Annotated in this window: 53 protein-coding genes (2 of these 53 running past the window's edge); 24 read left to right on the top strand and 29 right to left on the bottom strand. The window is 72.3% G+C overall.

Translation table 11 applies throughout. The features are described from left to right. Both ASG32_RS31610 and ASG32_RS31605 read left to right on the top strand, forming a co-directional pair. On the top strand, positions 1–16 hold the final stretch of the coding sequence (locus ASG32_RS31610; RefSeq protein ID WP_056534011.1) for a TadE/TadG family type IV pilus assembly protein. Its footprint begins 431 nt before the window's first position; 16 of the gene's 447 nt are visible here — the last part of the coding sequence; its start codon lies off the left edge, out of view; the stop codon is at positions 14–16. Next, positions 13–1650 (top strand): TadG family pilus assembly protein, encoded by a 1638-nt coding sequence (locus ASG32_RS31605; protein WP_056534008.1) that lies wholly within the window; start codon positions 13–15, stop codon positions 1648–1650. Before ASG32_RS31610 ends, ASG32_RS31605 begins: the two co-directional genes overlap by 4 nt. Before the next feature lie 49 nt (positions 1651–1699). Here ASG32_RS31605 and ASG32_RS31600 read toward each other — a convergent pair whose 3' ends face one another. The 6 genes from ASG32_RS31600 to ASG32_RS31575 form a co-directional block, all read right to left on the bottom strand. Continuing rightward, positions 1700–2290: a PAS domain-containing protein gene (locus ASG32_RS31600; RefSeq protein ID WP_056534005.1), complete on the bottom strand. Its 591-nt coding sequence runs from the start codon at positions 2288–2290 to the stop codon at positions 1700–1702. A 470-nt stretch (positions 2291–2760) separates the two neighbouring features. Next, positions 2761–3921, bottom strand: coding sequence for a M20 aminoacylase family protein (locus ASG32_RS31595; protein ID WP_056534002.1), 1161 nt, complete (start codon positions 3919–3921; stop codon positions 2761–2763). Next, positions 3918–5195 (bottom strand): GNAT family N-acetyltransferase, encoded by a 1278-nt coding sequence (locus ASG32_RS31590; protein ID WP_056534000.1) that lies wholly within the window; start codon positions 5193–5195, stop codon positions 3918–3920. Before ASG32_RS31590 ends, ASG32_RS31595 begins: the two co-directional genes overlap by 4 nt. Positions 5196–5372: 177 nt before the next feature. Then, positions 5373–5807 (bottom strand): lysozyme inhibitor LprI family protein, encoded by a 435-nt coding sequence (locus tag ASG32_RS31585; protein ID WP_056533998.1) that lies wholly within the window; start codon positions 5805–5807, stop codon positions 5373–5375. Positions 5808–5849: 42 nt separating this feature from the next. After that, complete coding sequence (locus tag ASG32_RS31580) at positions 5850–6599, bottom strand: glycerophosphodiester phosphodiesterase family protein (RefSeq protein ID WP_020094161.1); 750 nt, start codon at positions 6597–6599, stop codon at positions 5850–5852. 2 nt (positions 6600–6601) lie between these two features. Then, positions 6602–7075, bottom strand: a complete 474-nt coding sequence (locus tag ASG32_RS31575) for a RidA family protein (RefSeq protein ID WP_020094162.1) — start codon at positions 7073–7075, stop codon at positions 6602–6604. Between the two features lie 327 nt (positions 7076–7402). On the opposite strand from ASG32_RS31575, the gene ASG32_RS31570 reads away from it, so the two are divergent. The 4 genes from ASG32_RS31570 to ASG32_RS31555 all read left to right on the top strand — a co-directional run bounded on the left by ASG32_RS31570 (position 7403) and on the right by ASG32_RS31555 (position 12486). Continuing rightward, positions 7403–8593, top strand: coding sequence for an aspartate aminotransferase family protein (locus tag ASG32_RS31570; protein ID WP_026605084.1), 1191 nt, complete (start codon positions 7403–7405; stop codon positions 8591–8593). 168 nt (positions 8594–8761) lie between these two features. Then, positions 8762–9742, top strand: a complete 981-nt coding sequence (gene argF, locus ASG32_RS31565) for an ornithine carbamoyltransferase (protein ID WP_056533996.1) — start codon at positions 8762–8764, stop codon at positions 9740–9742. 277 nt (positions 9743–10019) lie between these two features. Then, complete coding sequence (locus ASG32_RS31560) at positions 10020–11057, top strand: Hsp33 family molecular chaperone (protein WP_082558136.1); 1038 nt, start codon at positions 10020–10022, stop codon at positions 11055–11057. Positions 11058–11226: 169 nt separating this feature from the next. Further along, positions 11227–12486: a hypothetical protein gene (locus tag ASG32_RS31555; protein WP_056533995.1), complete on the top strand. Its 1260-nt coding sequence runs from the start codon at positions 11227–11229 to the stop codon at positions 12484–12486. 91 nt (positions 12487–12577) lie between these two features. Here the strand turns inward: ASG32_RS31555 and speG are convergent, their stop codons facing one another. The 3 genes from speG to apaG are packed head-to-tail and all read right to left on the bottom strand — an operon-like array spanning position 12578 to position 14739. After that, positions 12578–13129 (bottom strand): spermidine N1-acetyltransferase, encoded by a 552-nt coding sequence (speG, locus tag ASG32_RS31550; protein WP_026605087.1) that lies wholly within the window; start codon positions 13127–13129, stop codon positions 12578–12580. A gap of 14 nt (positions 13130–13143) precedes the next feature. Then, complete coding sequence (gene argE, locus ASG32_RS31545; protein WP_056533989.1) at positions 13144–14313, bottom strand: acetylornithine deacetylase; 1170 nt, start codon at positions 14311–14313, stop codon at positions 13144–13146. A 33-nt stretch (positions 14314–14346) separates the two neighbouring features. Further along, entirely contained in the window at positions 14347–14739 is a 393-nt protein-coding gene (gene apaG, locus ASG32_RS31540) for a Co2+/Mg2+ efflux protein ApaG (RefSeq protein WP_012319280.1), read from the bottom strand. Positions 14740–14995: 256 nt separating this feature from the next. Here apaG and ASG32_RS31535 point away from each other — a divergent pair, with 256 nt between their 5' ends. After that, a complete protein-coding gene (locus ASG32_RS31535; protein ID WP_056533983.1) occupies positions 14996–16120 on the top strand; it encodes a 2'-deoxycytidine 5'-triphosphate deaminase in 1125 nt (374 codons plus the stop codon). Between the two features lie 35 nt (positions 16121–16155). Beyond that, positions 16156–16617, top strand: coding sequence for an Lrp/AsnC family transcriptional regulator (locus tag ASG32_RS31530; protein WP_012319278.1), 462 nt, complete (start codon positions 16156–16158; stop codon positions 16615–16617). A gap of 22 nt (positions 16618–16639) precedes the next feature. Here ASG32_RS31530 and ASG32_RS31525 read toward each other — a convergent pair whose 3' ends face one another. From ASG32_RS31525 to ASG32_RS31495, 7 genes are all read right to left on the bottom strand, one after another. Further along, on the bottom strand, positions 16640–17161 hold the full coding sequence (locus ASG32_RS31525; RefSeq protein ID WP_056533981.1) for a cysteine dioxygenase family protein: 522 nt from the start codon (positions 17159–17161) through the stop codon (positions 16640–16642). Between the two features lie 188 nt (positions 17162–17349). Next, complete coding sequence (gene pgl / locus ASG32_RS31520) at positions 17350–18075, bottom strand: 6-phosphogluconolactonase (RefSeq protein ID WP_056533979.1); 726 nt, start codon at positions 18073–18075, stop codon at positions 17350–17352. 55 nt (positions 18076–18130) lie between these two features. Continuing rightward, on the bottom strand, positions 18131–19108 hold the full coding sequence (gene gnd / locus ASG32_RS31515; RefSeq protein WP_056533977.1) for a phosphogluconate dehydrogenase (NAD(+)-dependent, decarboxylating): 978 nt from the start codon (positions 19106–19108) through the stop codon (positions 18131–18133). Positions 19109–19242: 134 nt separating this feature from the next. Further along, positions 19243–22092, bottom strand: coding sequence for a bifunctional transaldolase/phosoglucose isomerase (locus ASG32_RS31510; protein WP_056533975.1), 2850 nt, complete (start codon positions 22090–22092; stop codon positions 19243–19245). 83 nt (positions 22093–22175) lie between these two features. Next, a complete protein-coding gene (gene tkt, locus ASG32_RS31505; RefSeq protein ID WP_056533972.1) occupies positions 22176–24251 on the bottom strand; it encodes a transketolase in 2076 nt (691 codons plus the stop codon). Further along, positions 24248–26137: a glycoside hydrolase family 15 protein gene (locus ASG32_RS31500; RefSeq protein ID WP_056533969.1), complete on the bottom strand. Its 1890-nt coding sequence runs from the start codon at positions 26135–26137 to the stop codon at positions 24248–24250. The genes tkt and ASG32_RS31500 overlap by 4 nt, the downstream gene beginning before the upstream one ends. 108 nt (positions 26138–26245) lie before the next feature. Further along, positions 26246–26845 carry a hypothetical protein gene (locus tag ASG32_RS31495; protein WP_056533967.1) on the bottom strand — a complete coding sequence of 200 codons (600 nt, stop codon included), beginning with the start codon at positions 26843–26845 and terminating at the stop codon, positions 26246–26248. Positions 26846–27066: 221 nt separating this feature from the next. Between ASG32_RS31495 and ASG32_RS31490 the strand changes: the two genes are divergently transcribed. The 8 genes from ASG32_RS31490 (at position 27067) to cysG (ending at position 38760) form a co-directional block, all read left to right on the top strand. Further along, the gene (locus ASG32_RS31490; RefSeq protein WP_026605088.1) at positions 27067–27654 is read left to right on the top strand and encodes an ANTAR domain-containing protein; all 588 of its coding nucleotides are present in this window, start codon (positions 27067–27069) and stop codon (positions 27652–27654) included. Continuing rightward, entirely contained in the window at positions 27651–28649 is a 999-nt protein-coding gene (locus tag ASG32_RS31485; RefSeq protein WP_056533963.1) for a CmpA/NrtA family ABC transporter substrate-binding protein, read from the top strand. Before ASG32_RS31490 ends, ASG32_RS31485 begins: the two co-directional genes overlap by 4 nt. 127 nt (positions 28650–28776) lie before the next feature. Beyond that, on the top strand, positions 28777–28956 hold the full coding sequence (locus tag ASG32_RS31480; RefSeq protein WP_020094181.1) for a hypothetical protein: 180 nt from the start codon (positions 28777–28779) through the stop codon (positions 28954–28956). 575 nt (positions 28957–29531) lie between these two features. Then, on the top strand, positions 29532–30785 hold the full coding sequence (locus ASG32_RS31475; RefSeq protein WP_056533962.1) for an FAD-dependent oxidoreductase: 1254 nt from the start codon (positions 29532–29534) through the stop codon (positions 30783–30785). A gap of 10 nt (positions 30786–30795) precedes the next feature. After that, positions 30796–32613 (top strand): NirA family protein, encoded by a 1818-nt coding sequence (locus ASG32_RS31470; protein ID WP_056533960.1) that lies wholly within the window; start codon positions 30796–30798, stop codon positions 32611–32613. After that, a complete protein-coding gene (locus tag ASG32_RS31465; protein ID WP_056533955.1) occupies positions 32610–34214 on the top strand; it encodes a sulfite reductase subunit alpha in 1605 nt (534 codons plus the stop codon). Before ASG32_RS31470 ends, ASG32_RS31465 begins: the two co-directional genes overlap by 4 nt. A 175-nt stretch (positions 34215–34389) precedes the next feature. Beyond that, complete coding sequence (locus ASG32_RS31460; protein ID WP_056533946.1) at positions 34390–37086, top strand: nitrate reductase; 2697 nt, start codon at positions 34390–34392, stop codon at positions 37084–37086. Positions 37087–37287: 201 nt separating this feature from the next. Then, positions 37288–38760 (top strand): siroheme synthase CysG, encoded by a 1473-nt coding sequence (cysG, locus tag ASG32_RS31455; RefSeq protein WP_082558135.1) that lies wholly within the window; start codon positions 37288–37290, stop codon positions 38758–38760. A 67-nt stretch (positions 38761–38827) separates the two neighbouring features. Here cysG and nudC read toward each other — a convergent pair whose 3' ends face one another. The 5 genes from nudC to ASG32_RS31430 all read right to left on the bottom strand — a co-directional run bounded on the left by nudC (position 38828) and on the right by ASG32_RS31430 (position 43013). Then, entirely contained in the window at positions 38828–39730 is a 903-nt protein-coding gene (gene nudC, locus ASG32_RS31450) for an NAD(+) diphosphatase (RefSeq protein WP_056533944.1), read from the bottom strand. A 7-nt stretch (positions 39731–39737) separates the two neighbouring features. Continuing rightward, complete coding sequence (locus ASG32_RS31445) at positions 39738–40157, bottom strand: HIT family protein (RefSeq protein ID WP_020094188.1); 420 nt, start codon at positions 40155–40157, stop codon at positions 39738–39740. A gap of 77 nt (positions 40158–40234) precedes the next feature. Next, the gene (locus ASG32_RS31440; RefSeq protein ID WP_244492333.1) at positions 40235–40828 is read right to left on the bottom strand and encodes a hypothetical protein; all 594 of its coding nucleotides are present in this window, start codon (positions 40826–40828) and stop codon (positions 40235–40237) included. A 145-nt stretch (positions 40829–40973) separates the two neighbouring features. Further along, entirely contained in the window at positions 40974–41837 is an 864-nt protein-coding gene (locus tag ASG32_RS31435; RefSeq protein ID WP_020094190.1) for a universal stress protein, read from the bottom strand. Between the two features lie 27 nt (positions 41838–41864). Next, the gene (locus tag ASG32_RS31430; RefSeq protein ID WP_082558138.1) at positions 41865–43013 is read right to left on the bottom strand and encodes an acyltransferase; all 1149 of its coding nucleotides are present in this window, start codon (positions 43011–43013) and stop codon (positions 41865–41867) included. A gap of 322 nt (positions 43014–43335) precedes the next feature. On the opposite strand from ASG32_RS31430, the gene ASG32_RS31425 reads away from it, so the two are divergent. Beyond that, entirely contained in the window at positions 43336–44037 is a 702-nt protein-coding gene (locus ASG32_RS31425; RefSeq protein ID WP_020094192.1) for a DUF4142 domain-containing protein, read from the top strand. A gap of 219 nt (positions 44038–44256) precedes the next feature. Here ASG32_RS31425 and ASG32_RS31420 read toward each other — a convergent pair whose 3' ends face one another. From ASG32_RS31420 to ASG32_RS31410, 3 genes are all read right to left on the bottom strand, one after another. Then, positions 44257–44922: a carbonic anhydrase gene (locus ASG32_RS31420; protein ID WP_020094193.1), complete on the bottom strand. Its 666-nt coding sequence runs from the start codon at positions 44920–44922 to the stop codon at positions 44257–44259. Between the two features lie 44 nt (positions 44923–44966). Next, positions 44967–45482 (bottom strand): NUDIX domain-containing protein, encoded by a 516-nt coding sequence (locus ASG32_RS31415; protein ID WP_020094194.1) that lies wholly within the window; start codon positions 45480–45482, stop codon positions 44967–44969. 112 nt (positions 45483–45594) lie between these two features. Further along, the gene (locus ASG32_RS31410; protein ID WP_056533941.1) at positions 45595–46338 is read right to left on the bottom strand and encodes a DUF429 domain-containing protein; all 744 of its coding nucleotides are present in this window, start codon (positions 46336–46338) and stop codon (positions 45595–45597) included. Positions 46339–46451: 113 nt separating this feature from the next. On the opposite strand from ASG32_RS31410, the gene ASG32_RS31405 reads away from it, so the two are divergent. Together ASG32_RS31405 and dut are read left to right on the top strand one after the other, a co-directional pair. Next, positions 46452–47333: a CoA ester lyase gene (locus ASG32_RS31405; protein ID WP_056533940.1), complete on the top strand. Its 882-nt coding sequence runs from the start codon at positions 46452–46454 to the stop codon at positions 47331–47333. Continuing rightward, the gene (gene dut, locus ASG32_RS31400) at positions 47330–47800 is read left to right on the top strand and encodes a dUTP diphosphatase (RefSeq protein WP_056533939.1); all 471 of its coding nucleotides are present in this window, start codon (positions 47330–47332) and stop codon (positions 47798–47800) included. The genes ASG32_RS31405 and dut overlap by 4 nt, the downstream gene beginning before the upstream one ends. Positions 47801–47957: 157 nt before the next feature. Here dut and ASG32_RS31395 read toward each other — a convergent pair whose 3' ends face one another. Continuing rightward, positions 47958–48833, bottom strand: coding sequence for an ATP-binding protein (locus ASG32_RS31395; protein ID WP_020094198.1), 876 nt, complete (start codon positions 48831–48833; stop codon positions 47958–47960). 167 nt (positions 48834–49000) lie between these two features. On the opposite strand from ASG32_RS31395, the gene ASG32_RS31390 reads away from it, so the two are divergent. From ASG32_RS31390 to ASG32_RS31370, 5 genes are all read left to right on the top strand, one after another. Further along, the gene (locus ASG32_RS31390; protein WP_056533937.1) at positions 49001–49444 is read left to right on the top strand and encodes an OsmC family protein; all 444 of its coding nucleotides are present in this window, start codon (positions 49001–49003) and stop codon (positions 49442–49444) included. A gap of 124 nt (positions 49445–49568) precedes the next feature. Then, entirely contained in the window at positions 49569–49934 is a 366-nt protein-coding gene (locus ASG32_RS31385; protein ID WP_056533936.1) for a nuclear transport factor 2 family protein, read from the top strand. A gap of 100 nt (positions 49935–50034) precedes the next feature. Beyond that, the gene (gene serS / locus ASG32_RS31380; RefSeq protein ID WP_056534133.1) at positions 50035–51438 is read left to right on the top strand and encodes a serine--tRNA ligase; all 1404 of its coding nucleotides are present in this window, start codon (positions 50035–50037) and stop codon (positions 51436–51438) included. Continuing rightward, positions 51438–52202 (top strand): 5'/3'-nucleotidase SurE, encoded by a 765-nt coding sequence (surE, locus tag ASG32_RS31375; protein ID WP_056533934.1) that lies wholly within the window; start codon positions 51438–51440, stop codon positions 52200–52202. The genes serS and surE overlap by 1 nt, the downstream gene beginning before the upstream one ends. Beyond that, complete coding sequence (locus ASG32_RS31370) at positions 52199–52846, top strand: methyltransferase domain-containing protein (RefSeq protein WP_082558134.1); 648 nt, start codon at positions 52199–52201, stop codon at positions 52844–52846. Before surE ends, ASG32_RS31370 begins: the two co-directional genes overlap by 4 nt. 104 nt (positions 52847–52950) lie before the next feature. Here the strand turns inward: ASG32_RS31370 and ASG32_RS31365 are convergent, their stop codons facing one another. The 4 genes from ASG32_RS31365 to secD all read right to left on the bottom strand — a co-directional run. Beyond that, on the bottom strand, positions 52951–53829 hold the full coding sequence (locus tag ASG32_RS31365) for a phytoene/squalene synthase family protein (RefSeq protein ID WP_056533931.1): 879 nt from the start codon (positions 53827–53829) through the stop codon (positions 52951–52953). Continuing rightward, entirely contained in the window at positions 53829–54227 is a 399-nt protein-coding gene (locus ASG32_RS31360) for an MTH938/NDUFAF3 family protein (protein ID WP_056533929.1), read from the bottom strand. The genes ASG32_RS31365 and ASG32_RS31360 overlap by 1 nt, the downstream gene beginning before the upstream one ends. A 13-nt stretch (positions 54228–54240) precedes the next feature. Next, complete coding sequence (gene secF / locus ASG32_RS31355) at positions 54241–55182, bottom strand: protein translocase subunit SecF (RefSeq protein ID WP_012319245.1); 942 nt, start codon at positions 55180–55182, stop codon at positions 54241–54243. A gap of 122 nt (positions 55183–55304) precedes the next feature. Beyond that, a protein-coding gene (gene secD, locus ASG32_RS31350) for a protein translocase subunit SecD (RefSeq protein WP_020094207.1) crosses the window boundary here: on the bottom strand, positions 55305–56186 show its 3' portion. 723 nt of this gene lie beyond the right edge of the window; the window shows 882 of its 1605 coding nt (coding positions 724–1605); its start codon lies off the right edge, out of view — the gene reads right to left on this strand; the stop codon is at positions 55305–55307.

Raw genomic sequence — 56186 nt, 5'->3', positions numbered from 1 at the left:
GAAGGGCGGCCTGTGATCGGCCGGGGCGGGCGCCTGCGCCGCTTCGGGGCCGCGCGCGGCGGCAACGTCGCGATCCTGGTGGCGCTCGGCAGCGCGATGCTGATGGGGGCGGGCGCGGTCGGGATCGATCTCGGCCTGGTCTTCCAGGCGCGGCGCAAGGCGCAGGGGGCGGTGGACATCGCCGCCATGCTGGCGGCCGTCGATCCGAGCCAGGCCGACACGGTCGCCCGCCGCTCCCTCGGCGACAACGGCTACGGCGCGGCGACCGCCACGGTCGCGCCCGGCAGCTACGACGCGAGCACCAAGGGCGTCGCCCCGGGCGGCCGGTTCAGCGCCGGCGGCAGCCCGGCGAACGCGGTGCGGGTCGGCCTCGCGACCTCGGTCCCGGTGACCTTCGGCCGGGCGATCGGCCTGCCCGCCGCGGTGCCGCTGCGGGTGACCGGCACCGCCGCGAGCGCGCAATTCGCCGCCTTCACGATCGGGTCCGGCACGCTGAAGCTCGACGGCGGCATCGCCAACGCCCTGCTCGGCGCGCTGCTCGGCGCCAAGCTGTCGCTCAGCGTCAGCGACTACGATGCCCTGGCCAGCGCCCGCGTCGACGGGCTGCGCGTCCTCGACGCCCTCGGGGCGAGCCTCAACATGCAGGCCGCGAACTACACCGACATCGTTCAGGCGAATGCCAGCGTCGGTCAGATGCTGATGGCGCTCCGGGTCGCCGCGGCGGACAACGGCAGCGCGGTGGCGGCCCTGTCGGGGATCCTCAACGCCCTGCCGAATGCCGGAAACCTCGTCGCGATCGGCCAGGTGGACGGGCTCGGCGACGCCGCCGCGCTGGCGCCGCCGCGGGGCTTCGCCGGCCCCTCGCTCAACGTGCTGAACCTGCTGGGCGCGGCCGCCTCTCTGGCGAACGGCCAGAATCAGGTGGCGATCGATCTCGGAGCCACGGTGCCCGGCCTGCTCTCGACCCGCCTGACCCTGGCGATCGGAGAGCGCAAGCGCAGCTCGGGCTGGGTCCGGCCCGGCAGCCGGAACGCCACCGTGCAGACGGCGCAGACCCGGCTGCTGATCGAGACCACCGTCACGGCGCTCGGGCTCGGAACCATCACCCTGCCGGTCTACGCGGAGGTGGCACCGGCGCAGGCGACCCTGCGGTCGCTCAGCTGCGCCGGGTCCGGCGGACGCAAGGTCACCCTCGACGCGCAGACGGGACTGGCGACGCTGGCGATCGCGCAGGTGCCGCGCACCGCGATCAACGGGGGCAGCGCGAGCCCCGACCTGTCGCAGCCCGCGCCCCTGGTCACGGTGCTCGGGATCACCGTCTCCGGGCGCGCCCTGACGACGCTCGGCACCGGGTCGCAGACCCTCGTGTTCTCGGACGCGGACATCGCCAACCACACGGTGCGCACGGTCGCCTCGGGCAACCTGACCCAGTCGCTCACCGGCAGCCTGCTGCGCAATCTCGTGCTGAGCGTCGGCGACGCCGGCGTGCCGCCGCTGATCCAGTCCACCCTGACGACCGCCCTGGGCACCGTGACGCCGGGTGTCGACCTCGTGCTCGACACCGTCCTGCGCAGCCTCGGCCTGCGTCTGGGCTACGCCGACCTCGAGGTCGACGGCACCCTCTGCAACCAGGCCGTGTTGGTGCAGTGAGTCGGGCCGGACGGCCCGGCAGAGCCCCGACAGGACGCGGCAGCCCCGCTCAGTGGCCGCCGCGGTGCGCGCCGGTCGTGGTGGCCTTGGCGATGCGCCGTCCGAGGTTCAGCAGCAGCATGTCGATCAGGAGTTGAAGCTCGGAATCCGCCACCCCCTCCAGGGCGTCGCGGCATTCGAGCGCGCGGTCGACCGCCTGGGTGAGCGCGTCCGCGGGCTCGGCCATCGCGCGCGTCGCCGGCGGCTCGTCGGTCACGTCGATGATGACACCGTGCCCGAGGCGCCGGCTCGACGCGCCCGGCGGGATCCGGCCGCGATCGAGGATCCGGTGGACCTGCCCCGAGGGCGACAGCGTCCGGTACTCGGCCACGAACAGGCCGCCGCGCTCGCGCAGAGCCTTGAACTGCCGCACCACGGCCGGCCGATCCTCGGGATGGACGCAGGCCTTGGCGACCGAGAGCGGGAGGGAGCGCCCGGCGAGCCCGGCATCCCCGGCCAGCACCTCGGCGGCGCCGGCATCGAGGACGCACCGCTCGGCGCGCGGCGACCACGACCACGCGCCGATGATCCCGGAGGCGTCGAGGGCGGCCGAGAGGTCGACCGGCCGAGGGCGGGGACCCTGGATTGCGTCGGCCATCATGGGCGAACTCCGGTTCCAGCGCGCACCGTGCCCGCCTTCGTCGGAGACATACAACCGCTGATGGAATTAATGAGCAGTTAACTCAACTCGATAGCCCGTGAAGCATCAACGGCATTCCCCTGCGCGGACGGCGGAATCCCGATCGTCGGGCCGCCGGGCCGCGCCGATCGGGGCCGGGATCGACCCGCTCAGGTTGCAATCGCGGTCGCGCCTCAGCCGAGCTGCGTGAGCAGCGTGAAGGCGCCGAAAATCAGGACCGCCCCCACCGAGGCGGCGAGCAGGATGAGCGCCGCGCGCGATTCCGGCATCTCCGGTGACATGGCGCCCTCCCTTCGCGGCCCGCGTTGGCTCGCGGGCGAGTTCCGTCAGGATTCGCACCGGCCGGCTGCGCTGTCGACGGCCGGACGGGCTCGCGCGGCGACATCGCCCGCCATCCGGAAAGTCCCGGAGGGCGGTGACGGCGCCCGGCGTCAGGCCGCGGTGCGGCGCTCGACCATCCGCGCCAGGAAGGCGCTGCCGATCGGGATGATCGAGTCGTCGAAGTTGTAGCCGGCATTGTGCAGGCCGGGCCCCGGATTGGCGCCGAGCCAGACATAGGCGCCGGGGACCGCCATGGTCATGTCGGCGAAGTCCTCGCTGCCCATCTTGGGCACGACGTTCGACTCGACCTTGTCGGCGCCCAGGAGCTCGGTGGCGACCTCCGTGGCGGCGGCCGCCTGCGCGGGGGCGTTCTCCAGGACGGAGAACACGTCCTGCAGGTCGACCGTGACCTCGGCGCCGTAGGCGGCGCCGAAGCCGGCCGCCAGCTCGCGCATGCGGGTTCCGGCGAGCGCCCGGATCTCCTTGTCGAAGGTGCGGATCGTGCCGGCGAGATGGGCCGTCTCGGGGATCACGTTGTAGGCGGAGCCCGCCTCGATCCGGGTGATCGACAGGACGATGGACTTCAGCGGGTCGGCGTTGCGCGACACGATCGACTGGAGCGCCTGGGCGAGGCCGGTGGCGATGATGATCGGGTCGACGCCCCGGTGCGGCTGGGCGGCGTGGATGCCCTTGCCGCGGATGTGGATGTCGAAGAAGTCCGCCGCCGCCATGATCGGCCCCGGCCGCAGCTTGATCATGCCGTGTCCGCCGCCGGGCTGGTTGTGCAGGCCGTAGATCTCGTCGCAGGGGAAGCGCTCGAACAGGCCGTCCTTCAGCATGGCCCGGGCGCCGCCGCGGCCCTCCTCGGCCGGCTGGAACACGAACACCGCGGTGCCGTCGAAATCGCGGGTCTCGGCGAGGTAGCGCGCCGCGCCGACCAGCATGGTCGTGTGCCCGTCATGGCCGCAGGCGTGCATCTTGCCCGCGTAGGTCGAGCGATAGGGGAGGTTGGTCTCCTCCTCGATGGGCAGGGCGTCCATGTCGGCGCGCAGGCCGATGCGCTTGCCGTTGTCGGTGCGGCCCTTGAGCAGGCCCACCACCCCGGTGCCGCCGACGCCGCGATGCACCTCGCAGCCGAACGTCTCGAGGAGGTCGGCCACGATGCCGGCCGTCCGGACCTCCTCGAAGCCGAGCTCCGGATGGGCGTGCAGGTCGCGGCGCAGGGCCGTCAGCTCGTCGGCGTAGGTCTTGATGCGGTCGATCGGGCTCATGACTCGGAACTCTCGGGGGGGGAGGTGTTGGGGGACGAGGCGTCGGGGGGCGTCGCGCAGGCGTCGCCCGCGTCCGCGCGCCGGAACGGCGTCAGCGTGTCGAGGACGTCGACCGCCTCGGCGACGTGGGCGCGCTCCCGCTGCAAGTAATCGGCCACCGCGCGGCGCAGCGCCGGGTCGGCGATGTCGTGGGCCGAGTGCATCAGGACCGGCCGGTAGCCGCGGGCGAGCTTGTGCTCGCCCTGGGCGCCCGCCTCGACCCGCTTCAGGCCCCGGGCGATCGCGAAGTCGATCGCCTGATAGTAGCAGATCTCGAAATGCAGGAAGGGGTGGTCCTCGATGCAGCCCCAGTTGCGCCCGTAGAGCGCGGTATCGCCGATGAGGTTGATCGCCCCCGCGATGTAGGCGTCCCCGCGCTTCGCCATCACGAGGAGCACCCGGTCGGCCATGCGCTCGGACAGGAGCGAGAAGAACCGGCGATTGAGGTAGGGCCGCCCCCACTTCCGGGAGCCCGTGTCCATGTAGAAGGCGTAGAACGCGTCCCAGTGGGCCTCGGTGATGTCCGCGCCGGTCAGGTGCTCCACGGTGATGCCGGGCGCCAGGGCGTCGCGGCGCTCCTTGCGGATGGTCTTGCGCTTGCGCGAGGCGAGGGCGGACAGGAAGTCGTCGAAGGTCGCGTAGCCGTCGTTCTGCCAGTGGAACTGCTGGTCGGTGCGCTGCAGGAAGCCGGCCGCGCCGGCCCGCTCCCACTCCGCCTCGCGCATGAAGGTGACGTGGATCGAGGAGGCCTTGGTCTCGCCCCGCAGCGCCCGCAGGCCCGCGACGAGGCCGGCCGTGGCCTCGTCGGGATCGGCCCCCGGGGCGATCAGGAAGCGCGGCCCGGTCACCGGCGTGAACGGCACGCTGACCTGGAGCTTGGGGTAATAGGCGCCGCCGGCCCGCTCGTAGGCGTCGGCCCAGCCGTGGTCGAAGACGTACTCGCCCTGGCTGTGCGATTTCAGGTAGCAGGGCGCGACGCCGAGGCGGACGCCGTCGCGCTCGACCGAGACGTGGAGCGGCAGCCAGCCGGTCCTGCGCGAGACGCAGCCCGAATCCTCCAGCGCCGACAGGAAAGCGTGCGACAGGAAGGGGTTGTGGGTCTCGTCGCCCGCCGCCAGGGTCTCGGGCGAGAAGGCGCAGGCATCCCATTCCGCCGCGCCGATCTCCTTCAATCCGGGAAGCGCCCGCACGGTCAGTGCGGCGGTCTCCGGCGTCGGCCCGGGTGCTTGCTTCATGGGCCGGACTCTAGCCCCTGACCGGCCGGGGGCAAGCGGGCGGATGCGCGCGGCGACCATGGCAGCGTTGTCAGACGGCCGCCGACGTCACCCGCCCCGCGCTTTCGCGCGGCCTCCAGGACGGCGCGCGGCGACGCGCGCGCGCTCCGAACCGGACGGCGCCGTCGCGGCCCGCGCTCACTCGCCGAGGCGGCCGACGCACGACACGTCGTCCGCCTTGCAGTCGAGGTATCCCTTCAGGACCTTGATCCGCGCGTCGGTCAGCCCCTTCAGGCAGCCGTTGTATTCCATCGCGTAGGCCGAGCCCCCGTCGAGACCCATGGTCTCGAGGAAGCAGGTCGCGTCCCGGTACGACAGCCAGGCCTTCTGGGCGCCCCGCAGGGCGTCCTTCGTCTTCGGGCCGATCGTCTTCATCAGCTGCCCGTAGACGGCGTTCAGCGCCGTGTCGGCGGCCCGGTAATCGGCAGCCGCGCAGGCGTTGAGATCCGCCTGGGTCGTGCCCGCGCACGGGTCGGCCGCCGGAGCGGGCGCCGGGGAGAGCAGCGTCGCGGCGAGGGCGAGGCCCCCGCAGAGCCGCGCGAAGCGGGCGCGGGCGTCACTCGAAGCGGTCATGGCGCTCTTGGTCGGACAGAATCGGACAGGGCGTAGGAAAATTTACGGGACGAAGCCCTCGAACACCATCTGGTCCGCGTGCGCGGCCGCGCGGGCGCGCTGCTCCGCATTCCGGACCGTCCAGGTCATGACGGGGATCTGACCGAGCAGCCGGCAGAGGTAGGTCGGCGCGCAGGGGAGGTCGTCCACCCGCCAGGACAGGAAGTCGGGCCGCGTCTCGGCGAGGTGCAGCAGGTCGGAGAGGGACCGGCGGAGCGAGGGGGTCAGGGCCGCGTAGACCGGGTCGTCCTGCGTCGTCTCCGCCACGATGCCCCGCGGGATCGCGGCGGGGCAGAGGTCGCGCAGAGCCGCGACCACCTGCGGGTCGAAGGATTTCAGCGCCACAGGCCCGTCATAGGCGGCGGCCACTTCGGCGGTGCGGGTCGCGAGCCGCAGGTCGCCGTCGTAGCGGGACTTCACCTCGATCACCACCGGCACCGCCCCGGCCACCGCCGCCAGGAAGGCCGGCAGCGTCGGGATCGTCTCCGCGGACCCGGCGACGGCGAGCGTCCCGAGTTCGGCGGCCGACCGGTCGGCCAGAGCCGCGCTCGCCCCGGTCAGGCGCCCGAGCGCGGCGTCGTGGAAGACCATCGCCTCGCCGTCGGCGCTGAGCTGGACGTCGCACTCGATGGCGAAGCCGCCCGCGACGGCCGCCCGGGCCGCCGCCAGCGTGTTCTCCGGCCGGCCCGCCGCGCGGTCGTGCAGGCCGCGATGGGCGATCGGCCGCGCGGTGAGCCAGTCGGGGGCGGCCACCGTCAGCGGACCTCGAACATCGCCTCGACCTCGACGGCGGCGTCGAGGGGCAGCTCGGCCACGCCGACGGTGGAGCGCGCGTGGCGCCCGCGGTCGGCGAGGAGCTCGACCATCAGGTCGGAGGCGCCGTTCATCACCCCGGCCACGGCCGAGAAGCCCGGCGCCGCGTTGATGAAGCCGCCGAGCCGCACGCACTGGACCACCGCGCGGTCGAGGTCGCCCACCGCGGCCTCGAGCTGGGCGAGCACGTTGAGGGCGCAGAGGCGCGCGGCCGCCTTGCCGGCCTCGGCCGAGACGTTGCCGCCGACCTTGCCCTTGTGCTCGGCCGCGATGGCGCCGTCCGCGCCGAAGCAGACCTGGCCGGAGATCACCACGAGGTTGCCGGCGCGCACGAACGGCACGTAGTTGGCGACCGGCGCCGCCGCCTTCGGCAGCGTCAGGCCCAGCGCCGCCAGGCGTTCCTTGATCGAGCTCATCGGGTTCTCCCAGGTTCCTGCGAATCCGCGGGAGCAGGAGCACGGCCGCCCCCCGCGGCGCAAGGGCCGCCGCCGCGAAGGCCGGGATCGCGGCCCCGCGATTCTCCGGTGATCCGGGACGGGACCGCCGCAGATTCGCCGTCAGGATCGGCTCTATCGGTGCCGCGCGCAGGGCTGCCCGTCGGGCCTGCCGGGCACTGAAACGTTGACAGGCGCCGGCTCTTTCATAGTAATCGCGCGCGTGCCGCCCAGGACTGAGGCGGCACTTTCATTTGGAGCCGGCTCAACGCTCGCTCCGGGATCCTGCGTGAAACGGAGATGGGACCCGTGACGTCAGCCCTTCTGCCGACCTACGTCCGCGCGCCGCTCGCTTTCGAGCGCGGCGAGGGCGCCTGGCTCGTGACGGAGGGTGGGGAGCGATATCTCGACTTCGGCGCCGGCATCGCGGTGAACGGCCTCGGCCACGCGCACCCGCACCTCGTCGGCGCGCTGACCGAGCAGGCGGGCAAGATCTGGCACACCTCGAACCTGTTCCAGATCCCGGGCGGCGAGCGCCTCGGGCAGCGCCTCGTCGACGCGACCTTCGCGGACGTGGTGTTCTTCTGCAACTCAGGCGCGGAGGCGAACGAGGCGGCGATCAAGATCGCCCGCAAGTACCACGCGGCCGGCGGGCAGCCGGAGCGCTACCGGATCGTCACCTTCGCGGGCGCCTTCCACGGGCGGACGCTGGCGACGCTCGCGGCCGGCGGCCAGCAGAAGTACATCGAGGGCTTCGGTCCGAAGGTCGAGGGCTTCGACCAGGTCCCAGCCGGCGACTGGGCGGCGCTGGAGGCGGTGATCGGGCCGGAGACGGCGGCGCTGATGATCGAGCCGATCCAGGGCGAGGGCGGCGTGCGGGAGATCCCCCACGCGGACCTGCGCCGGCTGCGTGAGATCTGCGACGCCAACGGCCTCCTGCTGATCATGGACGAGGTCCAGACCGGCGTCGGCCGCACCGGGCGGCTGTTCGCGCACGAATGGTCCGGCATCACCCCGGACATCATGAGCGTCGCCAAGGGCATCGGCGGCGGCTTCCCGCTGGGCGCCTGCCTCGCGACCCGGGAGGCCGCGCGCGGCATGACCGCCGGCACGCACGGCACCACCTTCGGCGGCAACCCGCTCGCCATGGCGGTGGGCAACGCCGTGCTGGACGTCGTGCTGGAGGAGGGCTTCCTCGCGCGCGTCGCCCGCTCCGGCCTGCTGCTCAAGCAGAAGCTCGCGGCCCTGCGCGACCGCCACCCGCACGTCATCCAGGAGATCCGCGGCGAGGGGCTGATGCTCGGCCTCAAGCTCGGCGTGCCGAACACCGACTTCGCCGCCGCCGCGCGGGACGCGCACCTGCTGGTGATCCCGGCGGGCGACAACATCGTCCGCCTGCTGCCGCCGCTGACCATCGGCGAGGCCGAGATCGACGAGGCGGTCCGCCGCCTGGACGCGGCGGCGTCCGGCTTCGAGGCCGTGCGCGGCGCGGCCGAGTAGGATCGATCCGCGCGATTGAGAACACCGCCCCCCGGACCCCGGAGGGCGGCCCGAAGCATTTCCGGGCGCGGTCGATCCCGCCGCGCGTGACGGAGATGCCCCTGCCAGGAGGTAGAGTGCGGTTCATGATCAGGTGATCGGTGAGCAGACTCTAGTGATTGTGACGCGATGAAAGCCCAGATTGACGGCCGGGCACAGGCCCCGGCCAGGCACCTGAACGGTGCCGGCCCTCGTCATTTCCTCGACCTCAAGGATTTCTCCGGCGCGGAGCTGCGCCGGGTCCTCGATGCCAGCGCCGCCATCAAGGCGCGCCGCCGCAAGGGCGAGCTGGCGGCCGAGCGCCCGCTCACCGGCAAGACCCTGGCCATGGTGTTCGACCGGCCCTCGACCCGCACCCGCGTCTCCTTCGACGTGGCGATGCGCGAGCTCGGCGGCGAGACCCTGATGCTCACCGGCTCCGAGATGCAGCTCGGCCGCGGCGAGACCATCGGCGACACCGCGCAGGTGCTCTCGCGCTTCGTCGACGCGATCATGATCCGCATCCTCGACCACGGTCAGATGCTGGAGCTGGCCGAGTACGCCACCGTCCCGGTGATCAACGCCCTGACCAAGGTCTCGCACCCGTGCCAGATCATGGCCGACGTGCTGACCTTCGAGGAGCATCGCGGGCCGATCCGCGGCCGCAAGGTCGCGTGGTCGGGCGACGCGAACAACGTGCTGGCGAGCTGGGTCCACGCCGCCGCCCGGTTCGACTTCACGCTCAACGTCGCGAGCCCGCCGGAGCTCGCGCCGCCGCCGGCGCTCCTCGCCTGGGCGCAGCAGGAGGGTGCCGACGTCCACGTCACCACCGACGCCTTCGCGGCGGTGGACGGCGTCGATGCCGTCGTCACCGATTGCTGGGTGTCGATGGGCGACGACGACGAGGCGCACCGCCACAACCTGCTCAGCCCCTATCAGGTCAACGACAAGCTGATGGCGGCGGCGAATCCGGGCGCGATCTTCATGCACTGCCTCCCGGCCCACCGCGGCGAGGAGGTGACGGCCGAGGTGATGGACGGCCCGCGCTCCGTGGTGTTCGACGAGGCCGAGAACCGCCTGCACGCGCAGAAGGGCATCCTGGCCTGGTGCCTCGGCGCCAGCGGGCTCTGATCCCGCACTCATACTGTCCGGCCTCGCGCTCGCGGGGTCGGCGCACCATATAGGCGTGAGCGGGCGGCCCGTGCTGCCCGTCTCCCCATCACGGCCGCCGGAAGGCGGCATCCCGGCGACGAACGGAGCGCGCTGCGCCGCCGCTCCCGCTCCGGGCTGGACGGGGTGAGGGATCCGATCGCTCCGCCAAGGTCATCGCCTCACGCCGCCCGGCCCCCGGGAGGACGGATCCCCGCTTTGCCGGCACGCGCCGCCGGACGCATCGATCGGAGAGGGCATGACCTCAGGAACGCAGTCGCACCCCCAGTCGCCATCCCAGCCCCAGAATGCCGGCAACGGCCATGCCGGCACGGACGACGCCGTCCTGCCCTTCGCCGTCGAGGCGCTGGACGTCCGCGGCCGCGTCGTCCGGCTCGGCCCGGCCGTCGACACGATCCTGCGCCGCCACGGCTACCCGGACCCGGTGGCGCGCCTCCTCGGCGAGGCCGCGGCGCTGACGGTGCTGCTCGGCTCCTCCCTCAAGTTCGAGGGCCGGTTCCAGCTCCAGACCAAGACCGACGGTCCGGTCGCGATGATCGTGGTCGATTTCGAGGCCCCGGACCGGCTGCGCGCCACCGCGCGGTTCGAGCCGGAGCGGGTCGCGGCCCTCGGGACCGGCCCGCTCAAGGATGCCGAGCTGATCGGCACCGGGCATCTCGCCATGACCATCGACCAGGGCACAGCCGCGAGCCGCTACCAGGGCGTCGTCGCCCTCGAGGGCCAGAGCCTGGAGGAGGCCGCGCACCAGTATTTCCGCCAGTCGGAGCAGATCCCCACGCAGGTGCGACTCGCCGTGGCCGAGGCCGTGGAGGAGGGGGCCGGGCGCTGGCGGGCCGGAGGGCTGCTCGTGCAGTTCCTGCCCCAGTCGGTGGATCGGGCGCGCCTCGCCGACCTGCCCCCGGGCGATATCCCGGAGGGCCACGCGCACCTCTCGGGGGACGCGCCGGAGGACGATGCCTGGGTCGAGGCCCGCTCGCTGGTGGCGACCATCGAGGATCACGAGCTGGTCGATCCGAACGTCTCCAGCGAGCGATTGCTCTACCGGCTGTTCCACGAGCGCGGGGTGCGGGTGTTCGACCGCCAGCCCGTCCAGGAGACCTGCCGCTGCTCGCGGGAGCGGGTGATGGGCATGATCCGCTCGTTCACGCCGCAGGAGCGGCACGAGATGGTGGCGGATGACGGGCGCATCGTCATCACCTGCGAGTTCTGCTCCCGGCGCTACGACCTCGACCCTCAGGAGGTCGAGGCCGAGATCGCCGGACAGCCGGGCCAGTAGAGCGCAGGACAGCGGGCCTGCGGACCAGCATGTCCGCGTCTACGGCCAAGCTTTTCCGCGCGAAACGCACGAAGATCGGTATTCGTTGCGTAAATTTTTGAGCTCTCCAGGCTGAACCGTTTCGCGACCTTTGACGTTGCGTCGCAGATTCAACATTGGAGGGTACGCCATGCGGAAATTATCGATCGGATTGGCCGCGCTGCTGATCAGCACCTCGGCCTACGCCCAGCAGGGTGGCGCCGATCGCGGCGCCGGGATGGGCGGTCGCGGCGGTCAGGGTGGCGCCGAGTCCGGCATGAAGGCCGGCGGCGGCGAGCGCGGTGGCATGCAGGGCGGCGCCCAGGGTGGCATGCAGGGTGACATGAAGGGCGGCCGCCAGGCGGGGTCCGAGCGCTCCGGTGCCGAGGCAGGCCGGTCCGCGCAGGGCCGCGAGGCCGGCGGCGAGGGCCGCACGGGTCAGGATCGCATGGCTCAGGACAAGGACCGGGCCGGCACCGAGCGGGGCGACCGCCGCGGTGATCGCGCCGACCGCGACGAGCGCGGGGATCGCGACGGCGCGCGTGCCGATCGCGGTGACCGCCGCGGTGACCGCCGCGCCGACCGGACCGATTTCCGCGGCCGGACCGACGTGAGCCGGACGGATGTCCGGTCCGAGCGGGTCGAGGGCGGCTTCCGCCGCGAGGGCCGCTACGTGTTCATCGGCGGCCGCCGGGTCGTGTACGGCTCGCCGGAGTATCGCCGCCTGATCGTCACCGAGAACCGCGGCCCGCGCGCGCGCTACGTCGTGATCCGCGGCCAGCGCGTGCTCTACGGTTCGCCCGAGTACCGCCGCCTGGTCAGCGTCCGCGAGACCGGCCCGCGCGAGCGCTACGTGGTCATTCGCGGCCAGCGCGTGGTGTACGGCTCCCCCGAGTACCGCCGCCTCGTCTCCGTCCAAGAGGACCGCTTCGTGACGATCCGCGGCCAGCGGGTGCGCTACGGCTCCGCTGAGTACCGGCGCCTGAGCGGCGGCGGTGCGGTCAGCGCGAGCTTCCGCTCCGAGCAGCGCGCAGGCGCGCGCTTCGACAACCGTGGCGAGCGCGACGGCATCCGCAACGCGTCGCGGAACGAGGGCCGCAACGAAGGCCGGATGGACCGGAACGACCGCGGCCAGGATCGCGGGATGGACAAGGCCTCCCGTCAGCAGGAAGGCAAGAACGACGGCATGCGCAACAGCGACATGCGCGGCGGCCAGCAGGACGGCATCCGGAACGCGTCGGATCGCGGCGGCCAGCAGGGCGGCATGAAGTCCGGCGCCGAGGGCGGCCGGACGGGCGGCGCGGAGCGCGGCGGCATGAGCGGCGGCAGCGCGGGCGGCAACGGCGCCATGGGCGGCGCCCAGGGTGCCGGCCGGGCCGGCGGCCAGACGGGCGGTGCCGGCCGCAACTGAGCGGCGTGAGCGCGGGGGCGGGGCCGACGGGCTCCGCCCCCGCGTCGTTTCGAACTCGTCCGTCGCCCGTCGGCGGCGGACGAGACCCGGTTCAGACCTTCAGGACGGGCTCGGCGATGTCGCCGCCTCCGCCGCGGGCCCTCAGGTAGTCCGGCTGGAACAGGCACATCCGCACGGCGTCGCGGTAGCGCCCGTTCACGAAGAACTCGTCCTTCAGCACGCCCTCGGGGTGGAAGCCGCAGCGCTCGTAGATCCGCACGGCCCGGGCGTTGTCCCGGTCGACGTGCAGGTAGAGCTTGTGGATGTTGAGCACGCTGAACGCGTAATCCATGGCGATCCGCGTCGCCTGCCACGCGTAGCCGCGGCCCTGGAAGCTCGGGTGGATCGCGATCTGGAACTCGCAGCGCCGGTGCAGGTGGTTGATCTCGACGAGCTCGATCAGCCCGGCCGGCTCCCCGCTCGGATCGGCCACGATGAAGCGCCGCTCGGTCTGGTTGTGGATGTTGCGCTCGTAGAGCTGCTGCAGTTCGGCGAAGGACTCGTAGGCCTCTTCGAACCAGTAGCGCATGATGCTGTCGTTGTTGTTGAGCTGGTGGACGAAGCGCAGGTCCTCCCGCTCCAGCGGACGCAGCTTGATGGTGATACCGGTCACCGCATTCATGACGCACTGGCCTCGATCAGCTCGCGCAGGAAGTGCTCACCCTGGCCCAGGGCATCCAGGGTGATGAACTCGTCGGGCTGGTGCGCCTGGGCGATGTCGCCGGGGCCGCAGACCACCGTCGGGAGACCGGCCGCCTGGAAGCGCCCGGCCTCGGTGGCGTAGGGGACCGCGACGGTGTGGTTGCGTCCGGCGAGGCGCAGGCAGAGGCGCTCGGCCGCCGAGCCCGGCTCCGGGGCGAGGCCGGGGATGTCGACCTCCTCCAGCGTCTCGATCCGCCCGAACGCGCCGTAGCGGTTGAGGCGCTCGCGGGTGACCCGCTCGACCTCGGCCGCGAAGAGCCGCGGGATCTCGGCCGGGTCGAGATCCGGCAGGCCGCGATACTCCCAGAGGAAGCGGCACTCCTTGGCGAGGATGTTGCGGGCGGTGCCGCCCTGGATCGTCCCGACATGGACCGTGGTCGAGGCCGGGTCGAACCGCCCGGACGGGTCGCCGCGCTCGATCATCAGGTCGGCGATCCGGTTGAGGCCGGCGACGAGGTCGCAGGCGGCCGCCACGGCGTTCGCGCCGAGGGCGGGGCGGGCGGAATGGGCCTCGTGGCCGTGGACCGTGGTGAGGCAGGTGACGATGCTCTTGTGGGCGTCCGCCACCTCCATCCCGGTGGGCTCGCCGACGATCACCGCCGCCGGCCGCGGCAGGCCGTCGCCGAACCGCGCGATCCCGTCCATCGAGCCGAGGCAGGTCGTCTCCTCGTCGTAGGAGAGCAGGATGTGGATCGGCCGCTTCAGGCCGGCGGCGAGCATGTCGGGCACGAGCGCCAGGGCCAGCGCGTCGAAGCCCTTCATGTCGACCGCGCCCCGTCCGTAGGCCCGGCCGTCGGCGACGCGCAGGGTGAACGGGTCGCCGGTCCAGGCCTGGCCCGCCACCGGCACCACGTCGGTGTGTCCGGACAGGACGGTGCCGCCGTCGACCATCGGGCCGACCGTGGCGAGGATGGCGGCCTTGTCGCCCGCCGCGTTCGGGAGGCGCAGGTACGGGACGTCCCAGCCGTCGAGATAGGCGCAGACGGCGTCGATCAGAGCGAGGTTGGACTTGTCGCTCTCCGTGTCGAAGGACACGAGGCGGGCGAGCATGTCGAGCGGGCTCAGCCGCTCGCCGGTCGCGGACATGGATTCCTCCGGGGCGAGGCCCCGGCCGGGACCTCAGTGCAGGCTGCGGCGGACGTGCGGGCTGTCGAGGGAGAAGGCGGGGATCTCGGCCTCGAAGCTCTCGCCGGCCACCGTCGCCATGGTGTAGCTGCCGGCCATCAACCCGTCGGGCGTGTTGAGCGGACAGCCGCTGGTGTAGCAGAAGGACTCGCCCGGCTCCAGCACCGGCTGCTTGCCGACCACACCGGTGCCGCGCACTTCCTGGCAGGCCCCGTGCCCGTCGATGATCCGCCAGTGGCGCGAGCGCAGCTGGACCTGCTCGCTGCCGTTGTTCACGATCTCGACCGTGTAGGCGAAGAAGTACCGGCTCTCGGTCGGCGAGGACTCCTCCTCGACGAAACGAGACTGGACCGTCACACTTATTCCCCGCGTCTCGGCCTTGTACATCGCCCTATTTGGCCCTTCTTCGGACGGTACGACTCGCTGAAGCCGAATGGAACGCGCTTCCCGGCCGGTGGTAGTGGGCGGCGGAATCGCCGTCAATTGCGGCGGACTACCTCGCGCGGCGCGGCGGGCCGCCGGTCGCGGCGCCGGCCTCACGAGGCCTCCGGACGCGGTTAAGCCCGCGTTAGCGGGTCCCGGCGGACAACGCTGCTCGGCGTGACGCGGACCGGCCGGGGCGCGCGAGGGAGTCAGGGGCGCGATGAACGCGGGCGCAGCCACGGGAGCCGCCGAGTCGAGCGCGGACGGCCGATCCGGCATCCTGCCGGCCCAGGCGATCGCCGCCCTCGCGCAGGCGGGCGGCATCCGGAATGCGAGCCCCTTCGCGGCCGATCAGATCCAGCCCGCGAGCCTCGACCTGCGCCTGGGCGCCAGGGCCTACCGGGTGCGGACGAGCTTCCTGCCCGGCTCGGGACGGACGGTCCAGGCCTGCGTCGACCGGCTGTCGCTGCACGCCGTCGACCTGCGCCCGGGCGCCGTCCTGGAGACGGGCTGCGTCTACATCGCGGAGCTCCAGGAGAGCCTCACCCTGCCGGCCGATCTCGCGGCGGCCGCGAACCCGAAGAGCTCGACCGGGCGCATCGACGTCTTCACCCGCGTCATCACCGACCGGGGCGAGGCCTTCGACCAGGTCGAGCCCGGCTACGACGGGCCGCTCTACGCGGAGATCTCGCCGCGCACCTTCCCGGTCCTCGTGCGCAGCGGCTCGCGGCTGTCGCAGATCCGCTTCCGCCGCGGGGCGCCGCGGCTGACCGAGGCCGAGCTCGGCCTGCTGCACGCCCGCTCGGCCCTGGTCGACGCCGGCAGCCCGTCCTTCCAGGGGGGCGTGGCGGTCTCGGTCGACCTCGCCGGCTTCGACGGCCTCGTCGGCTACCGGGCCAAGCGCCACACCGGCCTCGTCGACGTCGACGCCCCCGGCCGCCACCGGGCGGCGGATTTCTGGGAGCCCCTCGCCGCCGACGGATCGGGCAGCCTGATCCTCGATCCCGGCCAGTTCTACATCCTGGCCTCCAAGGAGGCCGTGCAGGTCCCGCCGGACCACGCCGCCGAGATGGTGCCGTTCGATCCCCTCGTGGGCGAGTTCCGCGTCCACTACGCGGGCTTCTTCGACCCGGGCTTCGGCTATGCCGGGGCCGGCGGGGCGGGCGCGCGGGCCGTGCTGGAGGTCCGCTCCCGCGACGTGCCCTTCCTTCTGGAGGACGGGCAGATCGTCGGCCGCCTCGTCTACGAGCGGATGCTCGACCTGCCGGAGACGCTCTACGGGGCGGGGGCCGGCTCGAACTACCAGGCCCAGGGGCTCAAGCTCTCGAAGCACTTCGCCCTGTAGTCCGGCCCGGACGCGCCGACGGGAGCATCGATCGCATGGACGCCGTGGACCGGAAGATCCTCGATCTCCTCCAGCAGGACGCGACGCTCCCGGTGGCCGAACTCGCCGAACAGGTCGGCATCAGCGCGGCGCCGTGCTGGCGGCGGGTGAAGAAGCTGGAGGCGTCCGGGGTGATCCGCCGCCGGGTCGCCCTGGTCGACCGCCGCAAGGTCAACGTCCCCACCACGGTGTTCGTGGCCGTGAAGGCGCCGCGCCACGCCGCAGACTGGTCGGACGCGTTCCGGCGGGTGGTCGCCGGCTTCCCGGAGATCGTCGAGGCGTGGCGCCTGACCGGCGAGATCGACTACCTGCTGCGGATCGTGGTGCCCGATATCGAGGCCTACGACGCGGTCTACCAGCGCCTCATCGCCAAGCTCGACTTCTCGAACCTGTCCTCCTCCATCGCCATGGAGGAGATGAAGTACACGACCGCCGTCCCGACGATCTACGTGGCGTGACCCGACCGCGCCGCGGCGGGGCTCAGCCCGCCGCCACCGCGTAGGTGCGGTGGATCGACGAGTCCTGCGCCCGGTGATCGTAGCCGTAGACGTGGATCGAGACGGCCGCCTCCGGCCCGTCATTGGCGATCCGGTGCAGGTTCGGCCCCGTGGGCATCATGCAGGCGACGAAGCCGGGCTCGCGGACGGCGTCCATGGTCGCCACCGCGTGGGTCTCGCTGATCGGGCGATACCACGTCTCCCGGAGGCTGCCGCGCAGCAGGCCGAAGCAGCACGAGCAGTGGTGGTCGTGGACCGGCGTGACCGTGCCGGGCGCCCAGACCATCGCCCAGACGCTGATCGCCTCGGTGCCGAACAGGAGGTTCCGGCTCAGGCCGGGCCCCCGGCCGACCAGCCGCGACGGGTCGAGCAGATCCGGCTGGGCCAGCAGGCGCACCAGGGTCGCCCGGGCCGAGGCCAGATAGGCCTCCGGCGAGCGGCTCGCGGAGCGCGCGAGGTTCGCCAGCATCGCCTCGACGTCGGTCGGGATGGTGGTCTGCGGCATCGGCAGGTCTCCTTCGGTGCCCTTTCACGAGGCTGCACGAAGGATACCCAGAGGCTGGCGATGACGGGTTGCGTTCTCGAACGTCATCACGTGCGACGTGGCAATGCCATTGCTCGGAGACGCCCGAGTAGGAAATGGTGTTGCGCGCGCCCGATCATTCCCGCGCGGCTGACGCCGGCGCGGCGGGCTCAGCCGGCCGCGGCCTCGTCGAGCAGCCACGCCACGGCGCCCGCGCTGGTTACGCGGCCGGCCGGCAGGGTCTCGCCGGCGGCCAGCCGGGCCAGCGGGGCCCGCTTGCCGGCCCCGGTGACGAGGAACAGCACGTGCCGGGAGGACGCGAGCGCCGGCAGCGTCAGGCTGATCCGCGGAACGAACGGCTCCAGGCCGGCCTCGGGCACGGCGACGACGAGCCGCCGGGTCTCGTCGACGGCAGGCTTGCCGGGAAACAGCGAGGCGGTGTGCCCGTCCTCGCCGAGGCCGAGCAGCACGAGGTCGAACAGCGGGCGGGCCGGATCGAGGCGCTCGGCCCCGTAGAAGTCGCGGAGCGTCCGCTCGTAGGCGCGGGCGCCCGCCTCCGGACCCGCGTCCGACGGGATGAAGTGGAGATGCGTCGGCGGGATCCGGGACCCGTGCCCGAACGCCTCGCGGACCATCCGGACATTGCTGCGCGGATCGTCCCACGGCACGGCGCGGTCATCGCCGAAGAACCAGTGGATCCGCTCCCACGGCACCCGGGCCGCGTAGTCCGGCCCGGCGAGCAGGCCGTACAGCACCTTGGGCGTCGAGCCGCCCGAGAGGCAGAGCGCGATCCGGTCGGACCGGCTCTCGCCGCAGGCCACGATGATCCGCTCGGCCGCCTCGCGGGCGACCGCCTCCGGATCCTTCAGGACGTGGGTTCCGACGGGAAGACTCATGGGTTCGGGCCCTGCGGCTTCGGGGGTCGGACAGGTCGGCCTGCGGGCGTCCTGCTCAGCCCTTCGGCTCCTGGTGGCCGCCGAAGCCCTTGCGCATCGCCGAGAGCAGCTTGTCGGCGTAGCTCGCGTGCTCGCGGGAGCGGAAGCGGCGGTAGAGCGCGGCGGAGAGCACCGTCGCCGGGACGCCCTCCTCGACGGCGGCGTTGATGGTCCAGCGGCCCTCGCCCGAATCCTCGACGTAGCCGGAGAAGTCGGTGAGCTGCTCGTCGCCCGCGAGTGCCTGGGCGGTCAGGTCGAGCAGCCAGGACGAGACGACGCTGCCGCGGCGCCAGACCTCGGCGATGTCGCCCATGTTGAGATCGAAGCGGCGCTCGGCCGGCAGGTCGGACGCGTTGGCGTGGCGGAGGATGTCGAAGCCCTCCGCGTAGGCCTGCATCAGGCCGTACTCGATGCCGTTATGGACCATCTTGACGAAGTGGCCGGCGCCGGTCGGGCCCGCGTGGATGTAGCCCTGCTCGGCGCGGGGGTCGCGCCCCTCGCGGTTCGGCGTCTTCGGGATGTCGCCGATGCCGGGCGCCAGGGTCTTGAAGATCGGGTCGAGGCGGTCGACGGCCTCCTTGTCCCCGCCGATCATCATGCAGTAGCCGCGCTCCAGTCCCCAGACGCCGCCCGAAGTGCCGACATCCACGTAGTGCAGGCCCTTCTCCTTCAGGGCGGCCCCGCGGCGGACATCGTCGCCGTAGAAGGAGTTGCCGCCGTCGATGATGCAGTCGTCCGCCTGCATCAGCCCCGAGAGCGCCTGGACGGTCTGCTCGGTGATCGCCCCGGCCGGCAGCATCACCCAGGCCGCGCGCGGCACCTCGAGCTTCGAGACCAGGTCCTCCAGGCTCGACGCGCCGACCGCGCCGGTCTCGACCAGGGCGGCGACGGCCGCCGGGTTCTGGTCGAACACCACGGCTGTGTGCCCGTCGCGCAGGAGACGCCGGACGATGTTGCCGCCCATCCGGCCGAGGCCGATCATGCCGAGTTGCATTGCTGCCCTTCCTTACCGATTGCCCCCGCGCGGCGAGGGTCAGGCCCCTACGGCTTCACCAGCGTCACAGGCGATCCGCCGCGGCGGACCGGCGGCGGCGGGCCGGGAAGCCCCCCGCCGCCGGTCCGGGGCGGCTAGACGACCGCCATCTTCAGCGCCGCCGCGACCCGGACGAGGCCGGCCTTCGTGTCGCCGCCCTTGAGGTGGACGCGCAGCGCCCGCCGGCCGCGCTCGGCGAGGACGGCGAAGTCGCCCCGCGCCTGCGCCGCGACGACGGTGCTGAACCCGAGCTTCCGGCCCGGGATCGGCAGGTCCTCGGCAGCGTCCGCAGTGATCTGCAGGAACACGCCGGTGTCCGGGCCTCCCTTGTAGGCCTGGCCGGTCGAGTGGAGGAACCGCGGCCCGAACTCCAGGCAGGTCGCGACCTTGCGGGCGTCGCGCACGGCGATCCGCGGTTCCTGCAGGATCGCGGCGGACTCGGCGTCGCGCGGGACGTAGGCCAGGAGCCCCAGGTAATCGCCGTCCTTCAGGCGGCCGATCTGCGCCTTGATCGCGGCCTCGAGCCCCTCGGCGGCCGGCTTGAGGGCGTCGGCGTTCCGCGGATCGGCGTAGAGCGCGACCCAGTCGTCCTCGTAGAGCGGCGTCTCGGCGGGGAGGGCGCCCTTCGCCTCGGCCTCGGCGAACAGCTTCTTCGTCTCGACCTTGCTGGCCTCGACGTCGGGCTGGTCGAACGGGTTGATCCCGATCACCGCACCGGCCACCGCGGTCGCCATCTCCAGGCAATAGAATTCCTGCGGCAGCTGCTCGATCGAGTCGAGGGTGATGCGGGCAATCGGGTGGCCGTCCCGCTCCAGGGCGCGCAGGGCCTCGTCCTGCGCGGCCTCGGCGTTGCCGTCGAGGCGCAGGTAGACGAAGAACCGGTCGTGGCCGTAGACCGCCGGGACGCCGACCGGCTCGCCGTCCACCGGCACGAGGCCCTTGCCCTGCTTGCCGGTCGATTCCGCGATCAGCTGCTCGGCCCAGGCGCCGAAGCTCGCGATCGCCGGCGAGGCGACGATCGTCACCTTGTCGCGCCCGGCGAGCGCCGCGGCGCCGACGGCCGTGCCGAGCAGGACGCCCGGGTTCACGGCCGGCGGCACGGCCGGGCCGCAGGAGCGGACCATGATGCGGGCGGTCTCGAGGAGCGCCTTCACGTCGAGGCCCATGGCGGCGGCCGGCACGAGGCCGAAGGCCGAGAGCACCGAGTAGCGCCCGCCGATCTGCTTCACGCCGTAGAAGATCTTTTTGAACCCATCCGCCTTGGCGGCGCGCTCCATGTCGGAGCCCGGATCGGTCACGGCCACGAAGTGGTCGCCGGCCTTCTCGCCGAGCACGTCCTTGGCGCGGGCCAGGAAGTAGTCGCGGAAGACGTTCGGCTCCAGGGTCGAGCCGGACTTGGACGCGACGATGAACAGCGTCTTGGCCAGGTCGATGCTCGCCTCCAGGGCGCGCACCTGATCCGGGTGGGTCGAGTCGAGGATCTGGAGCTTCGGGAAACCCTCGCGCTGACCGTAGGTCAGGCTGAGGACCTCCGGGCCGAGGCTCGACCCGCCCATGCCCAGCACCACGGCGTCGGTGAAACCCTCCGCCCTCACCCAGTCGGAGAAGGCGGCGTAGTCGGCGGCCTTCTCCAGTTCCTCCTCGACGATGTGCAGCCAGCCGAGCCAGTGCGCCTCGTCGTGGCCGGACCAGACCGAGGCGTCGCCCGCCCAGAGCCGGCGGATCGACCCGCTGGCGCGCCAGGATTCGACGGCCTTCTTGGCCTCGGCCGACAGGGTGTCGTCCATGGCGAGGCTCTGCCCGTCCAGACGGTGCCCCAGCAGTGCGACGCGCTTGCCGGCGACGGCGCCCAGCAGGTTGTCGGCGGCGTCGATGAAGAGCTGCACGCCCTCCTTCACCAGCTGCTCGGCGACCGCCTCGATGTCGATGCCGGTCCGCGCGAGCCGGGCCATCACGGCCTCGGCGCCGGGCACGTCCTCCTCGATGGTTGCCCGCACCACGCCGTGGTCGCGGAACGCGTCCATGGTGGCCGGCGGCATCGTGTTGACGGTGTTCGGTCCGATCAGCTCCTCGACGTAGAGGACGTCGGAATAGGCCTTGTTCTTAACGCCCGTGGAGGCCCAGAGCAGGCGCTGCGCCTTGGCGCCCTTCTCGGCCAGCGCGGTCCACTTGGATTCGGCGAAGATCGTCTTGTAGCGCTGGTAGGCGAGCTTGGCGTTGGCGATCGCCACCTTGCCCTTCAGCTGCTCCAGGGCGAACTTCTCGTCCGGGTCGTTGGCCTGCGCGATCTTCTCGTCGAGGAGCTTGTCGACCAGGACGTCGATGCGGCTGATGAAGAAGCTCGCCACGCTGGCGATCCGCGAGACGTCGTGGCCGGCCTTCGCGCGCGCGTCGAGACCGTCGATGAAGGCGCGCGCCACGGCCTCGTAGGCCTCCTGCGAGAACAGCAGGGTGACGTTGATCGAGATGCCCTCGCTCGTCAGCTGCCGGATCGCCGGGATGCCCTGCGGCGTGGCCGGCACCTTGACCATCAGGTTGTCGCGCGACACCGCCTTGTGCAGGCGCCGCGCTTCCGCGAGGGTCTCCTCGGTGTCGAGGGCGAGGTAGGGTGAGACCTCCAGGCTGACGTAGCCGTCGGCACCGTCGCTCGCCTCGTAGACGGGGCGGAGCACGTCGGCGGCCGCCTGGATGTCGGCGATGGCGAGCCCCTCGTAGAGGTCGATGACGCGGCTGTCGCCGGTCGCCTGCACGGCCTTCAGGCTGTCGTCGTACTCGTCCGAGTGGCCGATCGCCTTCTCGAAGATCGACGGGTTGGAGGTGACGCCCCGCAGGCCGTCGCGCTCCACGAGCTGCTTCAGCTCGCCCTTCTCGATGAATCCGCGGGCCACGAAGTCGAGCCAGACCGCTTGATCCTGTTCGTCGTGCAGGGCCTTGAGCGCGTTCATGTCGGTTCCTCACCTCGCGTACCGCGTACTCTCGCCCGAACGCACCCTCCCGCCCGGACCGGGCGGGAGAGCAGGCCCCCGGGCTACTTCCTGTGCTTGGCCACCTGCGCCTTCGCGGCGTCCAGGACCTTCTCGGGGGTAAAACCGAACTTGGTCTGGAGATCCTTGATCGGCGCCGAGGCGCCGAAGGTGTGCATGCCGATGATCGCGCCCTCGGAACCGGCGTAGCGGTCCCAGCCGATGACGCTGCCCTGCTCGACGGCCACCCGGGCCTTGACGGCGGGGGGCAGCACCGAGTCGCGGTAGGCCTCGTCCTGGCGCTCGAACAGGTCCCAGGACGGCATCGACACGACCCGGGCCTTCACCCCCTCGGCCTTCAGGGCCTCGTAGGCACCGACGCAGAGCTGCACCTCGGAGCCCGAGGCGAGCAGGATCACGTCGGGCGTGCCCTCGCTGTCGGCCAGCACGTAGCCGCCCTGGGCAGTGCCGGAGGCGGCCCCGTACTTCGCGCGGTCGAGGGTCGGCAGCGGCTGGCGCGAGAGGGCGAGAACCGCCGGCTGGTTCTTCAGCGTGAAGATCACCCGGTAGGCCTCGGCGACCTCGTTGGCGTCGGCCGGGCGCAGGGTCACGAGGCCCGGGATGCAGCGCAGCGACAGGAGCTGCTCCACCGGCTGGTGGGTCGGCCCGTCCTCGCCCACGCCGATCGAGTCGTGGGTGAAGATGTGGAAGACCGGCAGCTCCATGAGCGAGGCGAGCCGGATCGGCGGGCGCATGTAGTCGGCGAAGACCAGGAAGGTCGCGCCGTAGGCCCGCAGCCCGGAGAGGCCGAGCCCGTTCACGATCGAGCCCATGGCGTGCTCGCGGACGCCGAAATGCAGGTTGCGGCCGCCCGGCGAGAACGGGCCGAACGAGCCCGCGCCCTCGAAGGTCAGGTTCGACTTGTTGGACGGCGCCAGATCGGCCGAGCCGCCGAGCAGGAACGGCACGTGCTGGGCGATGGCGTTCAGCACCTTGCCGGAGGATTCGCGGGTGGCGAGGCCCTTGGCGTCCGGCTCGAAGACCGGGATGTCCTTGTCCCAGCCCTCCGGCAGGCGGCCTTCCAGTAAGGCGTTCAGGTCCTCGGCGTGGGCGGCGTCCGCCTCCTTCGCCTTGGCGAGCAGGTCCTGCCACGAATCGTAGAGGCCGGCGCCGCGCTTGCCGATGCCGTTCCGGAAGTTCTCCTGCACGCCGTCCGGCACGAGGAACTGGGCGTCCTCCGGCCAGCCGTAGGCGCGCTTGGCGCCCTTCACCTCGTCCTCGCCGAGCGCGTCGGAGTGCGCCTTGGAGGTGCCCTGCTTCTTCGGGGCGCCGTAGCCGATCACCGACTTGACGATGATGAGCGTCGGGCGGTCGTTGGTGGCCAGGAAGGTCTCGATCGAGCCCGCCAGCGCGTGCACGTCGTTGGCGTCGGCGACGCGCAGCACCTGCCAGCCGTAGGCCAGGAAGCGGGTCGCGACCTCCTCGCCGAAGGCCAGCTCCGTGTGGCCCTCGATGGTGACGGTGTTGTCGTCGTAGATCCAGCAGAGGTTGGCGAGCCGCAGGTGGCCGGCAAGGGAAGCGGCCTCCGAGGCGACGCCCTCCATGAGATCGCCGTCCGAGCAGACGGCGTAGACGTTGTAGTCGAACAGCGGCAGGTTCGGCCGGTTCAGGTGCTGGCCGAGGAAGCGGCTGCCCATGGCCATGCCGACCGAGTTGGCGACGCCCTGGCCGAGCGGGCCCGTAGTGGTCTCGACGCCGGTGGTGAAGTGGTATTCCGGGTGGCCCGGGGTCCGGCTGTCGAGCTGCCGGAACTTCTTGATGTCCTCCAGCGACACCGCCGGGGCATTGCCGCCGTCGCTCTCGGCGACGCCCGCGAGGTGCAGCAGCCCGTAGAGCAGCATCGAGGCGTGGCCGCAGGACAGCACGAACCGGTCGCGGTTCGGCCAGTGCGGATGCGCCGGGTCGTAGCGCAGGTAGCGGTTCCACAGCGTGTAGGCGACCGGCGCCAGCGCCATGGGCGCGCCGGCATGGCCCGAATTGGCCTTCTGCACCGCGTCGATGGCGAGCGTCCGGATCGTGTTGATGCTGAGCGTATCGATCTCAGCGAGGGCCGCCTTGGCGGGAGTGTCAGCACCGCTCATGATGTCGCGTCTTCCAGTTCGCCTCGCGCGGTCCGCTTCGCGGCTTCGCGCTGCCGTAGGACGGCGGGAGGAGCTCCGTTGGCCTTACCACCCTGCCGATCCGCCGGCCCTTCGCCGCGCGTATAGCTGAGGAGCGTGTTGACGAGGGCGACGTGGGTGAACGCCTGAGGGAAGTTACCCACAAGACGCTTGGCTTGCACGTCGTATTCCTCGCTGACGAGGCCGAGATCGGTGCAGATGCCGATCAGGCGCTCGATCAGTGCCCCGGCCTCGTCGCGCCGCCCCAGGCCGATGAGGTTGTCCACGTACCAGAAGGTGCAGGGGAGGAAAGCCCCCTCGGTGCCGGTGAGCCCGTCGGTGGTCTGCCCCTCGGTCTCGTAGCGGAGGATGAAGCCGTCCCGCATCAGCCCCTTGCCGATCGCCTCCACGGTGCCGACCACCCGGGGATCGTGCTGCGGCAGGAAGCCGGTATGGGCGATGAGCAGGAGGCTCGCGTCGAGCGCCTTCGCGCCGTAGGACTGCACGAAGCTGTTGAGGGCGGGATCGAAGCCCTTCTCGCAGACCTCGGCGTGGATCTCGTCCTTGACGGCGCGCCAGCGCTCGGCCTGCTCCTGCGTGGCGCCGTTCTCGTGCATCTCGTGCATGCGCAGCGCCCGGTCGAACGCCACCCAGGCCATGACCTTCGAGTGCGTGAAGTGGCGACGCCCGCCGCGCACCTCCCAGATCCCCTCATCGGGCTCGCGCCACGCGGTCTCCAGGTGGTTCAGGATCGCGAGGCCGACCCGCAGGCCGTCCTTGCTCACCGGCAGGCCGCGGGCATGGGCCTGGTAGAGCGCGTCGAACAGCTCGCCGTAGACGTCGAGCTGGAACTGGCTGGCGGCGGCGTTGCCGATGCGGACGGGCCGCGAGTTCTCGTAGCCCGGCAGCCAGTCCAGCTCGATCTCGGGCAGCAGCCGCTCGCCCGCGATGCCGTAGAGGATGTGCGCCTGCTCGGGATTGCCCGCCACGGCCCGCAGCAGCCAGCCCAGCCAGTCGCGCGCCTCGTCGATGTAGCCGCCGTCCATCAGGGCGATCAGCGTCAGGGTCGAGTCGCGCAGCCAGCAGAACCGGTAATCCCAGTTCCGGATCCCGCCGAGCCCCTCCGGCAGGGAGGCCGTGGGCGCCGCCACGATGCCGCCGGTGGGTTCGTAGATCAGCGCCTTGAGGGTCAGCAGGGAGCGCTGGAGCATCCGGTCCCAGCCCGTGCCGCCGGCGCAGCGCGACGACCATTCGCGCCAGTGCTGGTCGGTGGCCTCGAGGACCTTGCGCGGCTCGATCGGGGGCGGGTCGTCCTCGTGGGAGGCGCCGTAGCTCAGGACGAACCGGTGCTTGTCACCGGCATGGACGGTGAACTCGGACACCGTCGTCTGCGCGTCCGATCCCTTGAGATGGACGTCGGTGCGCAGCACGACCTTGTGCGGGCCCGAGACGGCGCGCAGGTCGCCCAGCTCCGAGCGGGAGACCCAGGGCACGGCCGAGCCGTAATCGAACCGGACCGCCATCTCCATCCGCATGGCGACGCGCCCGTGCACGCCCTCGACGAGCCGCACCAGATGGGACCCGTCGCCGACCGGCATGAAATCCGTGACCAGGACCTCGCCCTGCCGCGTGGTGTGGCGGGTCTCCAGCACGAGGCTGCCCGGCCGGTAGGACCAGCGCGTCTCGACGTGCTCGGCCTCGGGGAAGATCTTCCAGAAGCCGTGCGCCTCGGTTCCCAGGAGGCTGGTGAACAGGGCGGCCGCGTCGAAGCGCGGCCAGCACAACCAGTCGACGCTGCCCTGACGGCTGATCAGCGCCGCGCTCCGGCAATCCCCGACGAGCGCGTAATCCTCGATGCGTGCAGCCATCCGGCCCCGGCCCCGGTCCGCGGCCGGCAGTCCGGGCCGTCCGCTGCGACGCACCTAGGACGTCCGGTCACGAGATCCAGAGGTGGGGGTACCCGCTGCCCGACGCGGTCAGCGCAGGCAGTCGGCCACCGCCAGGGCCACCGTGCCCTGGACCGCCCTCGCGCTGCTGCGCACGAGATTCGCCGCGTCGCCGACGGCCCGCGCGGCCGGAACCAGGGTCTCCACCACCGAGGCCGCGAAGGGCATGGCCTGCGACGGGAGCAGGGCGTCCTCGGCCTCATCGGCCGCCCCGCGGGCGGGCGCCATGGGATCGGTGTTGCTGCGGGGCGTCTCAGGGCAGCGCCGGCCGGGGCAGGCGCGCCGGCCGGCGGCCGCGACGTGGGCGTTCGCCCGTGCGGCCACGGCCGGACGGGCGGGCAGGGACCCCGTCCGCGCGATCACGGCGTCGAGCGGGTACTGCTCGGCGAACGCGATCACGGCGGGCGGGCGGCCCGGCGCCGCGACGGCGGCGATCGGCGCGAAATCCGTGGGTCCGGGAGCGGCGGACACGCCCGCTTCGACCCGGGCGCCGGGCTGCCCCGGCTTCGAGGTCGGGCAGTAGAGCGAGGCCACGCCCAGGATTGCCACGACGGCCAGCGTCGGCAGGAAGGGCATGGACACGCGGCCGTGGGCGGCGGTCGTCAGGGCGGGCTGATCTGGCCTGCGCATCCGAATCACCGATCTCCTTGACCGCCGCGAGGCCTGTACAGTGCGGCCAGCATTGCGGCGGAAGCTGGACCGTTTCTTTGCGCGGCGGTTACTGGTGCCGCAAGGTGGGATTCCGCGGAAACGGGCGCCGCGGGCCCAGCACGGGCACGGGCCTTGCTTAGCTCGCGGCGGCCCGCGCCGGGCCGACCTCGAGAAGAAGACCCGCCCCGTACCGGGCCACGATGACTGAAACCAATCTCACCGTCGCCGTGATCGACCCGAGCCGCGCCCGCGCGGCCATCCTGGAAGAGGGCCTGCGCGCCGCCGGGATCGGGCGCGTGGTCGTGATTCCCGACACCGCCGACCTCATGGAGCGCGTCGCCGCGCTCAAGCCCGACGTGGTGGTGATCCATCTGGAGAGCCCGAGCCGGGACATCCTGGAGCAGATGTCGGGTGTCTCCCGGCAGGTCGAGCGGCCCGTGGCGATGTTCGTCGACCGCTCGGATTCGACCATGATGCAGGCCGCCGTCGATGCCGGGATCTCCGCCTACGTGGTGGACGGGCTGCGGGCGGAACGGATCAAGTCGATCCTCGACATCGCGATCCTGCGCTTCAACGCCTTCGCGCGCCTCCAGCGCGAGCTCACGGAGGCGCGGGGCGAACTCGCCGACCGCAAGCTGATCGAGCGGGCGAAGGGCATCCTGATGACCATGAAGGGTCTCTCCGAGGACGAGGCGTACAAGCAGCTGCGCCGCAAGGCCATGAACGAGAAGCGCAAGATCGCCGACATCGCCCGGGCGATCGTCACCACCGCGGACCTGCTCGGATGAGGCTCCAGCTCGGCTACGTTCCGCTCTGCGACGCGGCGCCCCTGATCGCGGCCCACGAACTCGGCTTCGCCCGGGCCGAGGGGCTCGACCTCGACCTCACCGCCGAGCCCTCGTGGGCGACGCTGCGCGACCGGCTGGCGCTGGGCCATCTCGACGGCGCGCACATGCTGGCGCCGCTGGCGCTGGCGAGCCGGCTCGCCCTGTCGGGGCCGCCCTCCGACCTGATCGTGCCGCTCCAGCTCAGCACCGACGGCAACGCCGTCACGCTGTCCAACACGCTCTGGGGCGCGATGGACCCGGCCAGCGAGGCCCTGGCGGATGTCGCCCGCGCCTTCGCGGGCGTGGCGGAGGCCCGGCACCGCGCCGGCACCCCGCTGACTCTCGGCACGGTGCATCCCTTCTCGTGCCACAGCTACCAAGTGCGGCTGTTCGCCGAGGCCGGCGGCCTCGACGCGGCGGCGTTCCGCACCGTCGTGGTCCCGCCGCAGCACTGCGTGGAGGCGCTGGCGCGCGGTCTGGTCGACGGGTTCTGCGCGGGCGCGCCCTGGAACGACGTGGCGGTCGCGGCCGGCCACGGGCGTGTGGCGGTCCACGGCAGCGCCCTCGCGCCGAACGCGACCGAGAAGGTGCTGGCCGTCTCCGCGCGGCTCGACGGTGCGATCCTGCCGCTGGTGCGGGCGGTCGCCCGGGCCGGACGCTGGTGCGCGGATCCGGAGAACCGGACCGAGCTGATCCATCGCCTCGCCCGCCGGACCTATCTCGATCTCGATCCCGCCCTGGTCGGCCGGGCCTTCGGCGATCCGGACCCGTCCGCCGGGCCCGGCACGCGCATCCGCTTCGGCGCGGCGGTCGAGGAGCCGCGCGCCGCGCAGGCCCGGTGGCTGCTGGAGCAGATGCGGGCGTCGCAGCAGGTGCCCGCGCAGTTCGACATCGCGGCGGCGATCGCGACCGTCTACAGGGCGGATCTGTACCGGGCGGCGATGGCGGATCTCTGACGACGGCGACACTTCGCGCGGTTCGTCATCGGCGCGCGGAATCGCGGCGAAAAGCGGCGGAACGCGGGGCACGCTCGCCCGTTGTGCTTGAGCCATGCCCGGATGCCGCAAACTCGAAACTGGATCGTTGATCTCGCATCCGCGCGGGCGGGTCGAGCTTCGACGCTACGTCACGCGGGGCGGCCGAGTGCCCCGCGCCTGCAACGACAACCGTCGGGCGGGATCGCACCACGCCTGGTACTGGGTCCTGGCCGCCGGCGCGATGCCGACGCTGGGGCTCCTGGCGATGCTGTCGACACTCCTGTAACGGACCGCGACGTCGATGCGGGCGCGTTCCAGGCGCCGGCATTGCGCGCCTGCGATTCTACAACTCGAGAATCGGTGCGACACGCGGCGATATAGTCGCGAGAACTGACGTAATACGTTCATCATAATCCGAAGCTGCGCGTTGCCGGTCAGCCCATCGGGTCGATGCGGCGGTCGCGTGCGCGGTAGGCCCCCGTCGACGCGCCTCCGGAAACGTCCCGACCCTCCTGTCGCTGCCGGAAAGCCCGGTCCGCCCGTGATCGCTTTTGCGACGGGTCGCACAGTTTTTGTGCAGTGCCGAAGCCGCCGCTCAGACGGCTGAAACGTCCCGGCCGTCCCACCGATCCTGCGGGTCCGCGCGGCGCTCGCGGACCGCGCGGTGTCTGGCACGGAACCTGCAAACCTCCCCCCGTCCGTCAACGGCGACGGACAGCGCCGTCAGCGAGGCCGCTGATCCGGTTCTCCCTGGGGCTGAAGCCTGCCGGGAGACGACCGGCAGCGGCTTTTTCGTGGGCGGTCCGCCAACGACCCTGCACTCGAGGTTCCAGACGCGATCGAGCGATGGCGACATCCCCCATGGACACACGCGGACACGACGCGGGCGCCGGGAACGGCCCGCCGCGCGAGAGGCTGGTCGTCGTCGGCAACGGCATGGCCTCGCTGCGCTTCCTGGAGCGGCTCACCGAGGCCGCGCCCGGCCGCTACGACATCACCTGCATCGGGGCCGAGCCCACGGCCGCCTACAACCGGGTCCTGCTCTCCTCGCTGCTCGGCGGCGAGGTCGACGAGGCGGCCTGCGCCTTCCGGGGCCTCGACTGGTACGCGGATCACGGCATCCGCCTGATCACCGGCGCGCCGGCGACGCGGATCGACCGGGAGAACGGGCTCGTCATCGTGGGCGAGACACACGTCCTGCCCTTCGACAGGCTGGTCCTCGCGGTCGGCTCCCTGCCGATCCGCCTGCCGAAGCCCGGCATGGACCTTCCGGGCGTCATCACCTTCCGCGACCTCGCCGACGTGGCGGCGATCCGCCGTGCAGCCGTGCAGCACGCGAAGGCGATCGTCATCGGCGGCGGCCTCCTGGGCCTCGAGGCGGCGGTCGGGCTCGCGCGCCTCGGCGTCGAGACCACGCTGCTCCACGTCATGGACCGGCTGATGGAGCGCCAGCTCGATCACCACGCCGCCGGGCTGGTGAAGCGCGCCATGGAGGCGCGGGGCGTGCGCGTCATCCTCAAGGCCGACACCGCCCGGATCGAGGGCGCGTCCCGGGTCGAGCGCCTCGTGCTGGCGGACGGCACCGCGCTCCCGGCCGACCTCGTGGTGATGTCGGTGGGCGTGCGCCCCTCGGTGGCGCTGGCGCAGGAAGCCGGGCTGGCGATCGGCCGGGGCATCACGGTCGACGACCGGATGACCACCTCGGACCCGCGGATCTTCGCGCTGGGCGAGTGCGCCGAGCACCGCGGCCAGATCTACGGCCTGGTCGAGCCCGCCTACGAGCACGCCGACACGCTCGCCCGCCACCTCTCGGGCGAGCCGGCCGAGTACCGGGGCACGGCCCTGTCCACGAGCCTGAAGGTTTCGGGCCTGCCGGTCTTCTCGGCCGGGATCGTGGACACGCCCGACGACGCGGAGGCGATCGTGCTCTCCGATCCCGGCGCCGGCCTCTACCGCAAGCTGCTGGTGCGCGGCGGCCGGCTGATCGGCGCGGTGTTCGTCGGCGACATCGCCGAGCAGGGCGCCTGCAAGGGGCTGATCCGCTCCGGCGACCCGATCGAGAACGTGGACGACTTGATGTTCGGGCGCCTCGCGCCCGAGCCCCTGGCTGCTTGAGGAGGCGCGGATGTCCGAGACCACCACCCAGACCGCCGCGGGCGCGTTCGAGGCCGAGCAGAAGCGCTACCTCGAGGGCTTCGCCTCCGGCATCGCCGCCGTCCGCCTGACCGGCGGCCTCACCGCGGGCGGGGCGGGGGCGGCCGCGCCGCCGGCCGAGCCGACGGGCCCGGACGCGATCCATATCAAGGCGCAGGACCGGACCGTCAAGGACGGCGGCAAGCTCTGCGACCAGGAGAAATGGAAGCGCGCCGAGAACCCGTTCGACGGCCACAACCGCCTCATCCGGGAGGCCGCCGCCGGCAAGCAGCCGAAGCCCGAGGACAATTTCCGCTGGCGCTACCACGGGATGTTCTGGGTGGCGCCGAACCAGGTCTCGTACATGTGCCGGCTGCGGATCCCGAACGGGATCCTGCACCACTGGCAGTTCGCCGGCATCGCCGACCTCGCCGACCAGCACGGCGGCGGCTACGTCCACGTGACCACCCGGGCGAACCTGCAGGTGCGGGAGATCGATCCCGAGCACGCCCAGCCCTTCCTCGACGGGCTCACCGATATCGGCCTCACGGCCCGGGGGGCGGGCGCCGACAACATCCGCAACGTCACCGGCTCCTCGACCGCCGGCATCGACGCCCAGGAGCTTCTGGACACGCGCCCGCTCGCCAAGTCCTGGCACAACTGGATCCTGAACGACCGCTCGCTCTACGGCCTGCCGCGCAAGTTCAACGTCGCCTTCGACGGCAGCGGCGTGATGCCGACGCTCGAGGAGACCAACGACATCGGCTTCCAGGCCGTGGAAGTGCTGGACGGCGCCGCCGTGCCGCCCGGCATCTACATGCGCCTCGTGCTCGGCGGCATCTCGGGCCACCGGGACCTCGCCCGCGATACCGGCATCGTGCTGAAGCCCGAGGACTGCAACGCCGTCGCCGACGCGATCATCCGGGTGTTCATCGAGAACGGCGACCGGACGAACCGCAACAAGAGCCGGATGAAGTACGTCCTCGATGCCTGGGGCTTCGACAAGTACCTCGCGGCCGTCGAGGAGAAGCTCGGCCGCAAGCTCGACCGGGTCGCGCCGGAGCAGGTCGCGCCGCGGAAGGCCACCGACCGGTTCGCCCATGTCGGCGTCCACGCCCAGAAACAGCCCGGCCTCAACTGGATCGGCGTGGTCCTGCCGGTCGGCAAGATGACCAGCGATCAGGTCCGGGCGCTCGCCAAGATCGCCGCCGAGTGCGGCGACGGCCAGATCCGCCTGACCGTCTGGCAGAACTTCATCTTCTCCGGGGTTCCGGACGCGAAGGTCGCCGAGGTTGAGCAGCGGGTGCTCGATCTCGGCCTCACCACCAAGGCGGCGGGCATCCGCTCCGGTCTCGTGGCCTGCACGGGGGCGAAGGGCTGCAAGTTCGCGGCCTCCGACACCAAGGGCCACGCGCTGATCATCGCCGACCACGTCGAGACGGCCCTGCCGAACCTCGACGTGCCGGTGAACGTTCACCTCACCGGCTGCCATCACAGCTGCGCCCAGCACTACATCGGCGATATCGGGCTGATCGGCGCCAAGGTCGTCGTCTCGGAGGAGGGCGACACCGTCGAGGGCTACGACGTCGTGGTCGGCGGCGGATTCGCCGAGAACCCGAAGATCGGCACCGAGATCTGGAAGGCCGTGAAGGCCGAGGATGCGCCCGCCCGCGTCGAGGCGCTGCTGCGCGCCTACCTCGCCCTCCGCCAGGGCCCCGAGGAGAGCTTCCAGGCCTTCACCAGCCGCACCGGCGCGGAGGCGCTCCGCGACGCCGCCGAGGACCAGCCCGCCCTGAAGGCCGCCGCATGACCCAGCACGTCTCGCCCCCCCTCGTCCTGATCCCCGAGACCGCGCCCTTCAACGAGGACCAGCGCGCCTGGCTCTCGGGCTACTTCGCGGCCCTGCTCGGCCCCGCCGTCGCGGGCGCGACGGCGCTCGCGCCCGGCGAGGGCCCCGCCACGGGCCCCAAACTCGCCGACAACGACGACGCCCCCTGGCACGACCCGTCCGTGCCGATCGCCGACCGGATGGCGATGGCGAAGGACCGGCCCGAACCGCAGAAGCTGATGGCCGCCATGGCCCAGCAGGATTGCGGCCAGTGCGGCTACAACTGCGCCGACTACGCCAACGCCATCTTCCTCAAGAACGAGGCGCGCCTGAACCTTTGCCAGCCCGGCGGCAAAGAGACCCTGCGCATGCTCAAGAAGCTGGACGAGGAGTTCGGCGCCGCAGGCGGCGCCCCCGCGGCGCCGAAGGCGGAGGACGATGCCCCGAAGGCGGCGGCCGATCTCGGCCCGCTCGGCTACTGCCGCGAGAACCCGGTCGAGGCGCTGTTCCTGTCCCGCCGACGCCTCAACGATCCGGGCGGCGAGAAGGAGACGTGGCACATCGAGATCGGGCTCGACGGCACGCCGATCCAGTACGAGGTCGGCGACTCGCTGGGCCTGTTCCCCGCCAACGCCCCGGCACTGGTGGATGCGGTGATCGCGGAACTCGGCGCCCGGCCCGAGCGGGTGATCGGGGAAAGGACCCTGCGCGAGCACCTGCTGATCAACTACGCGCTCGGCGCGGCGCCCGACAATCTGTACCAGCTCCTGTCGCTGCTCACCTCGGGCGCAGCGCGCAAGAAGGCGCAGGCGCTCGCCTCCGGCGAGGATCCGGACGGCGACGCCGCCTATCTCGACGTGCTCGGCGCGCTCCACAAGTTCCCGGGCGCGCGGCCCGACGCCGAGGTCTTCCTGGAGGCCTTGGACGAGTTGCAGCCGCGGCTCTACTCGATCTCGTCCTCGCCCAAGATGGATGTCGGCCGCGTGTCGCTGACCGTGGACGCGGTGCGCTACAACCACCGCTCGCGGCTGCGGCTGGGCGTAGCCTCGACGCACCTCGGTGAGCGCCTACCGGAGCAGACCAGGGTGAAGGTCTACCTCCAGAAGGCGCACGGCTTCGGCCTGCCGGCCGACCTGTCGAAGGACGTGATCATGTGCGGCCCCGGCACCGGCATCGCGCCGTTCCGGGCCTTCCTGCGCGAGCGCGCCGCCACGCGGGCGCCGGGCCGCAACTGGCTGTTCTACGGCCACCAGCGGCAGGCCTCGGACTTCTTCTACAAGGACGAGCTGAACAGCCTGAAGGACGACAAGGTGCTCACCCGCCTGTCCCTGGCCTGGTCGCGGGACGGGACGGAGAAGACCTACGTTCAGGACCGGATGCGCGAGAACGGCGCCGAGCTGTGGAAGTGGCTGGAGGGCGGCGCGCATTTCTACGTCTGCGGCGACGCCAAGCGCATGGCCAAGGACGTCGAGCGGGCGATCATCGACGTGGCGGCGCAGTTCGGCGGCAAGAGCCCCGAGGACGCGGTGGCCTATCTCGCCGCGCTCAAGAAGGCCGGGCGGTATCAGGCCGACGTGTACTGAACCGCAACTTGCTCTCCTCCCCCTGTGGGGAGGAGCCGGAGGTGGGGGTGGCGCAGGATGGGGCTCGGGCGGTGCCTTCTGCACCACCCCCATCCCTAACCCCTCCCCACAGGGGGGAGGGGAACGGCGGCGCGAAGCTTGCTCCCGCCCAGGACGACCCTGCGAGGATTCAGCCATGACCCAGCCAGTGGCGGCGCCGACGGTGCGGACCACCTGCCCCTATTGCGGGGTCGGGTGCGGCGTGCTCGCGACCCCGGACGGGCAGGGCGGCGCCACCATCGCGGGCGATTCCGAGCACCCGGCCAATTTCGGCCGCCTGTGCTCGAAGGGCTCGGCGCTGGGCGAGACCCTGTCGCTCGAGAACCGCCTGCTCCACCCGCAGGTCGACGGCGCCCAGGTCTCGTGGGATGCCGCGCTCGACACGGTCGCGGGCAAGCTCCGCGCGGTGGCGGACGAGCACGGGCCGGACGCGATCGCCTTCTACCTCTCGGGCCAGCTCCTCACCGAGGATTACTACGTCGCCAACAAGCTCGCGAAGGGCTTCATCGGCACGCCGCACGTGGACACCAACTCGCGGCTCTGCATGTCGAGCGCGGTCGCGGCCCACCGCCGGGCCTTCGGCTCCGACACGGTCCCGGGCTGCTACGAGGATCTCGACGAGGCCGACCTGATCGTGCTGGTCGGCTCCAACACCGCGTGGTGCCACCCGGTCCTGTTCCGCCGCATGGCCGACGCCAAGGAGCGCCGCGGCACCAAGTTCGTGGTCATCGACCCGCGCCGGACCCAGACCGCGCAGGAATGCGACCTGTTCCTCGGCATCCGGCCGGGCACCGACACCGCCCTGTTCTCGGGCCTGCTGGTCTACCTGTCGGACAACGGTTTCCGCGACCGCGCCTTCATCGATTCCCACACGGCCGGCCTCGACGGCGCCCTCGACCGCGCCCGCCAGATCGCGCCGGACCTCGCGGCTGTCGCCGCCGTCACCGGCGTGACCGAGGCCGACATCGCGGCCTTCTACGCCCTGTTCGCCGGCACCCGCCGGGTGGTCACGGCCTTCTCGCAGGGGGTGAACCAGTCGGCGCAGGGGACCGACAAGGGCAACAGCATCATCAACTGCCACCTCGTCACCGGCCGGATCGGCGAGACCGGGATGGGGCCGTTCTCGCTGACCGGCCAGCCGAACGCCATGGGCGGGCGCGAGGTCGGGGGGCTCGCCAACATGCTGGCCGCCCACATGCACTTCACCCCCGAGGAGGTGGACCGGGTGCGCCGCTACTGGGGCGCCCCGCGGATCATCACCGGCGAGGGCATGAAGGCGGTGGCCCTGTTCGAGGCGATCGGCCGGGGCAAGATCAAGGCGCTGTGGGTGATGGGCACCAACCCGCTGGTCTCGATGCCGCGGGCCGACGCGATCCGGGACTCGCTCGCCGGCCTCGACCTCTACGTGGTGTCCGAGGCGGTGGCGGATTCCGACACCGCGCGGGGGCGGGCCAAGACCACCGTGCTTCTCCCCGCCCAGGCCTGGGGCGAGAAGGACGGCACGGTCACCAATTCCGAGCGCCGGATCTCGCGCCAGCGCCGCTTCCTCGCGAGCCCCGGCGAGGCCAGGCCGGACTGGGCGGCGCTGGCGGATGTCGGGCGCCGCCTCGGCCACGGCCGGGCCTTCGCGTTCGATTCCGCCGCCGCGATCTTCCGCGAGCATGCCGGGCTCTCGGCCTACGAGAACAACGGCACCCGCGATTTCGACCTCGGCGCGCTCGCGGACATCGGCGACGCCGCCTACGAGGCGGCCCTGCCGGTGCAGTGGCCGATCCCGAAGCGCTCCGGCTTCCGGGGCGCCCCGCAAGGGAAGGCGAGGCTGTTCGGCGACGGCCGGTTCTACACCTTCGACCGGCGCGCCCGCTTCGTCGCGGTGCAGCCGCCGGCCCTCGCGCTCGCGGCCTCTACGGCGTTCCCGCTCATGCTCAACACCGGCCGGGTCCGCGACCACTGGCACACGATGACCCGCACCGGGAAGAGCCAGCGGCTCTCCGCGCACCGCGCCGTGCCGTTCGTCGAGGTCCATCCGGACGACGCGGCGGCCCACGGCCTCGCGGAGGGCGACATCGCCCGGCTCACGACCGCGCACGGCGCGGCCGAGCTGGAGGTGACGGTCACCGACACGGTGGTGCCGGGCAGCCTGTTCATGCCGATGCACTGGGGCGGCGCCTTCGCGTCGCGGGCCCGGGTCGGTGCGCTGGTGCGGGGTATGACCGACCCGGTCTCGGGTCAGCCCGAGCTCAAGGCGACCCCCGCGGCGGTCGAGTCCGTCGGCTACCGCGCCCGCGGCTTCCTGCTGACGCGCCGACAGGTGGCGCTGCCCGAGGGCTGGTGGTGGGCGCGCGCCGCGATCACCGGCGGCTGGGGCGCGCAGTTCGCCACCGCCGACAGCTCCCGCGCCGTGGCGCTGATGGTGCGCGGGTTGATCCAGAGCGAGGCGCTGCCGGGCGGCGAGTTGGCGGAATATGCCGACCACGCCCGCGACCGCTACCGCTGCGCGGTCTACGACGGCGACCGCCTCGTCGCCTGCCTCGCCTACGCCCCCGCCGCCGAGCGGCCGGACTGGGAGGCCGCCAAGGTCCTGTTCGCCGCCGAGGCGCCCGACGCCGCCGAGCGGCGGGCGCTGCTCTCGGGCCGCGCGGCGACCGCCTCGGCGGGTCCGGTGGTCTGCGCCTGTCACGGCGTCGGCGCGGACATTATCGCCGCGACCATCGCCGGAGGCGCCGGCTCCGTGGAGGCGGTGGGTGCCGCCTGCAAGGCCGGGACGAATTGCGGCTCGTGCATACCGGAGATCCGCAAGATGCTGGCCGGGCAGACCGCATGCGCCGCGTGATTTTCTGATACACTCGCCGACGAGGATGGATCGGCTTCTCCTGTCAGATCACCTCATCCTGAGGTGCCCGCGTCAGCGGTCCTCGAAGAAGAGCTCCAGGGATCGCGGCCGACTGGAGCCTCCTTCGAGGCTTCCGCTCCGGTACCCGAGGATGAGGGGGCAGTCGGGACCGGCCGGATCAGGACGATTCAGGACAGGCCCGTGACCGAGACCCCCCTGCGCGCAGCCCGCGCCCCCCGCGAGACCAAGGCTGCCGGCCTGGAGCCGCTGGCGGTGCTGCCCGTCTTCGTCCCCCTGCGCGGCAAGCGGGTGGTGCTCGCCGGCTCGTCCGGCGGCGCCCCCTGGAAGGTGAAGGTGCTGGCCGCCGCCGGCGCCCATGTCGACGTCTACGCGCCCGAGCCCGGCGAGGAGCTGCGCGCCGTGCCGGGCGAGATCGTCGACGGGCAGGTGGTCCTGCACGAACGCCCCTGGAGCCCGGACGATCTCTGGGGCGCGGCCTTCTGCATCGGCGCGATGGAGGACGAGGCCGAGTGCGTCGCCTTCGTGGCGGCCGCCCGCGGCGCCGGCGCCATCGTCAACGCGGTGGACCGGCCACACCTCTGCGACGTGAAGTTCGGCGCCATCGTCAACCGCTCGCCGCTCGTGGTCGGCATCTCGACCGAGGGCGCGGCCCCGGTTTTCGGGCAGACCGTGCGCGCCCGGATCGAGGCGATGCTGCCCCGCGGGTTCAGTCGCTGGGTCGCGGCCGCCCGCGACTGGCGCGACGGCGTCACGGCCCGCTTCCACGGCTTCGCCGACCGGCGGTTCTTCTGGGAGCGCTTCACCGACCGGGCCTTCGCGGAGCCCGACCGGGCGCCGTCGGACCGGGATCTCGCCGAGCTGCTCGGCGAGACCGAGACCGCCCCGAAGGGCGGCGCCGTGACGCTGGTCGGGGCCGGCCCCGGCGACGCGGAGCTGCTCACGCTCAAGGCGCTGCGGGCGCTGCGCAACGCCGACGTCATCCTCTACGACGACCTCGTCGCGCCCGAGATCCTGGACTACGCCCGCCGCGAGGCCCGCACCATGCTGGTGGGCAAGACCGGCCACGGCCCGTCCTGCCGCCAGGACGACATCAACGCCCTGATGGTCCAGCTCGCCCGCTCCGGCAAGCAGGTGGTGCGGCTGAAATCCGGCGACCCGCTGGTCTTCGGCCGGGCCGGCGAGGAGATCGAGGCCTGCCGGGCCGCCGGCATCCCGGTGACCGTGGTGCCGGGCGTCTCGGCCGCGCAGGGTGCGGCGGCGTCCCTCGGCCTGTCCCTGACCCATCGCGACGCCGCGCGCCGGCTCCAGTTCGTCACCGGCCACGACCGCCGCGGGGCGCTGCCGGACGACCTGAACTGGGGCGCTCTCGCCGATCCGAGCGTCACCACGGTCGTCTACATGCCGAAGCGGACCCTGCGGGCCTTGCTGGCGCGCGCCGTGGAGGAGGGGCTGGCGCCCACGACGCCGGCGCTGCTGGTGTTCAACGCCACCCGCCCGAACCAGCAGGCCCTGCGCGGCACGGCCGCCGACCTCGCCGACCGGGTCGAGGCGGCGGGCCTCGACGGGCCGGCGCTGCTGATGGTGGGCGAGGCCTTCTCCGAGATGCGTGGCGCGCTCCCGGCCCAGGTGGAGCAGGCCCGCGTGGCGGTCTGAGGCCGCTGGCGCGGGCGCGGCGGGGGAGCTGCAGGTCAGCGGCTCCGGCGCGTCCGGCTGATCCGGATCAGGTCTCGCCGGCCACGAAGGCGCGCATCAGGTAGTTGGCGATCGCCATGGGCGGCGGCGCCAGGATCCCCTCGGGATGCGTTCCCGCCAGCATGGCCGCGACGTCGGCCCGGCTGAACCAGCGCGCATCCTCCAGCTCGCTGGGATCGGTTACGATAACCTCGTCGAGCGCCTCGGCGGCGCAGCCCATCATCAGCGACGACGGGAACGGCCAGGGCTGCGACGTCCGGTAGGTGACGGCGCCGACGCGGATCTGCGTCTCCTCGAACACCTCGCGGCGCACCGCGTCCTCGATCGTCTCGCCGGGCTCCAGGAAGCCCGCGAGGCAGGAATACATGTGCGGGCGGAAATGCGGACCCCGGCCGAGCAGGCAGGTGTCGCCCCGGCGCACCAGCATGATCACCACCGGGTCGACCCGGGGGAAATGGTGGGCACCGCAACTCGGGCATTCCCGGCGGAAGCCGCCGGCCTTCGAGACGGTGGCGGTGCCGCAATTGGCGCAGAAGCCGTGGCGGGCGTGCCAGTCGAGCATGGACTTGGCCACGGCGAGCAGGCCGAGCTCCTCGGCCTCCACGGCGGAGTCGGTGGCGATCGACCTCAGGTCGAGGGTACGGGTCGGCCCCTCGGAGAAGCGCTCCGCGGCCTCGGCCGGCGCGGCGGCGGCGAAGACGGGCTGCCCGTCCCGGTGCCCGAGGAAGATGCGCATCTCGCCGGCGAGGTCCGCCGCCTCCGCGACCGCGATCAGCGCGGTCTCCCCGCGCAGCACGATCCGGTCGCCGCAGATCAGCACGAGGCGGGCCTCGGGCGTGTCGAAGGCGGGCACCGCCTCCTCGGGCTGCTCGGCCGAGTGCCGGTCGAGGCGGTTTCGGACGAAGCCGAGGGTGTCGCGGGGATCGGTCATGCGAGGGTCAGGCCGCGGAGAAGAGGGCGCCGGCGCGCTCGAGGAGCTGGGCGCGGGCGTGGGGCGGGTAGGGCTTGCGGGTCTCGAACCCCCAGACCGGCCCCGGCCAGGCGGGATCCGACCGGAAGCGGCCGACCACGTGGACGTGGAGCTGCGACACTACGTTGCCCAGGGCGCCGACATTCACCTTGTCAGGCTTGGACAGGGCCTGCATCACCCCCGTGGTGAGGCGGATCTCCTTCCAGAGCGCCGCGGCATCGGTCTCGGAGAGGTCGGTGATCTCGGTGAGGTTCGGGCGGCGCGGCACTAGGATCAGCCACGGGAACCGGGCATCGTCCATCAGCAGCACGCGGCACAGGGCGAGGTCGCCCACTTCGGCGGTGTCAGCCGACAGGCGCGGGTCGAGGGTGAAGGCGGGCTCGGTCATCGCCGACCGGTGTAGCGCAGCTTCCGCGTCGGCGCGCGGGTTTGCTGCGCCGTCGGTGACGCAGCGGCCCGATCGGCTCAGAGACCCGGCACGACGCCCTGGCGGCCCACCGCGATCGTCCCCGCCATCAGCCCGCCGTCCTCGTCCGGGCGCGCGAAGATCGTCACGGCGGCGCCCCGCTGGAGCATCGCCTTCTCACCAGGCGAGAACTGCGTCACCGGCGTGTCGTCGGGGATCGCGAAGGACGATTGGCCGCCGTTATAGGCGAGGGTCAGACGCATCGGCGCGCCCCGCTGCACGTCGGCCACCCAGCCGGCGGTGAGGCGCGCGCCCTGCGCGGTGTCCCATGGCTGGCTGCCGGCCTCGAACCCGCGCTCGGACGGAGAGTACAGGGTCACGGCGGTCGCCTGCCGCGGCTCGGAATCGGACGCACCGAGGACGCTGACGTAGCTCTCCGGCTTGATCGCCCGCAGGCTGGCGCCGTTCACCGCGTAGATGCGGGTCCGGGGGCCCATCCGCACGGCCAGGGTGCTGCCGCTGGTGCGGCGGATCTCCACGCGCTCCGAATCGGCCTGGACCACGGTGCCGCGGAACCGGACGGTCGCCGGCTCAGCGCGGGCGGCGGGGATGGTCGCGATCGCCAGAAGGCCGGCGAGGAAGAGACGTCTCACGGGGCTCTTCACGGGGCTCCTTTCCGAGCGTGTGGACAATGGGCGTGCCGTCCGGCTGCGGGACCCGAACGCCGGGGACCGGGCAGGGTTCCCGGCGCCGAAGGACGTGCGGTGCCGCAATCCGTCGGCCGGGCTCGCAGAGCGCTCAATGCGCCATCAGCACCGGCATGTCGGCGTGGGCGAGAACGTGGCTGGTGACGCCGCCGAAGATCATCTGGCGCAGGCGGCTCTGTGTGTAGGCGCCCTTGATGAGAAGATCGCAGCCGAACGCCTTCGCCTCCGCCAGAAAGGTCTCGCCGGGCACGCGCCGGCCGGCCGGCAGGGCCCGGTGCGACGCGTCCACACCCTCGCAGGCCAGGGCCTGGGCGAGGTCCTGCGCGGTCGGGCCCGGCACCATGCCGCCCTCGACGCTGAGCACGAGCACCCGCTCGGCCCGCCGCAGGAACGGCATCGCGAAAGCCACCGCCCGGGCGGTCTCGGTCGACCCGTTCCAGGCGATGACCACGGCGTCACCGAGGCTGGCCGGTGCCGTAGGCGGCGCCAGCAGGATCGGGCGGCCGCTCTCGAACAGGGCCGTCTCGAACGTGGTCATGCGCGGGGCGTTGTCGGTGGTGCCGGGACGCCCGACCACCGTTGCCGAGAACAGCCGCGCGTACTGCCCGAGGAACGCGTCGCCGGTGGGGACGTCCTGTCGCCAGCGGTAGCGCGGTCCGGCATCGGGCACCCGGTCCGGTATGCAGAGCCCGTCGCGGGCGTGCCGCGGGATGCCGGCGCCGTCCATGAAGGCCACGAAGCGGCCGCCCGCCTCCTCGGCCTCGGCCCGGTCGGCCTCCTCGTCGCGCAGCCACGTCATGCCGCCGACCATGTCGACCGGCACGTACTCGGCCAGCGCCGGGCGCAGGGACACGCCCTCGATCAGACTGCCGAAGCGCGTGGCCGCCAGCCGGGTCGTCTCGAAGACGGAGGGCAGGGCGTCGTGCATCGCGACGGGAACGAGCAGGGTCTTCATGCTGGCCTTCTCCTCGGGCAGGCGAGGCTAATCCTCCCGGCCGCGCGGTGGAACCGGGGCCGGCACGGCGCGCACACGGTTTTGCGGCGCGCCCGGATCGAGCCGCCTCCGGAGGGCCCGGGTCAGGGGCCGCTCGACGAGGCGGTGGACCACGAGCGCGGCCGCGGCGCTGCCCGCGAGCATCAGCGCCATGCCGGCCCAGGGATGCAGGGCGGGGGCAAGGCCGAGCCGGAGCAGCGCCTCGCGCACGAGGCGCAGCGCGAACGGGTGCACGAGGTAGAGGGCGTAGGACGCGTCGCCGAGCGCGACGAGCCCGCGCACGGGGGACGGCAGCCGCGCGACCGCGGCCGCGTCGTGGGGTGGCCCGAGGGCGGCCGCCACCAGCAGGACGGCCGGCCCGCCGACGAGGAGCGGGCGCAGGAACCCGTCGGCCTCGCCGAGACCCGCGAGCACCCGCGCGGCCAGGATCAGCCCCAGCACGCCCAGCACCGCGAGCCCGACCCGCAGGGGGAGGGCCGGCCGGAACCCCGCGCCCCAGGCGAGGGCGAGACCGGCGCCGGCGGCGAATTCGAGTACGATCGGATCCGACCAGAAGCGCAGCGGCACCGGCAGGCCCGGCACGAGGGCGCCGACCGCCACGAGGACGGCCAAGCTCCCGCACAACCACGCGACGGCGCCGCGCCGCCCGAAGCCGAGACCCGCGGCGAAGAGTGCGTAGAAGGCCGCCTCGTAGTTCAGGGTCCAGCCGAGGCCGTAGAGCGGCTGGACGGTGCCGTCGGGGCGGGCCGCCGGCCAGAACAGGAAGCTCGCCGCGAGGGCGACCGGGTCGCGCACCAGCGCGGCGGCCTCGCCCAGGAGGTCCGGCCGCGCGAGCGCCAGGACGAGGTAGAGCAGGCTCACCAGCCAGTAGAGGGGCACCACCCGGGCGACCCGGTGGGCGAGGAAGCGGGCGCGGCCGCCCGACCGGCCCGCGAGCCGGCCGCCGGCATGGACGATGACGAAGCCGGAGATCACGAAGAACAGGTCGACCCCGCCCCACCAGGGCAGCAGCGTCGCGGGATCGAGCGCTGGGCCGGCGCCCCGGTCAGCGAGGAGGCCCGCCTCGTGCCGCGCGTGGTGCCATGCCACCATGAGGGCGGCGGCGGCGCGGAGGATCTGGACGGCGACGACGATCACGGGCTGCCCGCGCGCGTCGCGCTTCGAGCCCTGCCCGGAGGTGCGGCCGGAAGGACCCACCCGCCGAGGCCACCGTCCCGGACGAGCGCGATCGGCATCCTGCGGGATCCACCGAGAGGGCACGCGCGCCGGATTAGATCCGCTCGGGAACCGTATTGTCGGATGCGAAAACGGCAGGAACCATAAGCCGATAGCCTCGTTGACGGACCAATTCGCGAACCCGCCGGCTCCGAGTTGCCTGCGACGTCGTCTGCCGAGGCGTCCGTGCTGCACATGCGGCGTCCTTCCGCGGTTCGCGTGCCCATCTCGAACAGAGGTCCCGATGCTGAAGAACTACGCTGCCGCGTCCGCGCTCGTCCTGGCGCTGTCGACCCCGGCCATGGCCCAGAGCGCCAACGACTTCCGCATGCAGTCGATGCAGGCGAACGCCTTCGAGATCCAGTCCTCGCAGATCGCCCTGTCCAAGTCGCGCAACCCGCGCATCCGCTCCTACGCCCAGGAGGTGCTCCGTGACCACCGCGCCGCCAACGTCGCCCTGGCCGGCGGCCAGATGAACGGCGTCGCCGGCGATCCGGGCCTCGGTGGCCTGGTCACCGCCCCGATCGCGGTGGCGGGCAGCGCCGTGGGCGCCGGCGTCGGCGCGGCGACCGGCGTGGTCGGCGGCACCCTGGCGGGCGGCCCGGTCGGCGGCCTCGAGGGCGCGGGTGCCGGCGCGGCGCGCGGCGCCGCCGCGGGTGGCCAGATCGGCCGCGGCGACGTGATGGCGACCGGCGCCTCGACGATCGTCCCGCCGAACCCGGAGCAGCAGGCGATGCTGGCCCAGCTCTCGGCCGCCCCGGCCGGCGCGCGCTTCGACCGCCTGTACGCGTCGCAGCAGATCCAGGCCCATCAGATGACCATCGCGATGACCCAGGCCTACGCTCAGGGCGGCCCGAACCCGGCCCTGCGCAACTACGCCCAGCAGGCCCTGCCGGCCCTGCAGATGCACCTGCAGCAGGCCGAGCGTCTCCCGGGCGCCATGTAAGCGGCACGGACTTCGGCGGCCCGGCCTCGGCCGGGCCGAACGAGAAGGCGGCGGGCGCGACCCCGCCGCCTTTCTCATGTCGATGGCTGTTCGAGCCAGGATGATCGCCGGCCGACCGCGGCGAACGACCTTCGCGGACGCGCCGCGCCGGCGCGTCCCAGCATCATCGGATCCGGGACCGGCCGACCGGTCCCGAATCTCAGCGCCCGCGCCGTGCGCTCACTCGCACGCGATGGCGGCGACGGAACGGACCGACTGGCCGGTCGTGTCGATCGGCGGCTTGAACTCGCCGGACTGCGGATCGCGCACCAGCAGGGAGCCGCTGGCCACGCCGAAATGCGCGCCGTGGATCTCGAGGCGGCCGTCGTCGACCCGCTCCTTCACGAACGGGAAGGTCAGCAGGTTCTCCATGCTCTGGACGACCACGGCATGTTCCAGCTTGGTCAGGTAGTTCGGCGCGGCGGGATCGCCGGCCTTGTCCTCGGCCTGACCCACGAGCGAGACCCACTTGCCGATGAAGTCGCCGGGCGAGAGCGGCTTCGCCTTGTTGGCCCAGGCCTTGATGCCGCCGCAGGTGGCATGCCCGAGGACGACGATGTGCTTCACCTCCAGGGCCTGGACGGCGAATTCCAGGGCCGCCGAGGTGCCATGATACTGGCCGTCCGGCTGGTAGACCGGCACGAGGTTGGCGACGTTGCGGATCGTGAACAGCTCGCCCGGGCCGGCATTGAAGATCGCGCTGGGCGAGACCCGGCTGTCGCAGCAGCTGATGACCAGGATCTCCGGATTCTGCGTCGAGGCGAGCTGCGCGAAGCGCCGACGCTCGGTCGGGAAGCGGTCGAGGAGGAAGGACCGGTAGCCTTCGGTCAGGTAGACGGGGAACATAAAGTCGTCTCCAGTTAGACAAATCCGCGACAGCGGGAGTGAAATCAAAGTCCTCGCCAAGCAAGAACGCGCGGCTGGGCCGGAATAGTCCCGCGCGCGAGGTCCGACGCCAGATCCGCGAGACCGGCCGGCTCGACGTGCTCACCGCTAGCGCGCAACTCGTCGAGCGGCCACCAGCGCGTCCCGATCAGCGGGTTGTCCTCGGTCTCGGCGAGCCGGCTCGTGTCGACCCGGTCGTCGGGCAGGCGGACGAGGAAGTAGCGCTCCCGGGCGTCCCGTGCCTGACGGAACAGGTGGAATGGGCCGTCGCAGGCCGCGACCTGCGGGCCGATCGCGGCGTCGCCCCGGCCGATCTCCTCCTCGAGTTCCCGCCGGCAGGCGGTGACGTGGTCCTCGCCGGGCTCAAGGCCGCCGCCGGGCATGAACCAGAACCGGAGCGGCGCCCCGTCCGGCCCCCTCGCGTGGACCGACGTGTAGGCGATGAGCAGGATCCGGTCCCGCGGATCGAGGACGATCGCGCGGGCGATGTGTCGGACGGGCAGGGGGTTCGCGGCGCTCATGCAGCCAGAGCTAGAGCGCGCGCCGGGGACGGACACCGGCCGCGCGCGCGCCTGCGTGCAAAACAGCACGTTGCGGTCGCCGACGCGCCCGGCGGAGGTGCGGGGCGCCGGTTCAGGCCGGCGGGCGGGGCGCCGGTGCCCAGATCACGACGGGGAGCCCGAAGGCGTCGCGCTCGGGCGGATCCGGCAGCGGCACGGCCTGTCCGAGGCTTATGTCGCGGGCCACCACGAGGGCGGCCAGCGCGTCGAGATGGTCGTCCTCCGGAACGCCCTTGACCCGGGACCCGATCAGCGCGTCCGGCAGGCCCGCCGCCGCGAGGAGCGCCCGCCGGAGGTCCAGCCCCTCGCGGGCGCGCCTGCCCTTCTTGGGCAGGCCGAGCGGCCGGCCGCCGTTGAGGGCGTGGAAGGCCACCTCGGGATGGACCTCGTGGACCCGCGCGCGCGCCTCCGGGCGCTCCCGCAGGAGCGTGTCGACCGCGCGGACGTAGCGGAAGATGTTGTAGCCCTGGATCGACGGCGCGAAGGGCGGGTCGCTCGCCGCCCGCGAGGCGGCCTTCGCGGCGGCGTAGTCGGGGGCGTAGACCGCGCTCCGCGGCGGCATCGGGAACACCGAGGCCCGCGCCGGCCCGAGCCGGGCGCGCGCGGCCCGGTCGGCGCCGCGGCCGCCGCCGGTGATCCGGTCGGGCAGCCCGATCGGCACGTCGATCCCGACGATGCCGGGCCGCTCCGGCGCGTCGAGGAGCGCGGCGACGTCGGGGAACAGGGCGCAGCGGTGCCGGTCGGGGTCGTCCAGGTCGAGGAGCGCGCCCGCCCAGGCGCCGCGGCAGCCGTCCAGTCCCGCGATCCAGCGCGCCATGCCATTCCCCCGCCGCGGTGCGTGCGGCCGTCGTTCCGGCCCGCGTTCTTGCCGGGATGCGCGCGGAAAGCTATCCGCGTCGCCGAGGGCGCCGCCGGCCCGGGAGAAGCGTGATGAGCGAGATCCGTCCCCGTCGCAGCGTGCTGGCGATGCCGGGCTCCAACGCCCGGGCGCTGGAGAAGGCGCGGTCTCTCCCCGCCGACGTGATCCTGATCGACCTCGAGGACGGCACCGCCCCCACCGCGAAGGCTGCCGCCCGCGCCCAGGTCGCCGCCGCGGTCGCCGCGCGGGGCTTCGGCCCGCGCGAGGTCGTGGTCCGCATCAACCCGCCGGAAACCGAGGACGGCGAGGCCGACCTCGTGGCGCTCGCGCCGGCCGCCCCGGACGCGATCCTGGTGCCGAAGGTCCGGACCTCCGACGCGCTGATCGCCGTGGGCTCCCGCCTGCGCCGCCTCGGCGCGCCCCTGGCGACGCGGGTCTGGGCGATGATCGAGACGCCGATGGCGGTGGTGAACGCCGCCGAGATCGCGGGCGCGGCCCGGGACGTGGACGGCCGGCTCGGCGCCCTGGTGATCGGCCCGAACGACCTGCTGAAGGCGTCGCGGATCCGGCCGCCGGGGCGGGCTGCCCTGCTGCCCTGGCTGATGAACGTCCTGGCCGCCGCCCGGGCCTACGAGATCGAGGCGATCGACGGCGTGTTCACCGACCTCGAGGACGCGACCGGGTTCGAGGCCGAGTGCGCGCAGGGCCGCGACCTCGGCTTCGACGGCAAGATGCTGATCCACCCGAGCCAGATCGGTCCGGCCAACGCCGCCTTCGGGCCGGATGCCGAGGAGATCGCGCAGGCCCGCCGGCTGATGGACGTGTTCGACGCGCCGGAGAACCGCGAGCGCGGGGTCATCGCGGTGGACGGCAAGATGGTCGAGCGCCTCCACGTCGAGGCCGCCCGGCGGACGCTCGCCATGGCCGAGGCGGTCGCGCGGATGACCGCGTGAGCGACCTGCCGGAGGTCGGGCTGCGGCTGCTCGACCCGCGCCTGCCGGGCTGGGGCTTCCCGCGCTGGGGTTCGGCGGCCGCGGCCGGCCTCGACCTGCACGCCTGCCTCGACGCGCCCCTGGAGTTGCAGCCTCAGGGGAAGGCGGTCCTGATCCCGGCGGGGGTCAGCGTGCTGATCCGCGATCCCGCCTGGTGCGGGCTGATCTTCCCGCGCTCGGGCCGCGGACACCGGGACGGTCTGGTGCTCGGCAACGGCACCGGCGTGATCGACGCGGATTACGAGGGTCCGCTGCTGGTCTCCGCCTGGAATCGCGACGCATCCGAGCCCGTGCGGATCGAGCCGGGCGAGCGGATCGCGCAGCTCGTCTTCACGCGGATCACGCGGCCGGCGCTGACTGTGCTGGAGGGCGCGCCCGGCCCCGGCTCGGAGCGGGGCGCGGGCGGGTTCGGGTCGAGCGGGCGCTAGCGCGCCCTCCGTCATCACGAGCGGAGCGAAGTGACCCAGGGCAGCGCGACATTGCCAAGCGTGGCGCTGCCTGGATTGCTTCGCTCCGCTCGCAAAGACGGCGGGGCCGACGCCATCAGCCAGGGCGCGGATGACGACGAGAGCTCGGCGCCGCCCCTCAGTCCAGCGTCTTGCCGAGCCGCCCGGCCAGGTCCTGGATGAACTGGAACGCGGTCCGGCCCGAGCGCGAGCCGCGGGTGGTGGCCCATTCCAGGGATTCGGCGCGCAGCTGGTCCGGCGCCACGGCGAGGCCGTAGCGGTCGGCGTAGGCGCGGATCATCGCCAGGTACTCGTCCTGGCTGCACTTGTGGAAACCGAGCCAGAGGCCGAACCGGTCGGAGAGCGAGACCTTCTCCTCCACCGCCTCGCCGGGGTTGATGGCGGTCGAGCGCTCGTTCTCCACCATGTCGCGAGCGAGCAGGTGGCGGCGGTTCGATGTGGCGTAGAACAGCACGTTCCCCGGCCGCCCCTCGATGCCGCCGTCGAGCGCCGTCTTGAGCGACTTGTACGAGGTGTCGTCGGCGTCGAAGGAGAGGTCGTCGCAGTAGACGAGCCAGCGGTGCGGGTCCGGCCGCAGCAGGGCCATCAGGTCGGGCAGCGCCTCGATGTCCTCGCGGTGGATCTCGACGAGCTTCATCGGCAGGCTGCCGGCGGGCCGGCGGGCGTTGATCTCGGCGTGGGCCGCCTTGACCAGCGAGGACTTGCCCATGCCGCGGGCGCCCCACAGCAGGGCGTTGTTGGCCGGCAGGCCGCGGGCGAAGCGCTCGGTGTTCTCCACCAGGGTGTCGCGCGCCCGGTCGATGCCGGTGAGGAGCCCCATCTCCACCCGGGCCACCTGCGGCACCGGGGTCAGCCGGCGCTCGGGCCCCCACAGGAACGCGTCGGCAGCGCTCGGGTCGAACGCTGGCGGGACGGCGGGCGCGGTCCGCTCCAGCGCGGTGGCGATGCGCTCCAGGAGCGGCATCAGGGTGTCGAGGGTCGCGGGGCTCGTCATCGGATCGGGGGGTTCGCGTGCGGGTCGGTCGGGCGGCCGGTTCTACGGGGAAGAACCGGGGAAATCATCCGTGTCCGGACGCATGGCGCGGTCCTCCCGAACGCGAACCGGGATCGAGCGTTGGTATACCCGGCCGGTCGCGCCGAAACGTCCTCCGGGGAGTATCGATGGAAGCGGAACCGACGATCCGGATCACCCAGGTCGCGGATTACGTCTTCACGGTCGATTTCAGCGCGGCCCTCCCGGCGTTGCGCACCGACGAGGCGCCCCCGATCGGCGGCGGGACCGGGCCGTTTCCCGAGCAGCTCCTGATCTCCGGCGTCGCGAACTGCCTCTGTGCCAGCCTCGTCTTCGCCCTGGGCAAGTTCCGCCAGGACGCGCGCGGCGTCGCGGCCGAGGCGTCCTGCCGGGTGGAGCGCAACGCCGAGGGGCGGCTGCGCGTCACCGGGATCGGCGTCCACATCCAGCTCGGAGCCGCCGCCGCCGACATGCCGCGGATCGACCGGGTCCTGGAGCAGTTCGAGCGGTTCTGCACCGTCTCGGAGAGCGTGAAGGCCGGGATTCCGGTCGCCGTGTCGGTGGCCGACCGCCACGGCACGCGCCTGAAATGACGCGCGTCGGGGAAAGATCGGCCGCCCGGCGCATTGCCGCAGCACCGAACGGCCGCGATGGCCGCGATGGCCGCGACGGCCGCGATGGCCGCGATGGCCGCAATGCCCGGAGTGAGGAGACGCCATGACGGACCAGACGCGAGAGCCCGCCCGCGCCCCCGAGGCGCTCGCCGCCCTGTTCAATCAGCGCGCCAATGCCGGCGACGTCGAGGGCCTCGTCGCCCTCTACGAGCCCGACGCGGTGCTGGCGGCGGGTCGCGTCGTCGCCACGGGCCACGCCGAGATCCGGACCTTCTACGCCGACCTGCTGGCGCGCAAATCCGACTTCCCGGCGCCGGAAACGCCGCCGCCGCTGCGCAACGGCGCGCTGGCCATGACCTTCGCGCGGCTGCCCAACGGCGCGTTCTCGGTGGAGGTCGCCCGCGAGCAGGCGGACGGCACGTGGCTCTGGGCGATCGACCAGCTGAAGCTCGCGCCGCCGAAGGGCTAACGGCCGTCTCGGACGCTCCCGCGCGCTTGTCCCACCGGACGCGATGCGGCAAAGCGGGACCCGCGCGCTCGACGCCGCGCAGAAGACCCGAGCCGACTCGATGCACGACATCCGCGCCATCCGGGAGAACCCGGACGCCTTCGACCGCGACCTCCAGCGCCGGGGCCTCGCGCCGCTCTCGGCCGAGCTGATCGCCCTCGACGAGGCGCGGAAATCGTCGGTCTCGGCCGCGCAGGCCAACCAGGAGCGGCGCAACGCTCTGGCCAAGGAGATCGGCGGCGCCAAGAAGGCCAAGGACGAGGAGCGCGCCGCCGCCCTGATGGCCGAGGTCGCGGCCCTGAAGGGCGCCGAGCCGCAGCTGAAGGCGGCGCAGGACGCGGCCGACAAGACCCTGGCAGACCGCCTCGCCGCGATCCCGAACCGGCCGAAGCCCGACGTCCCCGAGGGCGCGGACGAGCACGGCAACGTCCTCTATCGCAGCCACGCCGCGACCCGCGGGCGGCTGACCGAGGGCAAGGAGCATTTCGAGCTCGGCGAGGCCGCGGGCCTGATGGATTTCGAGGCGGCGGCCAAGCTGTCCGGCTCGCGCTTCGTGGTGCTGAAGGGCCAGCTTGCCCGGCTGGAGCGGGCGCTCGGCCAGTTCATGCTCGACCTGCACACGCAGGAGCATGGGTATCTAGAAGTGGCGCCGCCGATCCTCGTCAGAGACGAGGCCATGTTCGGGACCGCACAGCTCCCAAAGTTTTTGGATGATCAGTTCGCAACCGGCGTCGATCGAAGCCAGCAAGCCTTCGAAGCCATACTTCAGACAGTAAAATCACTGCAGGGGGATGTTGACGGTGCGGATCGCGTAGCCCTCAAAAGAACTTTTGAAAGCGATCCTCCCCTACAGGATCGCCGCTGGCTCGTCCCCACCGCCGAGGTGCCGCTCACCAACCTCGTCCGTGAGTCAATCCTCCGCGAGGAGGAACTGCCCCTGCGCTTCACCGCGCTCACCCCTTGCTTCCGGGCCGAGGCCGGGGCGGCGGGGCGGGACACCCGCGGGATGCTGCGCCAGCACCAGTTCAACAAGGTCGAGCTGGTCTCGATCACGACGCCGGAGGAATCCGCCAACGAGCACGAGCGGATGCTGACCAGCGCCGAGGCGGTGCTGAAGAAGCTGGATCTGCCCTACCGGGTGATGACGCTCTGCACCGGCGACATGGGCTTCGCCAGCCAGAAGACCTACGACATCGAGGTCTGGGTGCCGGGCCAGCGCACCCACCGCGAGATCTCGTCCTGCTCGGTCTGCGGCGACTTCCAGGCGCGGCGGATGAACGCCCGCTACCGGGGCAAGGACGGCAAGCCGGCCTATGTCCACACCCTCAACGGCTCGGGCGTCGCGGTCGGCCGCGCGCTCATCGCCGTGATGGAGAACTACCAGAACCCGGACGGGAGCATCACGCTCCCGTCGGTGCTCCACCCCTACATGGGCGGGCTCAACCGGATCGAGGGCACCCGCTGATGCGCATCCTGGTCACCAACGACGACGGCATCCACGCGCCGGGGCTCAGTACCCTGGAGGAGATCGCCAAAGAGCTCTCGGACGACGTCTGGGTCGTGGCGCCGGAGAGCGACCAGTCCGGCGTGTCGCACTCGCTCTCGCTCAACGATCCGCTGCGGCTGCGGCAGGTCTCGGAGCAGCGCTTCGCCGTGAAGGGCACGCCGTCGGACTGCGTGATCCTGGGCGTGCGCCATATCCTGGGCGATCACGGGCCGGACCTCGTCCTGTCGGGAGTCAACCGCGGCCAGAACGTCGCCGAGGACGTGACCTATTCGGGCACGATCGCGGCCGCCATGGAGGGGACGATCCTCGGCATCCGCTCCATCGCCATGAGCCAGGCCTACGGCGCCGGCGGGCGCGGCGCGCTCAAGTGGGACTGCGCCCGGACGCACGGCGCGAAGGTCGTCCGGAAGATCCTGGAGACCGGGATCGAGCCCGGCATCCTGATCAACGTGAACTTCCCGGACTGCGAACCGGCCGACGTGCAGGGCGTCGCGGTGGCGGCGCAGGGCTTCCGCAATCAGGCGCTGCTGTCGATCGACGCGCGTGTCGACGGGCGCGGCAACCCGTATTTCTGGCTGGCCTTCGCCAAGGCCCGGTTCGAGCCGGGCCACGGTTCGGATCTCAAGGCCATCGCCGAGAAGCGGATCTCGGTGACGCCCCTGCGCCTCGACCTCACCGACGAGCCGACGCTGACGCGCTTCGCGCAGGCTTTCGCCGAGTGATCGATCTGGGCAGCCTGGAGGAGGCTGCCGGCAACGCGGCCTTCGTGATGGCGCTCCGGGGTCGCGGCCTGCGGGACACCGCGGTGCTGCGGGCCATGGAGCAGGTCCCGCGGGACACCTTCGCGCCGCCGCCGCATCGGGAGCACGCGCGGCGCGACATCGCGCTGCCGCTGTCGTGCGGCGCCTCGATGACGGCGCCGTCGACGGTGGCGCTGATGCTGGCGCAGCTGCGGCTCGAGCCCGGCCAGCGCGTCCTGGAGATCGGCACCGGCTCGGGCTACGTGACCGCGCTGCTCGCCCAGCTGGGCGCCGGGGCGGTGCTCAGCCTGGAGCGCTACACATCGCTGGCCGGGGCGGCGACGCGGCGGCTCGCGGCCCTGTCCGAGGTGCATGTCGTCCGGGCGGACGGGCTGGCCCCGGACCTGCCGGACGGCGGCTTCGACCGGATCCTCGTCCACGGCAGCGTTCCCGCGATCCCATCGCACTGGCGCGCGGCCCTGGAACCGGGCGGACGGCTGGTGACGGGCCTGCGCGGCGACGGCGGCTGCCGGGTGGCGGTGCTGGCGACGCCGGAGGCCGAGCCGGAGCTCGGCGCGCCGGTGCGTCTGGCGGCCCTGGTGCCGGGACTGGCGCAGGTACTCTGACAACCCTCCGTCATCGCGAGCGCAGCGAAGCGACCCGTGGCCGCGCGCCCTCCGCAGGCGTGGCGCCGCTGGATTGCTTCGCCCCGCTCGCAAAGACGCCGCCGCTATCCGACGCGCCGCGCCGCCCACCACAGGCGCCACAGCCGGCGCCAGCGCGGCAGCTCGACGGGCGTGTTGAGCGGGTCGTACGAGGCCCGCTCCATGGCGGCGAGGTAGGGCTCCACCAGGGCCGTGGGCAGGAAGGCGGCGCCCGCCGAGGGCGCGATGGTCGGGCGCGCCGCCTCGAAGGCCTTGAGGTGCTGCCGGGCGAGGTCGCGCAGGTCGGCGCAGGCGCGGCGCAGGCCCGGCCCGCCGCGGCCCGTCACGATGTCCTCGCGGGTCACGCCGTAGCGGCCGAGGATGTCGGCCGGCAGGTAGACCTGCCCCGCGCGGGCGTGCCAGGGCAGGGCGCGCAGGAGCCCGGTGATCCCGTAGGCGACGCCGGTATGCCCGGCCGCGCCCGCGCCGCCCGGTTCGGTGCCGTTGCCGATCACGAGGCTCGCCAGCCGGAACAGCGCCGAGGCGGTCTCGCCGCAATAGCCCTCGAGGTCGTTCACCCGGGGCATCGGATCCTCGTAGAGGTCGAAGACGCGGGCGTCGATCAGGTCGACGAAGGGCTGGCGCCCGAGGCGGTTCGCCCGGATCGCCTCCTCCAGGGCGGCCGCCACCGGGTTGGCGCGCACGTCGCCGCGCGCCTCGCCCTGCAGGGCGTCGCGCCACCATTGCAGGCGGATCTCGCCGGCCATCGGATTCGAGACGGCCTCGCGCACCCGCGCGATGGTCAACGAGAAGGCGTAGAGGGCGAAGAGGTGCGGGCGGGCGGCGGCCGGGGCGAACAGGGTCGCGTAGTAGCGGTCCGGGTCGCCGGCCCGCACGAGGCCCTCGCAGTGGGACTGCGCGAAGGCGAGCCCGGTCTCGGCGGTCTGGCCGTCGACCTCCGGCATCAGGCCACCGCGATCAGCGCGGCGGCGACCTTGCGGTTCTCGGCCACCAGGATGTTGTAGGTCCGGGCGGCGGCGCCGGTCTGCATCACGTCGAGGCCGACGCCGAGATCCTTCAGCCAGCCCCGGAGCGCGGGATCGATCGCCGCGATGTCGAGGCCAGTCCCGACGAGCAGCAGCTCGATGCCGCCGGCCTCGGCCTGGACCGGGCGCAGGGCCGTGCGGTCGATGGCCCGCGGCTCCGTCACGTCCCAGGCGCGGACCCCGGAGGGCAGCAGCAGGATCGAGCCGCGATGCGACATCCCGGCGAAGCGGAAGCCGCCGTTGCCGTAGGTGTCGATGATGTGCCGCCCCGGCACGAAGCCGGAGTCGAAGTTCTTCGGACTTGGCTGATCGGCCATCTGGGAAAAGGGACTACTCCGCCGGTTGCGGGACGCCGGACCGCTCCGAGGCCGCGCGGGCGCCCGAGAGCATCAGGCCCAGATAGATCAACACCGGCGTCGAGACGAAGATCGCCGAGTAGGTGCAGATCAGGACGCCGCAGAGCATCACGACGGCGAAGCCCTTGATCGCCTCGCCGCCGAACAGCACCAGCGCCAGCAGCGACAGCGCCGACGAGATCGACGTCATCACCGTGCGCGACATGGTCGAGTTGATCGACAGGTTGAGCAGGTCGACGGTCGGAATGGTCTTGTAGCGGCGCATGAGCTCGCGGGTCCGGTCGAACACCACCACGGTCTCGTTCAGCGAGTAACCGACGATCGTCAGGATCGCGGCGATCGAGGTCATGTTGAACTCGATCCGGCTGATGATGAAGACGCCGACGGTCAGCACGATGTCGTGGAGGGTACCCACGATGGCGCCGAGCGCCAGCTCCCGCTCGAATCGGAACCAGAGGTAGAGCAGCACGGCCACGACGGAGAGCACGACGCCGAGCGTGCCGGACTGGACGAGCTCGCCGGAGACGCGCGGACCGACGGTCTCGGTGCGGCGGAAATCGTAATCCTTGTCGAAGGCGGCGTGCGCCTTGTTCATCACCGCGGTCTGGCCCTGCTCGCCGGGCTGGAGCGGCAGGCGGACCAGCACGGTGCCCTGGTTGCCGAGTTCCTGAACCTCCGGCTCGCCGAAGCCGAAGCCCGCGGCCGTGTGCCGGATCGACGCCACGTCCGCGGTGCCGGACTTCGCCTGCAGCTCCACCAGGGTGCCGCCCTTGAAGTCGATGCCGAAGTTCAGGCCGATCGTCAGGAACAGCGCCACGGTCGCGAGCGACAGCACCGCCGAGAGCGGGAAGGTGAAGCGCCGGAATCGCATGAAGTCGAAATGCGATTCATCGGGCCAGAGGCGGAGCAGGCGCATGGTCGGTACTCTATTCGCGGACATCGCGATGGAGGACGGTCGAGGCGCGGGTCCCCTCTCCCGTGCGGGACAGGGGGGTCACGTCGCGCCGCCCGCGCTCCTTCGATGGCCTCCCAGACTAATCAGAACGGCAGGGTCTTCGGCCGGAACGTGTTGTACCACACCGCGATCATCATCCGGGTCAGCGTCACCGCGGTGATGACCGTGGTGAGGATGCCGAGGATGAAGACCACGGCGAAGCCCTTCACCGGGCCCGAGCCGAGGAAGAACAGGATCAGGGCGGCGATCGCCATGGTCGAGTTCGAGTCGATGATGGTGGCGAAGGCCCGGTCGAAGCCCGCCTGCAGCGCCGAGATCAGCGAGCGGCCGGCCCGCTGCTCCTCGCGCATGCGCTCGTAGATCAGCACGTTCGAATCCACCGCGGTGCCGATGGTGAGCACGATGCCGGCGATGCCCGGGAGCGTCATGGTCGCCTCCAGCACCGACATCAGGCCGAGGATCAGCCCGACGTGGACGATGAGGGCGATGTTGGCGATGAAGCCGAAGGTCCCGTAGGTCGCGAACATGAAGGTCACGACGAGGGCCGCCGCCACCAGGGTCGCGAGCTTGCCGGCCTCGATGGAGTCGCGGCCGAGGCCCGGGCCGACGACGCGGCGCTCGACCACGGTGAACTTCGCGGGCAGCGCGCCGGCGCGCAGCAGGACCGCCAGATCGTTGGCCTGCTGCACGGTGAAGTTGCCGGTGATCTGGCCCGAGCCGCCGGTGATCGCCGAGCGGATCACCGGGGCCGACACGACCTCGTTGTCGAGCACGATCGCCATGCGCCGGCCGATATTCTCCGAGGTCGCCTGTCCGAAGCGCTGCGCGCCGCGCAGGTTGAACTTGAAGCTCACCATCGGCTCGTGGGACTGCTGGTCGAAGGACGGCTGCGCGTCGGTCAGCTCGCCGCCGTCGGCCATGACCCGGCGCTCCACCGGAACCTTGGCGCCCTTCTCGTCCTTGGA

This window comes from Methylobacterium sp. Leaf361, assembly GCF_001424445.1.
In the GTDB taxonomy this organism is placed as follows: domain Bacteria; phylum Pseudomonadota; class Alphaproteobacteria; order Rhizobiales; family Beijerinckiaceae; genus Methylobacterium.
Note: the sequence above shows the minus strand (reverse complement) of the source record. Positions and strands in the feature narration are given on the sequence as shown.

What these genes read in the sequence shown, in the direction of transcription:
- ASG32_RS31575 (WP_020094162.1), bottom strand. Translation starts at nt 7,075, where the DNA reads ATGAGCTCGATCAAGGAACGCCTGGCGGCGCTGGGCCTGACGCTGCCG.
- ASG32_RS31530 (WP_012319278.1), top strand. Translation starts at nt 16,156, where the DNA reads ATGGACGCCGTGGACCGGAAGATCCTCGATCTCCTCCAGCAGGACGCG.
- ASG32_RS31475 (WP_056533962.1), top strand. Translation starts at nt 29,532, where the DNA reads ATGGACACACGCGGACACGACGCGGGCGCCGGGAACGGCCCGCCGCGC.
- ASG32_RS31385 (WP_056533936.1), top strand. Translation starts at nt 49,569, where the DNA reads ATGACGGACCAGACGCGAGAGCCCGCCCGCGCCCCCGAGGCGCTCGCC.
- ASG32_RS31460 (WP_056533946.1), top strand. Translation starts at nt 34,390, where the DNA reads ATGACCCAGCCAGTGGCGGCGCCGACGGTGCGGACCACCTGCCCCTAT.
- nudC (WP_056533944.1), bottom strand. Translation starts at nt 39,730, where the DNA reads ATGACCGATCCCCGCGACACCCTCGGCTTCGTCCGAAACCGCCTCGAC.
- tkt (WP_056533972.1), bottom strand. Translation starts at nt 24,251, where the DNA reads ATGAGCGGTGCTGACACTCCCGCCAAGGCGGCCCTCGCTGAGATCGAT.
- ASG32_RS31525 (WP_056533981.1), bottom strand. Translation starts at nt 17,161, where the DNA reads ATGCCGCAGACCACCATCCCGACCGACGTCGAGGCGATGCTGGCGAAC.
- ASG32_RS31465 (WP_056533955.1), top strand. Translation starts at nt 32,610, where the DNA reads ATGACCCAGCACGTCTCGCCCCCCCTCGTCCTGATCCCCGAGACCGCG.
- ASG32_RS31395 (WP_020094198.1), bottom strand. Translation starts at nt 48,833, where the DNA reads ATGACGAGCCCCGCGACCCTCGACACCCTGATGCCGCTCCTGGAGCGC.
- ASG32_RS31500 (WP_056533969.1), bottom strand. Translation starts at nt 26,137, where the DNA reads ATGGCTGCACGCATCGAGGATTACGCGCTCGTCGGGGATTGCCGGAGC.
- apaG (WP_012319280.1), bottom strand. Translation starts at nt 14,739, where the DNA reads ATGTACAAGGCCGAGACGCGGGGAATAAGTGTGACGGTCCAGTCTCGT.
- ASG32_RS31425 (WP_020094192.1), top strand. Translation starts at nt 43,336, where the DNA reads ATGCTGAAGAACTACGCTGCCGCGTCCGCGCTCGTCCTGGCGCTGTCG.
- ASG32_RS31490 (WP_026605088.1), top strand. Translation starts at nt 27,067, where the DNA reads ATGACTGAAACCAATCTCACCGTCGCCGTGATCGACCCGAGCCGCGCC.
- ASG32_RS31420 (WP_020094193.1), bottom strand. Translation starts at nt 44,922, where the DNA reads ATGTTCCCCGTCTACCTGACCGAAGGCTACCGGTCCTTCCTCCTCGAC.
- serS (WP_056534133.1), top strand. Translation starts at nt 50,035, where the DNA reads ATGCACGACATCCGCGCCATCCGGGAGAACCCGGACGCCTTCGACCGC.
- ASG32_RS31560 (WP_082558136.1), top strand. Translation starts at nt 10,020, where the DNA reads ATGACCTCAGGAACGCAGTCGCACCCCCAGTCGCCATCCCAGCCCCAG.
- ASG32_RS31360 (WP_056533929.1), bottom strand. Translation starts at nt 54,227, where the DNA reads ATGGCCGATCAGCCAAGTCCGAAGAACTTCGACTCCGGCTTCGTGCCG.
- ASG32_RS31435 (WP_020094190.1), bottom strand. Translation starts at nt 41,837, where the DNA reads ATGAAGACCCTGCTCGTTCCCGTCGCGATGCACGACGCCCTGCCCTCC.
- ASG32_RS31410 (WP_056533941.1), bottom strand. Translation starts at nt 46,338, where the DNA reads ATGGCGCGCTGGATCGCGGGACTGGACGGCTGCCGCGGCGCCTGGGCG.
- argF (WP_056533996.1), top strand. Translation starts at nt 8,762, where the DNA reads ATGAAAGCCCAGATTGACGGCCGGGCACAGGCCCCGGCCAGGCACCTG.
- gnd (WP_056533977.1), bottom strand. Translation starts at nt 19,108, where the DNA reads ATGCAACTCGGCATGATCGGCCTCGGCCGGATGGGCGGCAACATCGTC.
- ASG32_RS31495 (WP_056533967.1), bottom strand. Translation starts at nt 26,845, where the DNA reads ATGCGCAGGCCAGATCAGCCCGCCCTGACGACCGCCGCCCACGGCCGC.
- ASG32_RS31590 (WP_056534000.1), bottom strand. Translation starts at nt 5,195, where the DNA reads ATGAAGCAAGCACCCGGGCCGACGCCGGAGACCGCCGCACTGACCGTG.
- ASG32_RS31485 (WP_056533963.1), top strand. Translation starts at nt 27,651, where the DNA reads ATGAGGCTCCAGCTCGGCTACGTTCCGCTCTGCGACGCGGCGCCCCTG.
- ASG32_RS31585 (WP_056533998.1), bottom strand. Translation starts at nt 5,807, where the DNA reads ATGACCGCTTCGAGTGACGCCCGCGCCCGCTTCGCGCGGCTCTGCGGG.
- ASG32_RS31535 (WP_056533983.1), top strand. Translation starts at nt 14,996, where the DNA reads ATGAACGCGGGCGCAGCCACGGGAGCCGCCGAGTCGAGCGCGGACGGC.
- ASG32_RS31365 (WP_056533931.1), bottom strand. Translation starts at nt 53,829, where the DNA reads ATGCCGGAGGTCGACGGCCAGACCGCCGAGACCGGGCTCGCCTTCGCG.
- ASG32_RS31415 (WP_020094194.1), bottom strand. Translation starts at nt 45,482, where the DNA reads ATGAGCGCCGCGAACCCCCTGCCCGTCCGACACATCGCCCGCGCGATC.
- ASG32_RS31600 (WP_056534005.1), bottom strand. Translation starts at nt 2,290, where the DNA reads ATGATGGCCGACGCAATCCAGGGTCCCCGCCCTCGGCCGGTCGACCTC.
- argE (WP_056533989.1), bottom strand. Translation starts at nt 14,313, where the DNA reads ATGTCCGCGACCGGCGAGCGGCTGAGCCCGCTCGACATGCTCGCCCGC.
- ASG32_RS31510 (WP_056533975.1), bottom strand. Translation starts at nt 22,092, where the DNA reads ATGAACGCGCTCAAGGCCCTGCACGACGAACAGGATCAAGCGGTCTGG.
- ASG32_RS31405 (WP_056533940.1), top strand. Translation starts at nt 46,452, where the DNA reads ATGAGCGAGATCCGTCCCCGTCGCAGCGTGCTGGCGATGCCGGGCTCC.
- ASG32_RS31445 (WP_020094188.1), bottom strand. Translation starts at nt 40,157, where the DNA reads ATGACCGAGCCCGCCTTCACCCTCGACCCGCGCCTGTCGGCTGACACC.
- ASG32_RS31555 (WP_056533995.1), top strand. Translation starts at nt 11,227, where the DNA reads ATGCGGAAATTATCGATCGGATTGGCCGCGCTGCTGATCAGCACCTCG.
- ASG32_RS31390 (WP_056533937.1), top strand. Translation starts at nt 49,001, where the DNA reads ATGGAAGCGGAACCGACGATCCGGATCACCCAGGTCGCGGATTACGTC.
- pgl (WP_056533979.1), bottom strand. Translation starts at nt 18,075, where the DNA reads ATGAGTCTTCCCGTCGGAACCCACGTCCTGAAGGATCCGGAGGCGGTC.
- surE (WP_056533934.1), top strand. Translation starts at nt 51,438, where the DNA reads ATGCGCATCCTGGTCACCAACGACGACGGCATCCACGCGCCGGGGCTC.
- ASG32_RS31470 (WP_056533960.1), top strand. Translation starts at nt 30,796, where the DNA reads ATGTCCGAGACCACCACCCAGACCGCCGCGGGCGCGTTCGAGGCCGAG.
- ASG32_RS31595 (WP_056534002.1), bottom strand. Translation starts at nt 3,921, where the DNA reads ATGAGCCCGATCGACCGCATCAAGACCTACGCCGACGAGCTGACGGCC.
- secF (WP_012319245.1), bottom strand. Translation starts at nt 55,182, where the DNA reads ATGCGCCTGCTCCGCCTCTGGCCCGATGAATCGCATTTCGACTTCATG.